General features: G+C 74.0%; 38 protein-coding genes (1 of these 38 running past the window's edge). 20 read left to right on the top strand and 18 right to left on the bottom strand.

Features of this window, described 5'->3' with window-relative positions; all coding sequences use genetic code 11:
* Nucleotides 1–446, top strand: partial view of a cytochrome c oxidase subunit II gene (gene coxB, locus ACFT41_RS12760; protein ID WP_377586924.1) — the 3' end only. Its footprint begins 526 nt before the window's first position; 446 of the gene's 972 nt are visible here — the last part of the coding sequence; its start codon lies beyond the left edge, outside the window; it ends in the stop codon at nt 444–446.
* A gap of 10 nt (nt 447–456) precedes the next feature.
* Nucleotides 457–885, top strand: a complete 429-nt coding sequence (locus tag ACFT41_RS12765; protein WP_377586923.1) for a cytochrome c oxidase subunit 4 — start codon at nt 457–459, stop codon at nt 883–885.
* A 255-nt stretch (nt 886–1,140) separates the two neighbouring features.
* On the opposite strand, the gene ACFT41_RS12770 is transcribed toward ACFT41_RS12765, so the two are convergent.
* The 4 genes from ACFT41_RS12770 to ACFT41_RS12785 form a co-directional block, all read right to left on the bottom strand.
* On the bottom strand, nt 1,141–1,305 hold the full coding sequence (locus ACFT41_RS12770) for a hypothetical protein (protein WP_377586922.1): 165 nt from the start codon (nt 1,303–1,305) through the stop codon (nt 1,141–1,143).
* 155 nt (nt 1,306–1,460) lie between these two features.
* On the bottom strand, nt 1,461–2,507 hold the full coding sequence (gene trpD, locus ACFT41_RS12775) for an anthranilate phosphoribosyltransferase (protein WP_377586921.1): 1,047 nt from the start codon (nt 2,505–2,507) through the stop codon (nt 1,461–1,463).
* A 117-nt stretch (nt 2,508–2,624) separates the two neighbouring features.
* Nucleotides 2,625–3,020: a hypothetical protein gene (locus ACFT41_RS12780; RefSeq protein ID WP_377586920.1), complete on the bottom strand. Its 396-nt coding sequence runs from the start codon at nt 3,018–3,020 to the stop codon at nt 2,625–2,627.
* A 104-nt stretch (nt 3,021–3,124) separates the two neighbouring features.
* A complete protein-coding gene (locus ACFT41_RS12785) occupies nt 3,125–4,093 on the bottom strand; it encodes a cytochrome c oxidase assembly protein (RefSeq protein WP_377586919.1) in 969 nt (322 codons plus the stop codon).
* 108 nt (nt 4,094–4,201) lie between these two features.
* Between ACFT41_RS12785 and ACFT41_RS12790 the strand changes: the two genes are divergently transcribed.
* The 5 genes from ACFT41_RS12790 (at nt 4,202) to ACFT41_RS12810 (ending at nt 9,380) form a co-directional block, all read left to right on the top strand.
* Nucleotides 4,202–4,801, top strand: a complete 600-nt coding sequence (locus ACFT41_RS12790) for a heme-copper oxidase subunit III (RefSeq protein ID WP_377586918.1) — start codon at nt 4,202–4,204, stop codon at nt 4,799–4,801.
* A 72-nt stretch (nt 4,802–4,873) separates the two neighbouring features.
* On the top strand, nt 4,874–5,710 hold the full coding sequence (locus tag ACFT41_RS12795) for a cytochrome c (RefSeq protein WP_377586917.1): 837 nt from the start codon (nt 4,874–4,876) through the stop codon (nt 5,708–5,710).
* A 67-nt stretch (nt 5,711–5,777) separates the two neighbouring features.
* Complete coding sequence (locus ACFT41_RS12800; protein WP_377586916.1) at nt 5,778–6,866, top strand: ubiquinol-cytochrome c reductase iron-sulfur subunit; 1,089 nt, start codon at nt 5,778–5,780, stop codon at nt 6,864–6,866.
* Nucleotides 6,863–8,488, top strand: coding sequence for a cytochrome bc complex cytochrome b subunit (locus tag ACFT41_RS12805; protein WP_377586915.1), 1,626 nt, complete (start codon nt 6,863–6,865; stop codon nt 8,486–8,488). Before ACFT41_RS12800 ends, ACFT41_RS12805 begins: the two co-directional genes overlap by 4 nt.
* 190 nt (nt 8,489–8,678) lie before the next feature.
* A complete protein-coding gene (locus ACFT41_RS12810) occupies nt 8,679–9,380 on the top strand; it encodes a DUF4142 domain-containing protein (protein ID WP_377586914.1) in 702 nt (233 codons plus the stop codon).
* A 111-nt stretch (nt 9,381–9,491) separates the two neighbouring features.
* On the opposite strand, the gene ACFT41_RS12815 is transcribed toward ACFT41_RS12810, so the two are convergent.
* From ACFT41_RS12815 to ACFT41_RS12835, 5 genes are all read right to left on the bottom strand, one after another.
* Nucleotides 9,492–9,779, bottom strand: coding sequence for an Lrp/AsnC family transcriptional regulator (locus ACFT41_RS12815; RefSeq protein WP_377586913.1), 288 nt, complete (start codon nt 9,777–9,779; stop codon nt 9,492–9,494).
* A 485-nt stretch (nt 9,780–10,264) separates the two neighbouring features.
* Complete coding sequence (locus tag ACFT41_RS12820) at nt 10,265–11,128, bottom strand: NDP-sugar synthase (RefSeq protein WP_377586912.1); 864 nt, start codon at nt 11,126–11,128, stop codon at nt 10,265–10,267.
* A 32-nt stretch (nt 11,129–11,160) separates the two neighbouring features.
* Complete coding sequence (locus tag ACFT41_RS12825; protein WP_377586911.1) at nt 11,161–11,694, bottom strand: NUDIX hydrolase; 534 nt, start codon at nt 11,692–11,694, stop codon at nt 11,161–11,163.
* Between the two features lie 52 nt (nt 11,695–11,746).
* On the bottom strand, nt 11,747–13,534 hold the full coding sequence (locus ACFT41_RS12830) for a RelA/SpoT family protein (protein ID WP_377586938.1): 1,788 nt from the start codon (nt 13,532–13,534) through the stop codon (nt 11,747–11,749).
* A gap of 128 nt (nt 13,535–13,662) precedes the next feature.
* On the bottom strand, nt 13,663–15,420 hold the full coding sequence (locus ACFT41_RS12835) for a DEDD exonuclease domain-containing protein (protein WP_377586910.1): 1,758 nt from the start codon (nt 15,418–15,420) through the stop codon (nt 13,663–13,665).
* A 128-nt stretch (nt 15,421–15,548) separates the two neighbouring features.
* On the opposite strand from ACFT41_RS12835, the gene ACFT41_RS12840 reads away from it, so the two are divergent.
* The 4 genes from ACFT41_RS12840 to ACFT41_RS12855 all read left to right on the top strand — a co-directional run bounded on the left by ACFT41_RS12840 (nt 15,549) and on the right by ACFT41_RS12855 (nt 19,946).
* Nucleotides 15,549–17,006, top strand: coding sequence for an NYN domain-containing protein (locus ACFT41_RS12840; protein ID WP_377586909.1), 1,458 nt, complete (start codon nt 15,549–15,551; stop codon nt 17,004–17,006).
* Between the two features lie 133 nt (nt 17,007–17,139).
* A complete protein-coding gene (locus ACFT41_RS12845) occupies nt 17,140–17,424 on the top strand; it encodes a hypothetical protein (RefSeq protein WP_377586908.1) in 285 nt (94 codons plus the stop codon).
* A 141-nt stretch (nt 17,425–17,565) separates the two neighbouring features.
* Nucleotides 17,566–18,825, top strand: a complete 1,260-nt coding sequence (locus ACFT41_RS12850; protein ID WP_377586907.1) for a M48 family metallopeptidase — start codon at nt 17,566–17,568, stop codon at nt 18,823–18,825.
* On the top strand, nt 18,822–19,946 hold the full coding sequence (locus ACFT41_RS12855; RefSeq protein WP_377586906.1) for a glycosyltransferase family 4 protein: 1,125 nt from the start codon (nt 18,822–18,824) through the stop codon (nt 19,944–19,946). Before ACFT41_RS12850 ends, ACFT41_RS12855 begins: the two co-directional genes overlap by 4 nt.
* 378 nt (nt 19,947–20,324) lie before the next feature.
* Here ACFT41_RS12855 and ACFT41_RS12860 read toward each other — a convergent pair whose 3' ends face one another.
* The 5 genes from ACFT41_RS12860 to ACFT41_RS12880 form a co-directional block, all read right to left on the bottom strand.
* The gene (locus ACFT41_RS12860) at nt 20,325–21,992 is read right to left on the bottom strand and encodes a putative bifunctional diguanylate cyclase/phosphodiesterase (protein ID WP_377586937.1); all 1,668 of its coding nucleotides are present in this window, start codon (nt 21,990–21,992) and stop codon (nt 20,325–20,327) included.
* Nucleotides 21,993–22,092: 100 nt separating this feature from the next.
* Nucleotides 22,093–22,905 carry an SAM-dependent methyltransferase gene (locus ACFT41_RS12865; RefSeq protein WP_377586905.1) on the bottom strand — a complete coding sequence of 271 codons (813 nt, stop codon included), beginning with the start codon at nt 22,903–22,905 and terminating at the stop codon, nt 22,093–22,095.
* Nucleotides 22,906–23,098: 193 nt separating this feature from the next.
* On the bottom strand, nt 23,099–23,767 hold the full coding sequence (locus tag ACFT41_RS12870) for a response regulator transcription factor (RefSeq protein ID WP_007072219.1): 669 nt from the start codon (nt 23,765–23,767) through the stop codon (nt 23,099–23,101).
* A gap of 7 nt (nt 23,768–23,774) precedes the next feature.
* A complete protein-coding gene (locus ACFT41_RS12875) occupies nt 23,775–25,412 on the bottom strand; it encodes a GAF domain-containing sensor histidine kinase (RefSeq protein WP_377586936.1) in 1,638 nt (545 codons plus the stop codon).
* Nucleotides 25,413–25,486: 74 nt separating this feature from the next.
* Nucleotides 25,487–27,295 carry an AMP-dependent synthetase/ligase gene (locus tag ACFT41_RS12880; protein WP_377586904.1) on the bottom strand — a complete coding sequence of 603 codons (1,809 nt, stop codon included), beginning with the start codon at nt 27,293–27,295 and terminating at the stop codon, nt 25,487–25,489.
* A gap of 121 nt (nt 27,296–27,416) precedes the next feature.
* Between ACFT41_RS12880 and ACFT41_RS12885 the strand changes: the two genes are divergently transcribed.
* The 6 genes from ACFT41_RS12885 to ACFT41_RS12910 all read left to right on the top strand — a co-directional run bounded on the left by ACFT41_RS12885 (nt 27,417) and on the right by ACFT41_RS12910 (nt 32,735).
* Nucleotides 27,417–27,872, top strand: coding sequence for an SRPBCC family protein (locus tag ACFT41_RS12885; RefSeq protein ID WP_377586903.1), 456 nt, complete (start codon nt 27,417–27,419; stop codon nt 27,870–27,872).
* Between the two features lie 43 nt (nt 27,873–27,915).
* Nucleotides 27,916–28,611, top strand: coding sequence for a hypothetical protein (locus ACFT41_RS12890; RefSeq protein WP_377586902.1), 696 nt, complete (start codon nt 27,916–27,918; stop codon nt 28,609–28,611).
* A 70-nt stretch (nt 28,612–28,681) separates the two neighbouring features.
* Nucleotides 28,682–29,638: an ROK family glucokinase gene (locus ACFT41_RS12895; protein ID WP_377586935.1), complete on the top strand. Its 957-nt coding sequence runs from the start codon at nt 28,682–28,684 to the stop codon at nt 29,636–29,638.
* A 10-nt stretch (nt 29,639–29,648) separates the two neighbouring features.
* Nucleotides 29,649–30,374: an endonuclease/exonuclease/phosphatase family protein gene (locus ACFT41_RS12900; protein WP_377586901.1), complete on the top strand. Its 726-nt coding sequence runs from the start codon at nt 29,649–29,651 to the stop codon at nt 30,372–30,374.
* Between the two features lie 136 nt (nt 30,375–30,510).
* Nucleotides 30,511–31,917, top strand: coding sequence for a flavin-containing monooxygenase (locus ACFT41_RS12905; protein ID WP_377586900.1), 1,407 nt, complete (start codon nt 30,511–30,513; stop codon nt 31,915–31,917).
* Nucleotides 31,918–31,940: 23 nt separating this feature from the next.
* Complete coding sequence (locus tag ACFT41_RS12910; protein ID WP_377586934.1) at nt 31,941–32,735, top strand: alpha/beta hydrolase; 795 nt, start codon at nt 31,941–31,943, stop codon at nt 32,733–32,735.
* Between the two features lie 49 nt (nt 32,736–32,784).
* Here the strand turns inward: ACFT41_RS12910 and ACFT41_RS12915 are convergent, their stop codons facing one another.
* The 3 genes from ACFT41_RS12915 to ACFT41_RS12925 form a co-directional block, all read right to left on the bottom strand.
* Nucleotides 32,785–34,203, bottom strand: a complete 1,419-nt coding sequence (locus ACFT41_RS12915; protein WP_377586899.1) for a trehalose-6-phosphate synthase — start codon at nt 34,201–34,203, stop codon at nt 32,785–32,787.
* 206 nt (nt 34,204–34,409) lie between these two features.
* A complete protein-coding gene (locus tag ACFT41_RS12920) occupies nt 34,410–35,237 on the bottom strand; it encodes a DUF308 domain-containing protein (protein WP_377586898.1) in 828 nt (275 codons plus the stop codon).
* Between the two features lie 200 nt (nt 35,238–35,437).
* Nucleotides 35,438–38,953 carry an ATP-binding protein gene (locus tag ACFT41_RS12925; RefSeq protein WP_377613814.1) on the bottom strand — a complete coding sequence of 1,172 codons (3,516 nt, stop codon included), beginning with the start codon at nt 38,951–38,953 and terminating at the stop codon, nt 35,438–35,440.
* Nucleotides 38,954–39,040: 87 nt separating this feature from the next.
* On the opposite strand from ACFT41_RS12925, the gene ACFT41_RS12930 reads away from it, so the two are divergent.
* Nucleotides 39,041–39,289: a hypothetical protein gene (locus ACFT41_RS12930; RefSeq protein WP_377586897.1), complete on the top strand. Its 249-nt coding sequence runs from the start codon at nt 39,041–39,043 to the stop codon at nt 39,287–39,289.
* Between the two features lie 44 nt (nt 39,290–39,333).
* Here ACFT41_RS12930 and ACFT41_RS12935 read toward each other — a convergent pair whose 3' ends face one another.
* Nucleotides 39,334–40,026 carry a Crp/Fnr family transcriptional regulator gene (locus ACFT41_RS12935; RefSeq protein WP_377613813.1) on the bottom strand — a complete coding sequence of 231 codons (693 nt, stop codon included), beginning with the start codon at nt 40,024–40,026 and terminating at the stop codon, nt 39,334–39,336.
* Nucleotides 40,027–40,270: 244 nt separating this feature from the next.
* Here ACFT41_RS12935 and ACFT41_RS12940 point away from each other — a divergent pair, with 244 nt between their 5' ends.
* Together ACFT41_RS12940 and ACFT41_RS12945 are read left to right on the top strand one after the other, a co-directional pair.
* Nucleotides 40,271–40,768 (top strand): polyadenylate-specific 3'-exoribonuclease AS, encoded by a 498-nt coding sequence (locus tag ACFT41_RS12940; protein ID WP_377590485.1) that lies wholly within the window; start codon nt 40,271–40,273, stop codon nt 40,766–40,768.
* Nucleotides 40,769–40,927: 159 nt separating this feature from the next.
* A complete protein-coding gene (locus ACFT41_RS12945; protein ID WP_377590487.1) occupies nt 40,928–41,956 on the top strand; it encodes a 6-phosphofructokinase in 1,029 nt (342 codons plus the stop codon).
* The last annotated feature ends 41 nt before the right edge of the window (nt 41,957–41,997 follow it).

Below are 41,997 nucleotides of genomic sequence, written 5' to 3' on the forward strand. Positions count from 1 at the left end.
CCAACACGGTGGCGTCGGTGCTCGGCACCAGCGAGGTCATCCCGATCCTGGTCCTGCCGACCGGCCGGTCCATCCGGTTCGAGGAGACCAGCAAGGACGTCATCCACTCGTTCTGGGTGCCGGAGATGCTGTTCAAGCGGGACGTCATGCCCGGCAACATCCGCAACGTCTTCGAGGTCTCCAGCCTCGACGCCGAGGGCGCCTACGTGGGGCGCTGCGCCGAGCTGTGCGGCAGCTACCACGCCTTCATGAACTTCGAGCTGCGCGTGGTCTCCCCGCAGCAGTACGACCAGTTCCTGGCCGCCAAGCGCGACGGCAAGTCGACGCAGGAGGCGCTCACCGCGATCGGCGAGGACCCGTACGCCATCAAGACCAAGCCGTTCGACACGCGACGCAACACGGCCAACTTCAACCCCGACGACGTCGCGGCCGGCGCGGGAAGCTGAGGGAGCGGGCATGAAGACCGAGTGGCGTATCTTCCTGATCATCGCTGGGTTCCTCCTCGGCGCGACGATCCTCTACGGTGCCTGGACGTACGGCGACTCCGGCGGCCAGGTGGAGTGGGTCGGCACCGTGGCGCTGCTGCTGTCGTTCCTGCTCTGCTCGATGTGCGGCGGCTTCTTCTGGTTCGTCTCCCGCCGCATCGACCTGCGGCCGGAGGACCGGCCGGACGGCGAGATCGCCGACGGCGCGGGCGAGATCGGCTTCTTCAGCCCGGGCAGCTACTGGCCGTTCGGGCTGGCGCTGTCCGCCGCGATCGCCGGCCTGGGCCTGGTCTTCTGGCAGTTCTGGCTGCTGGGTCTGGGCCTGGTGGCGGTCGTCTTCGCCGCCTGTGGCCTGCTCTTCGAGTACTACAGCGGCACCCGGCGCACCGCCGAGCACTGAGCCACCCGTCGGCTTACGGAAGAAGCCCGCGCCTCCCGTTGAGGGGGCGCGGGCTTCTCCGCGTGATAGGCCCGGCGAGGTGATCGGCTCCCGGCGGTGAGTCGGTCGACCCGGCTGGGGTGGTCGCGGCGGAGTGATCGACTCCATGTCGGCGACGTGGGGTGATCCTCGTTCCCGGATACCGCCGTGTCGCCGACATCGCGCCCCGGCGCCCGCGCCCGCCCCACCCCGGTCGGGCGCGGCGCGTGGACCGGGTCAGGCCGCCCGGCGGCGGGATGGGTGGGCGGGGCGGGTGGCGAGCCGGGTCGCCGGGAAGGTGAACGTGGCGATCAGCAGCGCCGTGCCGCAGCCGGTGCAGACCAGCTCCGGGCAGTCGGCGCCGTGGCCGTCGGCGCACGGCGGCACCTCGAACGGCCGCACGCCCTCGCAAGTGTCGCAGTGGAGCTCGCGGTCCGACACGGGCGTCTCCTCTCATGGCCGAAGCGGGAGTCTGAGAATCACTCGGCTGTAGTTTCCCACGGGAGTCCGACAATTCCCGCCGGGGGCGGGGCCGGGTGGTGCGCGGAACCGGTGGGTCAGGCGGAGCGGGCCACGTCGACCCAGCGGTCGAGCACGGCCGCAGCTGCGCCGGAGTCGACCGCCTCGGCGGCGCGGGCCAGCCCGGTGCGCAGCGCCTCGGTCAGGTCGCCGTCCAGCGGCCCCTGGGTGGCCAGCGCGGCGGCGGCGTTGACCAGCACCGCGTCGCGGACCGGGCCGGCCTCGCCGGCCAGCAGCCGCCGGGCCACGCCCGCGTTGTACGTCGCGTCGCCGCCCCGCAGGTCGGCGAGGGTGACCCGGGGCACCCCGAGGTCCGTCGCGTCCAGCAGCGCCTCCCTGACGGTGCCACCCTGGGCCGCCCAGACCCGGGTGGGTGCGGCGGTGGTGAACTCGTCGAGGCCGTCCTCGCCGCGCAGCACCAGCACCGAGTCGCCCCGGGCGGCGAAGACGGCGGCCATCACCGGGGCCATCCGCACGTCGAAGCAGCCGACCGCGCCGGCCCGGGGCCGGGCCGGGTTGGTCAGCGGGCCGAGGAAGTTGAAGAACGTCGGGACGCCCAGCTCGCGCCGGACGGGGCCGGCGTGCCGCATGCCCGGGTGGAACCGGCCGGCGAAGCAGAAGCCGATGCCGGCCTCCGTGACGCAGCGGGCCACCCCCTCCGGGGTCAGGTCGAGCGGCACGCCCAGGAACTCCAGCAGGTCGGCCGTGCCGCAGGAGGACGAGGCGGCGCGGTTGCCGTGCTTGACCACGCGTACCCCCGCGCCGGCCACCACGAGGGCGGCCATGGTGGAGATGTTCACGGTGTGGGCGAGGTCACCGCCCGTGCCGACCACGTCGAGCGCGGACGACCGCAGCTCCTCCGGCAGCTCGACCGGGACCGCCTCGCCGAGCATCGCCTCGACCAGCCCGGCGACCTCGGCCGGGGTCTCGCCCTTGGCCCGCAGCGCGACGGCGAAGCCGGCGATCTGGGCCGGGGCCGCCGAGCCGGACATGATCTCGCCCATCGCCCAGGCGGTGTCCGCGGTGGAGAGCTCCTCCCCGCGCAGCAGCGCGGCGAGCAGGTGCGGCCAGGTCCGTTCGCCCATGGCGGGCCTCCCGAGCGGGCGTGGGGATGCGGGGGACGGGGTGCCGGCCGGTGCGAGCCGGTGCGGACCGGCACGACCGGACCGGGCGACGCCGGTGGCGCGCGGGCCGGGAGCGGCTCAGGCCGGGGCGTGGCTGCGCAGCAGCTCGGCCACGGTGGCGCCGGTGGTCACCGGGTCGAGGGGGTGCACGAGAGTGGCGTCGACCTCGGCGTACGCGGCCAGCCAACGGTCGGCGGCGCGGGCGATCACCAGGCAGGTCGGGGGAGCGTCGTCCCGGTCGTCCTTGATCTGCCGGGCGATGCCGAGGCCGCCGCCGGGGCTCGCCTCGCCGTCGAGCAGCATCAGGTCGATCTCGTAGTCGTCGACCAGCCGCACGCACCCGGCGTAGTCGGACGCGTCGACGAACTCGACGCGCAGCCCGGGAGCCGGGCGGGCGCCGACGGCCAGCCGCATCCGGTCGCGGACCTGCGGGTCGTCGCTGTAGAGCAGGACGGTGCAAAGACGATCGCTCATCGCTGGCTGACTCCCACCTCGTAGCTGCCGAGCATCGTACCCGTCGCCGCCGGCCGGTCGATGTCCCGCCCGGACGGGCCGGTGATCGTACCGGAACGGGCTGGTCAGGCCGGGGACTGCGCGGCCTGGTCGGCGCGCTCGCGGGCCTCCTGGCGGTCCAGCTCGCGGTCGAGCCGGCGGGCCTCCCGCTCCGACTGGCGCACCCACTGCACCACCAGGACCGCGAGCATCGTCACGCTGACGAACTCGCCGCCGGCCCACAGGATGCCCCCGGCGACCACCTGGTCCGCGGCGGGATCGGACCAGGTGAGGCCGAGCGACGGGTACCAGTCGCCGCCGAACAGGGTCGTGCTCTGCATGACCGTGAGCCCGAGCACGGTGTGGAACGGCACCGACAGCACCATCAGCAGCGCCCGGGCCGGGTACGGCCAGCGCCCCGGCAGCGGGTCGAGCCCGAGCAGCGGCCAGAAGAACACGCAGCCGGTCATGATGAAGTGCGCGTGCACCAGCTCGTGCGCCCAGGCGTGTTCGAGGGTGTAGCGGTACAGGTCGCTGAAGTAGAGCGCGAACGGGTTCACCACGAAGATGGCGAACGCCACCAGCGGGAAGCTGTAGACCCGGACGACGCGGCTGTGCACGATCGCCAGCAGCCGCTTGCGCGGCCCGACCGGCAGGGTGCGCAGCGCCAGGGTGACCGGCGCGCCGAGGGCCAGGAAGATGGGGGAGACCATCGACAGCACCATGTGCTGCACCATGTGTACCGACAGCAGCGCGGTGTCGTACGCGTGCAGGCCGCTGACGGTGACCGCCGCGATGCCGCCGAGGCCGGGGCCGAGGAAGAAGACGGTGCGGGAGACCGGCCAGCGGTCCCCGCGCAGCCGCAGCCGGTACACCCCGTAGAGGTAGAGCCCGGCGGCGAGGACCAGCCCGAGGGCCAGCCAGCTGTCCAGCCGGGTCTCGGTGAACACGCGGGCCACGGTGAACGGCGGCGGCAGCGGGTCCCCGCCGGCCGCGAGCGCCGGGGGCGCGGCGACCGCCGAGGTGGCGGCGAAGATCGAATCGACGTGCTGCACGCGTTTCAGGCTAGGCCAGGCGATTCGGACCGCCACGATCGGGCCACTGATGCCACGGGTTTGGCACCCCGCTGATCGCCGGCCGTGGTCAGGGGCAATAATGACCGCGTGACTGCGGCCCCAGCCATTGACAAGAGCCGGATCCATTCCCTGACGCGGCCCAACATGGTCAGCGTCGGGACGATCGTGTGGCTCTCCAGCGAACTCATGTTCTTCGCGGCGCTGTTCGCGATGTACTTCTCCATCCGCGCGGCGGCGCCGGAGCAGTGGGCGAAGCACACCGAGCACCTCAACATCCCGTACGCGACCACCTTCACGGTGATCCTGGTGTTGTCCTCGGTGACCTGCCAGCTCGGGGTGTTCGCCGCAGAGAAGGGTGACGTCCACGCCCTGCGGCGCTGGTTCACGATCACCTTCGTGATGGGTCTGATCTTCGTGCTCGGTCAGGTGAACGAGTACGTGACCCTGGTGCACGAGGGCGTGAAGATCAACGCGGACGGGTACGGGTCGATGTTCTACCTGACCACCGGCTTCCACGGCCTGCACGTGACCGGCGGTCTGGTCGCCTTCATCATCTTCATGGTCCGCACGACCATGGGCCGGTTCACCCCGGCGCAGGCCACGTCGGCGATCGTCGTGTCGTACTACTGGCACTTCGTCGACGTCGTGTGGATCGGCCTCTACGCCATGATCTACTGGCTTCAGTGATCTTGGCGCGTCACGAACCGCGCCGCTGCCCCGTCCTCTGAGACAAGGTCCCACCGGTTAAGGACACAGGTCATGACTTCTGACAACGACCGCCGACGCGGTCTGCTCGCGCGGTTGCGCGGCGAGCGGTCCGCAGCGCGCAGCAGGGGCCGCCGCCGGCTGGGCGCCGCGGTCCGCCTGATCGCCGCGCTCACGCTGGCCGGCGGCGCCTACACCGTTTTCGCCCCCGGCGTGCAGGCGCAGGAGAATCCGCCGCTCACCGGCGCCGCCGCCGAGGGCAAGGCGCTGTTCGACGTGAGCTGCGTGACCTGCCACGGCCGTAACGCGCAGGGTGTCGAGGGTCGTGGCCCGAGCCTGATCGGGGTCGGCGCGGCCTCCGTCGAGTTCCAGGTGAGCTCCGGCCGGATGCCGATGGCCCGGCAGGAGGCGCAGGCCATGCGCAAGCCGCCGGTCTTCACCGACGAGCAGGTCCGCCAGCTCGGCCAGTTCGTCCAGGAGCTCGGCGGGGGTCCGCAGGTCCCCGAGGGCGACCTGCGCGAGGGCGCCAACCTGGCCACCGGCGGCGAGCTGTTCCGGATCAACTGCTCGCAGTGCCACGCCTTCGGCGGTGGCGGCGGCGCCCTGTCCTCCGGCAAGTACGCGCCGAGCCTGCACCCGGCCAGCGACCGGCAGATCTACGCCGCGATGCTCAGCGGCCCGCAGAACATGCCGGTGTTCGGGGACAACCAGATCACCCCGGAGCAGAAGGCGGACATCATCGCCTACATCCAGGACACCCTGAAGCACGACCAGGACCAGGGCGGCTTCAACCTCGGCCGGTACGGGCCGTCCACCGAGGGACTGGCGATCTTCCTGATCGGCATCGTCGCGCTCGTCTTCGCCAGCCTGTGGATCGCGGGCAAGTCGTGACCGAGCGGATCATTCGATTCAGCGCTGCGGTGCCGCGGTCCGGCACCGCCCGTAGCGAGGTGACGGCATGAGCACCAAGACCGAGCACCAGGCCCACCAGGGCCCGGAGCCGCTCGACGTCCACGACCCGCGGCTGAGCCGGTTCGACATCGTCCGGGAGGGCGCGCGCCGGGACGACATCGAGATCGTCCACTACGAGGAGCAGGTCGTCCCGGGCAGCAAGGCCGAGCGCCGGCTGACCCGTACGGTCGCCTCGATGTTCCTGCTGACCGGCCTGGCCGCCACCGCCTTCCTGGTCGTCTACATCTGGTGGCCGTGGGAGTACGAGCCGGGCACCGGCGGGGACAAGTACTACACCCCGCTGCTCGGACTCACCCTCGGGGTGGCCCTGCTGGGCATCGGTTTCGGCATCCTGACCTGGGGCAAGAAGCTGCTGCCCAAGGAGGTCTCGATCCAGGACCGGCACGAGAACGACCCGAACGCGCCGGAGAGCCGCAAGATCACCGGTGAGACGATGCTCTACCTCGCCGACGAGCTCGGCGTGAAGCGTCGCCCGCTGCTGGGCATCTCGTTGCTGGCCGGCCTCGCGCCGGTCGGCGCGGTCGCCGCGGCCCCGCTCGTCGGCGGCCTGATCTCCGACCCACACAAGAACAACCAGATGTTCACCACCGGCTTCGCGCCGGCCGACGGCCACAAGATCCGGCTGGTCCGCGAGGACGGTCGGCCGATCCGCCCGGCGGACATCAGCGCCGGCGGCCAGCTGACCGTCTTCCCCGGCATCGAGCACGGGGTGAGCAACAAGCACGCCGACTCCCCGACGCTGCTGATCCACCTGCGCGAGTCCGACGCCCAGGTGTCCCGCGAGGCCAACCAGCGGGTCGGCCACGGGAACTACATGTGGGGCAACTACGCGGCGTTCTCCAAGATCTGCACGCACGCGGGCTGCCCGGCGAGCCTGTACGAGCAGCAGACCAACCGGCTGCTCTGCCCGTGCCACCAGTCGCAGTTCCTGATCACCGACAACGCCCGGCCGGTCTTCGGCCCCGCGAGCCGGCGGCTGCCGCAGCTGCCGATCGAGGTGGACGACGAGGGCTTCTTCGTGGCGCGGTCGGACTACACCGAGACCGTCGGGCCTGACTTCTGGGAGCGGCCGTGAAGCGTCGTAAGTTGGACATGGCGTCCGTTCCGGGCAAGGCCGCGGTGGGGGTGGACGAGCGCTTCCAGGTCTCCACGCCGCTGCGCAAGCTGCTGAACAAGGTCTTCCCCGACCACTGGTCGTTCCTGCTCGGCGAGATCGCGCTGTTCTCGTTCGTCGTGCTGCTGCTGACCGGCGTCTTCCTCACGTTCTTCTACGAGCCGGCGATGACCGAGGTGGTCTACAACGGCAGCTACGCCCCGCTGCGGGGTACGCCGATGTCGGCCGCGTACGCCTCCAGCCTGGACCTGTCGTTCGACGTCCGCGGTGGCCTGGTCATGCGGCAGATGCACCACTGGTCGGCGCTGCTGTTCATGGCCGCGATCGTCGTGCACATGCTGCGGGTCTTCTTCACCGGCGCGTTCCGCAAGCCGCGCGAGACCAACTGGATCATCGGCTCGCTGCTGTTCTGGGTGGGATTCCTGGCCGGCTTCACCGGCTACTCGCTGCCGGACGACGGCCTCTCCGGCACCGGCCTGCGGATCGCCTCCGGCATCATGCTGTCGATCCCGGTGATCGGCTCCTGGGTCACCTCGTCGATCTTCGGCGGGGAGTTCCCGGGCGAGATCATCATCAGCCGGTTCTTCATCGCCCACGTGCTGCTCATCCCGGGCCTGCTGGTGGCGCTGATCAGCGCCCACCTCGGCCTGGTCTTCAAGCAGAAGCACACCCAGTGGCCCGGCCCCGGCCGGACCAACGAGAACGTGGTCGGCGAGCGGATGTTCCCGCGCTACGCGCTCAAACAGGGCGGCTTCTTCATGGTCGTCTTCGGCGTGATCGCCCTGATGGGCGGCCTGTTCCAGATCAACCCGATCTGGTACTTCGGCCCGTACGAGGCGTGGGTGGTCTCGGCCGCCAGCCAGCCCGACTGGTACGTCATGTTCCTCGACGGCTCGACCCGCCTCATGCCGGCGTGGGAGATCAACATTCCGATCGGCGACGGGTACGTCATCCCGCCGCTGTTCTGGCCCACCGTCGTGCTGCCGGGCATCCTGGTCGGCCTCTCCACGCTCTACCCGTTCGTGGAGGCCCGCCGGCTCAAGGACTACCGCAGCCACAACCTGCTCCAGCGCCCTCGCGACGTCCCCGAGCGGACCGCGATCGGCGCGATGGCGGTGGCGTTCTACATCGTGCTGACCCTCTCCGGTGGCAACGACGTGATCGCGGACAAGTTCCAGATCAGCCTCAACGCGATGACCTGGGCGGGCCGGATCGGCCTGCTGGTGGTCCCGCCGCTGGCGTACTACGTGACGTACCGGATCTGCCTCGGCCTCCAGCAGCACGACCGGGAGGTGCTGGCCCACGGCGTGGAGACCGGCATCATCCGCCGGCTGCCGGACGGCCGGTTCGAGGAGGTCCACCAGCCGCTGACCGCCGGCGGCCACGACGGTCACGGCGAGCTGGAGTACGCCGGCTGGGTGGTGCCCAAGAAGATGAACCGGCTCGGTGCCCTCGGGCCCGCCATCCGGGGCTTCTTCTACCCGATCGAGAAGCCGGCCGAGTCGCCGGTCTCGCCGGGGCACCCGCCGGTCGAGCCCCGGCCGGAGCGCAAGGAGATCGGCAGCGGGGAAGCCCGCCGCTGACCCGCCGCACCAACAAGCCGCACGTGGCGCCCGCCGAACCCTCGGCGGGCGCCACGTCCGGTTTCCGCCCCCGGGCGACCGCCGAGCGCCGGCGGCACCCCGGCACCTCCCGCCATGCGGCTGCGGATTCGCAGGGTTAATCCGGGTCAGCCGGGTATCCGTGCGGTCCAACGAAAAGGGGGAGGGAAACATGTTGGGTCTCAAGCGCCTCGGACTGCTCGCCGCCCTGGTGGTGGTGGGGCTGGCGCCCGCGGCGGCGGCACAGGCCGCACAGCCGTCGACGCAGGACAGCCAGTACCTGCAGGCGCTGCACCAGGTGAACCTCGCGGAGATCGAGTCCGGGAACCTGGCGCAGCAGAAGGGTCAGAACCAGCAGGTCAAGGACCTGGGTGCGCAGTTCGTCACGGATCACACCCAGCTCGACCAGACGGTGCAGGACACCGCGCAGCAGCTGAACGTGAAGCTGCCGGACGCGCCGACCGCCGACCAGCAGAAGGTCATCAACAAGCTCAAGAAGCTCAGCGGCGCCGAGTTCGACAAGGCGTGGGTGACCGCTGAGCTGGCCGGTCACGTCCAGGCCATCCAGGCCACCCAGACGGAGATCTCGCAGGGCACCGAGCAGTCGGTGGTCCAGCTGGCCCAGAACGCCCTGCCGGTGCTCCAGGCGCACTACGACGCGCTGGTGGCCCTGGCCCAGACCCTGGGCGTCCCGGTCCCGCAGACCAGCGCCAGCGGCACGCCCAGCCCGGGCGCGACCACCACGACGCCCGCTCCGGGCGGCACCACCGAGGCCCCGGCCCCGGGCGGCACCACCGAGGCCCCGGCCCCGGGCGGCACCACCGAGTCGCCGACCCCGGAGATCACCGAGACGCCGGCCCCGAGCGTCAGCTGACGCCGCAACACCCCAGGTAGTAGCCAGCCCGCCGCTCGGTGGGCTGGCTACCGCCGTGGCGGCTGGACGGATTGCAGCCGGCGGCGGGATCAGCCGGTGCCGGTGGCGGGATCAGTCGGTGCCGGCCAGCCCGATCGCGAACGCCTCCTCCAGGTCGTGCTGCGAGTAGGCTCGGAAGGCGATGTGGGACTCGGTGTCGATCACCCCGGGCACCTTGGAGATGCTGCCGGCGATGACCTGGGCGATCTGGTCGAACTCCCGCACCCGCACGATGGCGATCAGGTCGACGTGCCCGGCCACCGAGTAGACCTCGCTCACCCCGGGCAGGGCCGCCAGGTTCTCGGCCACCTCGGGGATCGAGTCGGTGGCGCAGTCGATCAGGACGATCGCGGTGATCACTGGTCTGCCCTTCGTCGCGCGTGCCCGCCACGCCGGTGGTGGCGTCGACGACCATCGTAGGCGCGCCCGCTGGATCCTGTGCAGCGGTGCGGCGCGGCTCGTCGTGAGAGCGTCCCGCGACCACGCTCCGCGAATCGCCATAGGGCCTCTTGCCGGTGAAAGGTAGCCTCACTCTCCGCTGCCATCATCCGACCTCGCCTGACACCTTCCACCTCCTTTGCTCTGCACCCACGGGCGCAACAATGCGCGGAGCTGGGCGTACGCAAGATCCGAACCGGGGCGGACCCGGCGATTCGATTGCGCTGTGCGACCGCTGCGTGGGTGGGTGCAGAGCAAAGGGGAGAGTTGGAGGGGTGGGGTCGGCGGGTCGGCTGACTACGTTGCGTCACCTATCGCGGCGCGCCGAGGCACCCGGGGCCGGTGCGAGCGGTGAGCGGAGCCGCCAGCCGGGGCGGGCTGCGGGCGGGCCGCGACGGTCAGGCCGCTCAGCGGGGCTCCGCCGCGACGGTCAGGCCCCCGGCCACGCGGACCACCCCGGTCAGGTGCTCCCCGGCGGCCACCTCGGCGCCCGGCCAGAGCACCGAGCGGATCACCTCGCCCCGCACGGTCGCCCCCGCGCCCACCACCGCCTCCCGGCACCGCCCCGTCACCGTGGCGGTCGGGTCGACCAGGTTGCCGCCGCCCGCCGCGTGCAGGTTGGCCGTCAGGTAGTCGGCCGGCGTGCCGGTGTCGTAGAAGATACCGGCGTAGGGCACCACGGTCAGCGCCCCGGCCGCCTCGGCCGGCCGCCACACCGCCCGGACCAGGTCGCCCGGCTCCACGGCGAGGCCCCGCACCAGCCGCCACGGCAGCAGCGAGAAGCCGGTGAACCGGTGGCCCGAGAAGGTGCCGGGGGCGGCCGGGTCGTCGGCGGGCTGGCCGAGCAGGCGTACGGTCTCGCCGTCCCAGCCGGCGAGCAGCGCGGCGATGTCCGGTCCCGGGTCGGCGGCCGGGTCGGCGAGGTACGCGTCGGCGTTGCCGACCAGCACGCCCCGGCCGGCGATCCAGTCCCGCAGGTTCGCCACCCCACCGGCGGTGCCGAGCGGGGCGCCCGGCTCGACCGAGAGGCGGGCCCGGTCGCCGACGTGCGCGACGACCTGCTCACCGAGGTAGCAGGCGTTCACCGCCACCCGGGCCGGGCCGGCGAGGCCGAGCCCGGCGAGCCGGGCCAGCGCCCGGTCGAGCAGCGGCACGTTGCCCACCGGGCAGAGTGCCTTCGGCAGCCGTTCGGTGAGCGGGCGCAGCCGGGTCCCCTCGCCGGCGGCGAGCACCACTGCGCAGACCTCCGGCCCGTCGGCCGGACCGCCCACCGCGCTCCCCGGCCCGCCGGCCGTCGGGTTGGTCACGCAGCCGGGCCGGGCGGCGCCTCGCCGGCGCGCGGCCCGATGCCGTAGCGGCCGAGCAGGTTCGCCGTGGCGCGGCTCAGCCTCGGCAGGTCGTCCAGCGGATGCCAGGCGGCCTCGAAGACCTCGGCGCCGTCGACCGTCAACTGCGTGGTCGACGCCGGGACCTCCGCCTCGAAGACGACGTCCACCCAGCCCTTGGCGTGCACCACGGCGTTCGGCACGGCCGGGCGGAGCCGGTCGGGGGAGAGCCGGACCCCGGACTCCTCGAACAGCTCGCGGGCCGCGCCGACGACCGGCTCCTCGCCGCGTTGCAGCAGCCCGGCCGGGAGCGTCCAGCTGTGTCCAGGGGGCTGACGTAGCAGCAGCAGGCGACCGGCGCCCTCGGCCTCGGTGTCGCGGACCAGGGTGACCGCCCCGACGATGTACTTCGGTGTGGCGAGCCGGACCAGCCGGCGGCGCATCGACACGGGTAGCCGGTAGAAGACCTGGTAGGCGAAGGCCCGTCCGGTGGCGCGGGAGCGGGGGATCATCGCTTCAGGCTAGTGGCCGGTGCGGGGCGGACCGGGCACCGGGGCAGGAACGTCACTGGCGGTGGTCGACCAGGTCGATGAGCTGCAGGACCACCGCGTCCGGTTCGAGGGCCCGGTCGAAGACCGCCACCAGCAGGGTCTCCAGGTCGGGGTAGCCCAGCTCCTCCGACAGCCGCAGCAGCGGCAGGTCGTTGGCCAGCCCCCGGTCGTGCTTGCGCAGCGCCAGCCCGATCGTGGCCCGGCCGAGGCGGACCTTGTCGGCGATCGAGATGCCCGGCTCGGTGTGCTCGGCGAACCAGCGGTTGATCTGCATCTGGGCGTGCGGTGACTTGACGAAGCCGAGCCACTCCCGGCGGGGGCCGCGCGGGGCGACGTCCGCCTCGAAGCCGGACTCCGCATCGGACTCGGTGAAGATCTCCACCACGTCGCCCTCCTCCAGCTCGGAGGAGAGCGGGGCGAGCCGGCCGTTGATCCGGGCCGCCAGGCAGCGGTCGCCCCGGTCGGGGCCCAGCTCGTACGCCACGTCGACCGGAGTGGCCCCCGCCGGCAGGACCACCTGCCGCCCCTCGACGACCACCTGGATCTGCGCCTCGGCGAGGTCGCAGCGCAGCGACTCCAGGAACTGCGCCGGGTCGGGCGCCTCCTGCTCCCAGTCGAGCACGCGGCGCAGCCAGTCGAGTTGCTCGGCCTGGGCGGCAGCCCTGGCGGTGCGGGGGTAGCGGAAGTCGGCGGCGATGCCGTACTCGGCGGCGAGGTGCATCTCCACGGTGCGGATCAGCACCTCGACCGTGCGGTCCTTCGGCCCGCAGACGCTGGTGTGCAGGGAGCGGTAGAGGTTGTTCTTCGGGGAGGCGATGAAATCCTTGAACCGGCCCGGCACGGGTCGCCAGAGGCCGTGCACCGCGCCGAGGGCGGCGTAACAGTCGGTCGCCGGGCCGTCCACGACGATCACGATCCGGGGCAGGTCGAGCGGGATGCTGTGCCCGCCGGCGACGGTGTCCTTCCAGATCGAGTAGAGGTGCCGGGGTCGGGGGGAGACCTGGGCGTCGACGCGGCTGCGGCGCAACGCCACCTTCGCCTTGGCGACCACGTCGTCGAGGTACGCCGACCAGCCGGGCCGGTCGTGCACGAACCGGGCGATGCGGGCGTGCTCGTCGGGCTCCAGGTGCAGCAGCACCACGTCGTCCAGCTCGCGTTTGAGGGTCTGGATGCCCAGCCGGTCGCAGAGCGGGACCAGTACCTCCAGCGTCTTGCGGGCGATCCGCTCCCGCGACGCGGCCGAGCGGACCCCGAGGGTACGCATGTTGTGCAGCCGGTCGGCCAGCTTGATGATCAGGACCCGGACGTCCTTGCCGGCTGCGACGATCATCTTCCGGGTGGTCTCCGCCTCGGCGGCCTTGCCGTAGAACGCCTTGTCGAACTTCGTCACCCCGTCGACCAGGTGGGCCACCTCGCCGCTGAAGTCCTCGGCGAGGGCCTGCAGGGTATAGCGGGTGTCCTCCACCGTGTCGTGCAGCAGCGCGGCGACCAGTGTGGTCGCGTCCATGCCCAGCTCGGCGCAGATCTGGGCGACCGCCAGCGGGTGGGTGATGTACGGCTCGCCGCTCTTGCGGAACTGGCCGCGGTGCATGTTCTCCGCGATCGTGTAGGCCCGGCGCAGCACCGCCGCCTCCGTGGCCGGGTGGATGCCCCGGTGCGTGCGGATCAGGTGGGTCACCGGGTCCGTGTCGGAGGTGGGCCAGCTCAGCAGCGACCGCAGCCGCCGCGCCAGGGGCAGGTCGCCCGGCTGGGTCGGGAGCGCGCCCCCCAGGGCGGCGCCGTGTCCGGCGTCGACGTCCACGAGGGACACCTCCTCACCCCGGCCCCTCGGTCACCGGGCACGGCAACCGGGAGCAGGCCCACGAAACGGGCAGTACTGCACTTCATTAACAGCCTAAGCGAGTCGAGGTCGTCCGATCGGTCACTTGGTCATGGGCGTTCGGTCGAGAGTTGGTGGGAAGCGGCGCTCTCGATCTTGCTGAGCAGGTCACGGAAGCGGGCCGCCCCGGCGGCCGGGGAGGCCCAGCCGGAGGACATCTCCACCAGCCGGGTCTCGGGTCGCTCCAACCAGGACAGGATGCGCTCGGATTCCTCGGCGGAGGCCCGGGGCACCGGGCCGGGCCCGGGCGGCACCGTCTCGGCGGTGGCCCGGATCAGCTCGATCGTCGGTCGCGGGTGGACGCCCGGCGGGGAGACCCCGGCGCCGGCCAGCCGGCCGTGCCGGATCAGGGCCAGCTCCCATCCGCCCCGGGCGGCCGGCCGGGCGGCGGCCAGCTCGGCGATCCCGGCCAGCGCGGTCAACCGTTGCATCCGGACGGTCGCCCGGAGCACCGCGGCGAGCCGGGACCGCGCCACCGCCGCCTCCTCGTACCGCTGGTCGGCCGCCAGCGCCCCGATCCGGGCCAGCAGGACGTCCACCACGGACCCCGGGTCGGTGGCGGTGGCCGCGCGGAACGGGGCGACGGCGCGGGCCGCGTATTCCCCCGGGGTGATCCGGTGCTCGCAGGGCGCCGGGCAGCGACCCAGCTCGGCCAGCGCGCACGCCGGGGTTACCGTGCGCAGCGACAGCCGGTGGGTGCACTGGCGCAGCGGGAGCGCGTCGTGGAAACCGGCGGCGGCCAGCTCCGCCGCCCGTTGGGAGCCGAACGGGCCGAGGTAGACCTCGTCGCCGTCGGCCAGCGACCGCACCACCGACAACCGGGGGTACGGCCCGTCGGTGAGCTTGAGCCAGACCATCCGCTCGGGAAACTTCGACCGCCGGTTGTACGGCGGCGCGTGCGCGCCGATCAGCCGCAGCTCCCGCACCTCGGCCTCCAGCGAGTGGGCGCACTCGACCGCCTCCACCCGCTCGGCGGCGGCCAGCATCTCCGACATCCGGGCCCGCTTCTCGGCGGCCGTGAAGTAGCTGCGCACCCGGGTGGCGATGTCGCCGGAGGTGCCGACGTAGAGCGGCCGGTCGTCGGCGGCCCGGAAGATGTAGACCCCCGGCACCTTCGGCAGCCCGTCGGCGAGGTGGCGCTTGCGCCGCTGGGTCGGGGTGACCGCCCGGGCGAACTCGATCGCCTCCCCGACGGTGTCGACCCGGTGCCCGCCGAGGCGCGCGATGAGGCCGTGCAGCACGTCGACGGTGGCCAACGCGTCGTCGAGCGCGCGGTGGGTGGGCCGGGTGGCCGTGCGGAAGTAGGCCGACAGGGTGCCCAGCTTGCGGTTGGGCACCTCGTCGCGGCTGAGCACCCGCCGGGCCAGCGCCGCCGTGTCCAGCACCTGGGGGTTGGGCCAGCGGTAGCCGTGCCGGGCGCAGGCGGCCTTGAGGAAACCGACGTCGTACGGCGCGTTGTGGGCGACCAGCACCGCGTCGGCGACGAACTCCAGGAAGCTCGGCAGCACCTGCTCGATCGGCGGCGCGGGAACCAGCATGGCCTGGGTGATCCCGGTCAGCACGGTGATGAACGGCGGGATCGGCACGCCCGGGTTGACCAGGGTGGCCAGCACCCCCAGCTCCTCGCCGCCGCGCACCTTCACCGCGCCGATCTCGGTGATGCCGCCGCCGTCCGGCGCGCCGCCGGTGGTCTCCAGGTCGACCACCACGAAGGTCGTCGCGTACAGCGGCAGCGCCGGGTCCACGCCGCCGCCCGCCGCCTGGCCCAGCCCGGCGAGCGCCTGCTGGACGTATTCCGCTCCGCCCACCCAGGGCACGGTAGACCCAGGGTCCGACACTCCCGCAACAGCGGCCCCATCCGTCACTCCTGGGGCTAGGATGAGAGATCAGCTCACTCACCGGGCGGTGGGCCCGGTCGCGGTGGGAGACTTGCCACATGCCCCTCACCGAGCCGCACGACGACAACCTCCCGCAGGAGGAGTCGGTCGGCGCCGCGCGCCACACCGGTGAGGATGACCCGATCTCCGGGGCGAGCACCCCGGCCGAGCTGGAGCCCGCGCCCGCGCCCGAGCCGGAGCCCGCGCCCGAGCCGGAGCCGACGCTGCCGGAGCCGGTGCGGCAGCGGATCGTCGCGCTCACCGCCGCCGTCCTGCCGGTCCTGCCCGGCGACGAGGTGCCCGTGCCGCTGCGCCGGGTGGCCAAGTTCGCGCCCAACCGACGGGCCCGGCTCGGCGCGCCGATGATCGCCGCCCAGCTCACCGCCGACCCGCTGTTCCGGCAGCGGATCACCGCCCGGGTGCTCGCCGACTCCGGCGACCTCGGCGCCGCCGTGGTCGCCGGCACCGCCCCGGCCGCGGCCGACCCGGTCGAGGTCGCCGCGCTGGCCTACCTGGCCCGGCCCCGGGGCTGGCGTGAGCTGATCGACGCCAGCGGGGCGGCGGTGCGCGCCGAGGCGGACAAGGCCGTCGTCGACGAGCTGGTCCGCGAGGCCGAGCAGCGTGCCACCCGGGCCGAGCACGACCGGGCCGTGGCCCGGGTCGAGGCCGACAAGCTCCGCGACGAGTTGGCCCGCGTCCGCGACGAACTCGGCCAGCTCCGCGAGGAGAGCCGGCAGCTCGCCCGTACGCTGCGCGAGACCCAGGCCCGGGAGCGCAGGGCGACCGAGCTGCTGGCCACCGAGCGGGGCCGGGCCACCCGCGCGGCGGCCGAGGCGGACGCCGAGCTGCGCCGCGCCCGGGCCAAACTGGCCGAGGCCGAGGCAGCAGCCGGGGTGGCCCGGGTCAGCGCCAACAAGGCCCGCTCCGTCGACGACGCGAAGCTCTGGCTGCTGCTGGAGACGATCGGGCAGGCCGCCGTGGGGCTGCGCCGCGAGCTGGCGCTCGACCCGGTCGACCGGCTCCCCGCCGACTTCGTGGCCGACGCCTTCGCCGAACAGCCGAATTCCACCCCGGCCGGTGCCGCCACCCGGGCCCGGGACACCGACGACCCCGCCCGGCTCGACCAGCTTCTCGCGCTGCCGAAGGCGCACCTGGTGGTGGACGGCTACAACGTGACGAAGCGGGGCTTCGGCGAGATCTCGCTGGAGCAGCAGCGCAAGCGGCTGATCACCGGGCTGGGCGGGATCGCGGCGCAGACCGGGGACGAGGTCACCGTGGTCTTCGACGGCGCCGAGCGGATGCACGGCCTGCCGCCGACCCCGCGCGGCGTGCGGGTGCTCTTCTCCCGCAAGGGCGAGACCGCCGACGAGCTGATCCGCCGGCTGGTCCGGGCCGAACCGGCGGGCCGGCCGGTCGTCGTGGTCTCCTCCGACCGCGAGGTCGCCGACGGGGTACGCCGGCACGGCGCGTACCCGCTCGGTGCCGACTCGCTGCTGCGCCGCCTGGCCCGGTCCTGACGTTCTGCGGCGGAAGCTGGCCGGTTGTCCGAATCTGTCGTACCCCTGTCGTAGCGTCGGCGTGACCGACGGTGGTCGGGCGGTGGCGACGCCGCCCCGGCCCGTCCACCGACGCATCGCTTCAGGAGGAACGATGCTGATCGACTGCGACAGGTGCCGCGTCCGGGGTGCGGGCTGCGGCGACTGCCTGGTGACCGCCCTGCTCGACGCCGATGCCCCCGAGGGCGGTCTCGGCCCCGCCGAGCTGCGGGCGATCGAGGTGTTCGCCCGCGCCGGCTTCGACGTCGAGGTGCTGCCCAGCGCCGGTGCGGTGCCCGCCGCCGACGTGCCCGCGCGCCGGCCGGCTGACGAGGCGCGGAGGTCGGCCCCGGCCCGGGTGGCCCGTCCCCGCTCGGCCCGCCCCCGCCGCGCCGCCTAGCCCCCTGCCACGGGTGGTCCCGCCGCCGCCGGCAATAGGATGGGCGCTCACGGTGGGCCCGGCGGTGGGGCCCGGCGGCGGGAGGAGCGGCGGGATGGGGCGAGCACGAGGCCGGGCCGACGGCGGGCGCGGGGTGGCCCGGTGACGCCGCGGGGCTGGGCGGTGCTCGTCCTCGCCGGGCTCACCGTCGCGCTGCTCGTCGCCGTCGCCCTGCTCGTGCCCTGGCACCGGCCGCCGGCCCCGCGCGCCGACCAACTCGCCGCCCTGCGGGACCTCCCCACCGAGCAGGTTGCCCGGGCCCGGGCCTTCCGTGCCGCGCTGCGCCCCGGCGGCTGGGCCGCGCTGGCCGTGGGCCTGCTGGTGGCCCTGGCGGTCGGCCTGACCCCGCTGGGCGGTCGCCTGGTGGAGCTGGTGGCCCGCCCGTTCGGTGGCCACTGGATCGCCCAGGCCGTGCTCGGCGGGCTGGCCGTGCTGCTCGTCGCCGACCTGCTCACCCTGCCGTTCGCCGCCTGGCGGCAGACGATCCTCACCCGCTACGGGCTGAGCACCCAGGGCTGGGGCGGCTGGACGGCCGACCTGCTCCGGTCGTACGCCGTCAGCGCGGTGATCGGCGCGCTCGCCCTGCTCGGCTTCTACACCGTGGTCCGGCTCGCCCCGCGCTGGTGGTGGGCCCTCGGCGCGGCCGGCGCGGCCGGGCTGGTGGTGCTGCTGTCGTTCGTGCTGCCGGTGCTGGTGGAGCCGGTGTTCAACCGGTTCACCCCGATGGAGCAGGGGCCGCTGCGCACCGAGCTGATGGCGATGGCGGCCCGCGACGGGGTGCCGGTGCGCGACGTGCTGGTCGCCGACGCGTCCCGGCGCACCCGCGCGGTCAACGCGTACGTCTCCGGGCTCGGGCCGACCCGCCGGGTCGTCGTCTACGACACGCTGCTGCGCGAGGCGACCCCGGCCGAGGTGACCAGCGTCGTCGCGCACGAACTGGGCCACGCCAGGGACCGGGACGTCCGCACGGGCACGCTCACCGGGGCGCTGGGCGCCGCGCTGGCCGTGGTCGTGCTCTACCTGCTCGGCTCCGCCGGCCCGCTGCTGCGCCTGGCCGGCGTCGACTCGATCGCCGAGCCCCGCGCGTTCGGGCTGCTGCTCGCGCTGGTCACGGTGGCCGGGCTGGTGACCGCCCCGGCGCAGGCGCTGGTGTCCCGCCGGGTCGAGGCGCGGGCCGACGCGCACGCCCTCGCCCTCACCGGCGACCCGGCCACCTTCGAGGCGATGCAGCGCCGCCTGGCCGGGGTGAACCTGGCCGACCCCGACCCGCCCCGCTGGGAATACCTCTACTCGGCGTCGCACCCGTCCACCGTCGAGCGGATGGCCGCCGCCCGCGCCTACGCCAGGGAGACCGGCAGATGAGCCGCACTCTGCTGATCACCAACGACTTCCCGCCCCGCCCGGGCGGCATCCAGTCCTTCGTGCACAACCTCGCCGTCCGCCAGCCCACCGGCTCCGTGGTGGTCTACGCGTCCAGCTGGCGGGGGGCGGAGAAGTTCGACGCCGACCAGCCGTTCGAGGTGGTCCGGGAGCGCACCCGGGTGCTGCTGCCCACCCCGCTGATCGCCCGCCGGGCCGCCCGGCTGGCCCGCCGGCACGGGTGCGACACCGTCTGGTTCGGGGCGGCGGCCCCGCTCGGGCTGCTCGCCGCCGGGCTGCGCCGGCGCGCCGGGGTCCGCCGGGTGGTCGCCCTGACCCACGGGCACGAGGTGGGGTGGGCGGCGCTGCCCGTGGCCCGCACGGCGCTGCGCCGGATCGGCCGTGGCGCGGACATGATCACCTACCTGGGCGAGTACACCCGTGTCCGGCTGGAGCGGGCGCTGCACGGGGTGACCGAGCTGCACCGGCTGGCCCCCGGGGTCGACGTCGACACGTACCATCCGGCGGTCGACGGCGGGCCGGTGCGGGCCCGGCTCGGCCTCGCGGACCGGCCGGTGGTGGTCTGCGTCTCCCGCCTGGTGCCGCGCAAGGGCCAGGACATGCTGATCCGGGCCCTGCCGGAGATCCGCCGCCGGGTGCCCGACGCGGCGCTGCTGGTCGTCGGCGGCGGGCCCTACCGGGCCGACCTGGAGAAGCTGGCCCGGCAGACCGGCGTCGAGCGGGACGTCGTCTTCACCGGCTCGGTGCCCTCGGCGGAGCTGCCCGCCCACTACGCCGCCGGCGACGTCTACGCGATGCCCTGCCGCACCCGCAACCGCGGCCTGGACGTCGAGGGGCTCGGCATCGTCTACCTGGAGGCCTCGGCGACCGGCCTGCCGGTGGTGGCCGGCGACTCCGGGGGCGCGCCGGACGCCGTCCGCGAGGGCGAGACGGGGTACGTGGTCCCCGGCCGCGACGTCGCCCAACTCGCCGACCGGGTGGCCACCCTGCTCGCCGACCGGGACCTGGCCCGGCAGCTCGGCGCGGCGGGCCGGGCCTGGGTGGAGCGGGAGTGGCGCTGGGAGACCCAGGCCGCCAGGATGGCCACTCTCCTCGCCGGCTGACCCGCCGTTGGTGCGTGCCGCGCCGCGCGGGGACCGGCGAGTGGGGCGACCGGATGGGGCGGGCCCTTGGGAGCTGCCCCGTCTGTGCGCCCGCGTCGACGGGGCCGTGGGCCGGGCCGTGGGCCAAGCGGTGGGCCGGGCCGTGGGCCAAGCGGTGGACCGGGCCGTGGGCCAAGCGGTGGACCAGGCCGTGGACCAGGCCGTGGACCGGGCCGTGGACCGGGCCGTGGACCGGGCCGTGGGTGGCGCTCCGCCCGCTCCGGGCACTGCCCCGTTTGTGCGGGCAGCTCCCAAGGGGCGCGAACGCACCGTCGCCGACGGGAGGCCGGGCTCCGGGGGCGCGGACGCCGGGGGAAGCGGACGCCGGGGCGCTCACAGTCAGGCCAGGCGTTCCAGGAGGCGCGCGGCGGGTGCCGGCTTGCCGAAGTGCCAGCCCTGGGCGGCGTCGCAGCCGATGGCCCGCAGCCGGTCGGCCTGCCCCTCGGTCTCGACCCCCTCGGCCGTCACGGTCAGCTTCAGCGCGCGCGCCAGCGAGACCAGGGAGGCGAGGATCCGCTCGTCGGTGCGGCTCGCCGGGTCGTCGGCCGGGGCGCGGAGCCCCGCCACGAACTCCCCGGCCACCTTCAGCTCGGTCACGGGCAGGTCCCGCAGGTAGGCCAGGTTGCAGTAGCCGGTGCCGAAGTCGTCGATGGCGATCCGCACGCCCAGGTCGGCCAGCACCCGCAGGGCGCGCACCGGCTCCTCCACGGCGCTCATCATGGTGCTCTCGGTGACCTCGAGCTGGAGCCGCTCGGGCGGCAGGCCGGTGCGTTCGAGGACGTCGCACACCTCCCGGACCAGGCCGGGGCGGTGCACCTGGCGGACCGCCAGGTTGACGCTGACGAACGGCGCGGCGGCACCGAACGACGACCAGGTCGCCGCCTCCCGGCACGCCTCGGCGAGCACCCAGCTGCCCAGCGGCACGATCAGCCCGGTCTCCTCGGCCAGCTCGATGAAGCTGCCCGGGTAGAGTTTGCCCAGCTCGGGGTGTTGCCAGCGGACCAGCGCCTCCACGCCGAGCACCCGCCCGTCGCGCAGGGACGTCAGCGGCTGGTAGTCGAGGTGGAACTCGCCCCGTTCGAGGGCCGCCGGGATTGCCGCGGACAGGGCGTACCTGGCCAGCTCGCGGCGGTTGCGCTCGGCGTCGAACAGCGCCCAGTGGGCCCCGCCGGCCGCCTTGGCCCAGTGCAGGGTCGCGTCGGCGGCCCGCATCAGGTCGATCGGGGAGGTGCCGGCCACGGGGCGCTCGACGATGCCGATGCTCGCCGACACGGTCAGCTCGTGCCCGTCGACCAGGGCCGGCTCGCTGACCGCCGCGAGCGCCGTCTCGGCCACCTTCACCACGTCGTCGGTGCCCGCCGTGCGTTCGACCAGGATGACGAACTCGTCGCCGCCGAGACGGGCGACCAGGTGCTCGCCGAGCGCGCGGCGCAGCCGGTCGGCCACCGACTCCAGCAGCATGTCGCCGACCTGGTGGCCGAGGGAGTCGTTGACCACCTTGAAGCGGTCGAGGTCGAGGAAGCACACCCCGACCCGGTCCGCGCCCCGGCCGGGGGAGTCGATCGCGGCGGCGAGCCGCTCGGTGAACAGCGTGCGGTTGGGCAGGCGGGTCAGCGGGTCGTGGGTGGCCTGGTGGCGGAACCGGGCCTCGCTGTCCCGCAGGGCCCGCTCGGCCTCCGCGCGGGCCACCATCGCGGCCCGGCGGATCGACTCCTGCTCGTCGAGCGTGCGGTCGCGCAGCGCCCGGGCGTAGCCGGTCGCCACGGTGGCCAGCAGCCGGGCCATCCGGTCCTCGACGTCCTCGTTGACCAGCCCCAGGTCGCGCAGCAGCCGGAGCTGGATGACCTCGATGGTCCGGCCCAGGCCCTCGGCGGAGGCGATGTGCGCCGCCACCAGCTCGGCACCGACCTGGTGGCCGACCCGCACGTCGAACGGCTCGGACACCAGCGCCTCGGCCAGCCGCCCGGTGAGCCGGTGCAGCAGCGCCTCCAGCTGGGCCTGCGTCATCGGCAGGTAGCTGGTGCCGGAGACCGCCTTCGCCCAGGCCCGGGCGAACACCCCCGGGCAGGAGGCGTGCCCGCCGGGGCCTGACCCGGAGTCCGGATGCTCATCCACCGAGCCGCCCGACGCCGCCCATGAAGACCGCCTTCTCGGCGTCCTCGGCGCTCTCCGGCGTCTCCGGCCGCCACTGCGGCACCCAGACCACCCCGGGGTCGACCAGCGGAAAGCCGTCGAAGAGGGCGGTCAGCTCACGCCGGCTGCGGATGACCAGCGGGTTGTCGGTGCGCCGGTAGACCGCCTCGGCCTCCTCGCGTTCCCCGGTGTCGTGCCGGTCGTCGTCGCAGGCCTGTGACAGCACCAGGTAGCTGCCGGGGGCGAGCGCCGCGCGCAGGGTCCGCAGGATCTCGTCGGGCCGGTCGTCGTCCGGCACGAAGTGCAGCACCGCCACGATCATCACCGCGATCGGCTGGGAGAAGTCGAGCATCCGGGTGACCTCGGGGTGGGCCAGGATCCGCTCCGGGTGGCGCAGGTCCTCCTGGAAGACGGTCGCCCGGTCGTCGCCGCTGAGGATCTCCCGGCTGTGCGCCACGGCCACCGGATCGACGTCGACGTAGACCACCCGGGACTCCGGGGCGACCCGCTGGGCGATCTCGTGCACGTTGCCGACGGTCGGGATGCCGGAGCCGATGTCGAGGAACTGGCGGATGCCCGCCTCGGCGAGGAACTGCACCGCCCGGCGCAGGAACGCCCGGTTGGCCTGGGCCATCAACGGGGCCTCGGGCACCGCGTCCACCATCGCCCGCGCGGCGGCCCGGTCAGCGGCGAAGTTGTGCGAGCCGCCGAGATAGTAGTCGTACATGCGGGCCACGCTGGGACGCTCGATGTCGATCGTGTCGGGTGCCCAGTCCGGCCGCTGCATGCCCTACCCCTTTTGTCAACGACGCGGGCCACGCCGCCCGCGCGGGTCACCCGGGTATTCTGCCCCGCCCGCCGGGCGGGTGACCAGAGAGGGCCGCCGTCGGGCCGCCCGACCGGCCGGGGTCCCGTTGACCGGACCAGCCGGCCACCCGCGGAAGCACCCGGCCGGTGCCTGCCGGCCGGGCGGGACGGCGTCAGAACTTCGGGGCGTCCGGCGCCTCGAGCAGGCCGAGCCGCAGCGCCGTCATCAGCGCCTGCGCCCGGTTGGCCGCACCCAGCTTCTCGTAGAGCTTCGAGATGTGGGTCTTGGCCGTCGACTCGCTGACGAAGAGCTGCTTGGCGATGCCGGCCACGCTCATCCCGTCGGCGAGCAGCCGCAGCACCTGCCCCTCGCGGGGGGAGAGCTGCGGGCCGGACGGCGCGAGCCGCCGCTTCATCGCCTCGGCCAGGTCGGCCGCCGTGAACGCGCTCGGCGAGGAGGCGGCGTGCCGGGCGGCGGCCACCACCTCGTCGGCCGGGGCAGTCTTCGGCACGAACGCGCTCGCGCCGGCCTCCAGCGCGCCGAAGAGCTGGTCGTCGCCCGCGTACATGGTGAGCACGACGATGCCCATCGACGCGCTGGACTTGCGGAGCGCGCGGGTGGCCTCCAGGCCACTGCCGTCGGGCAGCCGCAGGTCCATGATCACCACGTCGGGCTGGAGGGCGCCGGCCTGCCGGACCCCCTCCGCCGCCGTGGCGGCCTCACCGACGACCTCGAACTGCCGGTCCCGCTCGAAGGCGTGCCGCAACCCCTTGCGGATCAGATCGTGATCGTCGACAAGGAGGACCTTGGTGCGGGTCGCCGGTGTCGGGCTTGTGGTCATCCTCGGGTTACTCCCCTTCTGCTGCTGCCGCCTTGCCGCGCACCCTATCGCGCCGGGGCGAGGAGCCGAGCACCACCGCCACGGTCGTGCCACTGGGTTGGCGCGGCCTGATCTCCAATCGGCCCCGGATACGTTCCGCCCTCTCGGCCATGATCGCAAGACCGTAGTGCCCGTCCGTGCGCTGCTCACCGATGCCGTGACCGTCATCCGACACTTCAATTTGAGCGTACGGCGGATCCACCTCGCAGGTGACCCACAGGTTCGACGCCCCGGCGTGCTTACGGGCGTTGGTGACCGCCTCCTGGGCGATGCGCAACAGTTCGGCCTCGGTGGCGGCGGGCAGCCGCGCCGTGGACTCGTCCAGCGACAGGTGCACCCGCAGCCCGCCGGACGCCCCGACGGTGCGCGCGTACTCGGCGATGGCGGCGGCCAGGCCACCGTGCCGGTCGACCTCGCTGCGCAGCTCGAACAGGCTCAGCCGCAGCTCCGTGATGACCCGGGTCACCTCTCCGCGCAGGGTGCGCAGCGCCTCGGTCGCCTCCTTCGGGTCCTCCTCCACGTAGGCGAGGGCGTTGTCGATGCCGTACCCGACCATGACCAGCTCCTGGGCGACCCCGTCGTGGATCTCCCGGGCCAGCCGCTGCCGCTCCTCGTTGGTGGCCAGCGAACGCACCTCGTCGAAGAGCAGCGCGGCCTCCAGCCGCAGCGCCGCCGGGCGGGTCAGCGCGGTCACCCGGGACACCACCGGCGGCGGGTACGCCTGTGCGACGTCCGCCTCCATCACCAGCATGCCGACCGTGCGGACCCCGGCGACCAGGGGCACGATCAGGGCGGAGACGTCGCCGCCGGCGTGCGAGCGGGCCTGCGAGCGGCTCGCGGTCTGCGGCTGCTGGCTGGCCCAGGCGTCGGCGATCGCCGAGTCGGCGTCGAGCGTGGTCTCCCAGTCGACCCGGTCCACGCCCACCTGGGCGAGCACCACCAGCCGGCCGCCGCCGCTGGCGGAGAGCACCGCCGCCCGCTCCGCCCGGGCCACGGTGCGCAGCTCCTCCAGCAGGTGCTCGGAGATGCCGCCCGGGTCGAGGGTCGCCCCCGGCAGCTGCCGGGCCACCGTGCGCAGCTGCGTCAGCAGTCGGGTCGCCTCCGCGTACGGCTGGGGCTTGCCCTCGCCGCGGACCAGCATCACCCGGTGCAGGGTGCTGGCGGTGTAGAGGCCCAGGCCGGCGAGGATCAGCCACTGGGCGCAGACCGCCAGGTAACCCGGCTGGCCGAGCTGCCGGCCGCCGTCGACCTGGGTGAGGGCGGCGCTGATCAGCAGGGTGGCGGCGGCGACGGCGAGCAGCGCCGCGCCCTCGCGGAACCGCCGGCGCAGCGCGGTCACGGTCACCGGGACGGCGAGGTACGGCAGCACGGCTGACGCGCCGAGGCCGCCGATCGTGCCGTTGAGGGTGGTGACCGCGGCGACCTGGCTCGTGGCCAGGCCCAGCACCACCACCTCGGCGAAGCGGCTGAGCGGGCCGAGCAGCCGGTGCTGGGGGGCGAGGACGGCGGGTAGTCCGGCGACGCCGAGCAGGGCGATCCACCAGAGCTGGCCGGCGTCGCGGGTGGCGAAGAGGGTGAGGACGGCGACCAGCACCAGCATGACCACGCGCGCGGCGGTGGCGAGCGGCTGCGTCGGCGGCCGGACGGGTGTCGAGGAGTCGGGCACGTGACGGATCGTAGTCAGCGCCGGTAGATGTCGGCGATCTCCGCCGCGTACGTGGCGTGCACGACCTGCCGCTTGACCTTCAGCGACGGGGTGAGCTCCCCGGTGGCCTCGGTGAAATCGCGCGGCAGGATCCGGAACACCTTGATCGCCTCGGCCTTGGAGACGGCCAGGTTGGCCTGGTCGACCGCGCCCTGCACCTCGGCGCGCAGCGCCTCGTCGTCGCGCAGTTCGTCGACGGTGGTGGCCTCGGGGCGGCCGTGGGCGGCCAGCCACTTCGGCAGCGCCTCCTCGTCGATGGTGACCAGCGCGGAGATGAACGGCTGCCGGTCGCCGACGACGACGCACTGGCTGATCAGTGGGTGGGCCCGGACCTGGTCCTCCAGCATCGCCGGGGCGACGTTCTTGCCGCCGGCGGTCACGATGATCTCCTTCTTGCGGCCGGTGATGCTGAGGAAGCCGTCGGTGTCGAGCTGCCCGAGGTCGCCGGTGCGAAACCAGCCGTCGGGGCTGAGCGACTCGGCGGTGGCCGTCTCGTTGCGCCAGTAGCCCTGGAAGATCAGGTCGCCGGAGATCAGGACCTCGCCGTCGTCGTCGATCCGGATGGTCACGCCGGGCAGCGGCCGGCCGACCGTGCCGATCTTCGTGGCGTCGGGCAGGTTCGCGGAGGCGGCGGGGGAGGTCTCGGTCAGCCCGTACCCCTCGCAGATGGTCACCCCGATGCCCCGGAAGAAGTGCCCGAGCCGGGCGCCGAGCGGCGCCCCGCCGGAGATCGCGTCGCGGCACCGGCCGCCGAGGGCGGCCCGCAGCTTGCGGTAGACCAGCTTGTCGAAGACCGCGTGCTGGGCGCGCAGCGCCAGGCCCGGCCCGCCGGGTGACTCCAGCGCCTCGCTGTACGCCACGGCGACCTGCTCGGCCCGGTCGAAGATCCGGCCCTTGCCGTCGGCCTCGGCCTTCTGCCGGGCCCCGTTGTAGACCTTCTCGAAGACCCGGGGCACCGACAGCACGAAGGTCGGCCGGAACGCCTGGAGCTCGCCGACCAGGTTCCTGGTGTCGGTGCAGTGCGCCATGGTGGCCCGGGCCTGGACCACGCCGATCTGGATGAGCCGGGCGAAGGCGTGCGCAAGGGGGAGGAACAGCAGGGTCGACGCGCCCGGGCGCAGGAAGAGGTTCGGCAGCACCGGCACGGCGTTGGCGATGTCGGCGTACATGTTGCGGTGGGTCAGCACGCAGCCCTTGGGGCGACCCGTGGTGCCGCTGGTGTAGATGATGGTGGCGACGTCGTCGGCCTTGACCGCCGTGCGCCGCCGGTCGATCTCGACCGGGTCGACTCCTGCCCCGGCGGCGACCAGCTCGTCGACCGCGCCCAGCTCGATCTGCCAGACGTCGACCAGCTCGGGGAGCCGGTCGCGGAGGCCCGCGACGAGGGTGGCGTGGGCGGTCGTCTCGATCACGGCGGCGACCGCGCCGGAGTCGGCGAGGATCCAGGCGGCCTGCTCGGCGCTGGACGTCTCGTAGATCGGCACGGTGACCGCGCCGGCCGCCCAGATGGCGTAGTCGAACAGGGTCCACTCGTAGCGGGTGCGGCTCATCAGGGCGACCCGGTCGCCGGGGGAGACGCCGGCGGCGACCAGCCCACGGGCCAGAGCGACCACCTCGTCGCGGAACTGCCGGCAGGTCACCTCGGTCCAGCCCGAGCCCGGCGCGTCGGTGGGGCGGGCGAACTGGACGGCCTCCGGGGCGGCCTCGGCGTTGGCCCAGACCGGGTCGGTCAGGTTGGCCGAGTCGCCGACGGTGACGATCGGCGGAACGGAGAACTCGCGCACCTGCACTCCCTCGTGCTCGCACTGGCCGGGCGGGCCGGGGCCCCGGGCGGGCCGACTCTGTCGAAACCTACCCGCCCGACCAGGTGGGTGCGCCAGGCAGGTTGCCGGGTAGCCTCCCCACATGGCGGACTCCTCCACCCAGTCGATCATCGTCGGCGCGTCACCGGACCGGGTGGCGGCGGTCATCTGCGACTTCGCGAGCTACCCCGAGTGGACCGAGGCGGTGCGCCGCGCCGAGGTCGTGGAGGAGTACGAGGACGGCTACGCCAGCCAGGTCCGCTTCGCCCTCGACGCCGGGGTGCTGGCCGACGAGTACGTGCTGGCCTACGAGTACGCCGAGGACATCTCCCGGATCGAGTGGCACCTGGTGGCGCCCTCGAAGATGCAGCGCTCCCAGCGCGGGTCGTACGACCTGGTCGGCAACCCCGACGGCACGACCACGGTGACCTACACCCTGGAGGTGGAGCTCTCGGTGGGCATGCTCGGCATGTTTCGCCGCAAGGCCGAGAAAATGATCATGGATGCGGCGTTGAAGCAGCTCAAGCGCCGGGTAGAAGACACCGGTGCGGCGCGGTGACGCGACCGGCTGCGGCACGCCCGGCACGGTAGAGGAGCCGACCATGGGGGATACGGATCCGGGTTCGGCCCGGGAAGAGGCGGAGCGGCTGGTCGCCATGGTCCTCGCGGCGGCCCGGCTGGCCGCCGCGAGCGCCGGATCGGGCGGCGGTTCCGGGGCGGGGCCCTTCGGTCCGCTCGGTGGGATCGTGTCCAGTGTCCTCGGTCACAGCGCCGGCGGCCCTGCGGTGGCGCGACCGGCCGGCGGCGGCCCCGGCGGTTTCGCCACCGGTGCGGCCGAATGCTGCGTCTGTCCACTCTGCCGCGCAATCGTGGCGTTGCGCGACCCGAGTCCGGAATTCGCCGAGCGGCTCGCCACGGGAGCTGGCGATCTGGCCGCCGGGGTGGCCAGCCTGCTGCGCGCTTTCGCGTCGGCCGGCGAGCCCGCTGCGGATGCCGGACAGCCCGGCGACGCCGCCGCGCCTCCGCCCCGACCGGCGGCTGACCAGGCATCGGGCGATCATGTATGGCGCGAGGCCACCCGCACCGGGCATGATTCTCACCCGGCGCCGGATGAGGACGTGTGGTCCGCCGCGACCCGGGGGGAGGGTCCGGGCGTTCCGGCCGCCGCCGTGCCGCCCGCCGACGACGCCGGGCCGGACGCGCCGGGGGCTCCCCGGCCGCCGGCCGGCCGACCCGTGGTGCCCGCGTCGCGGGCCCCCGGTGGCACGGGCGGGGACGCACCAGGCGACGGGGCCTGACCACCGGACATCCCGACCCACCGGCGCGGCGGTTTCGCCGTGACGGTGCCGGGTGGCACAGCAGAGGGGAGTGGCAGCGGTGACGCTGACCATCGGAGTCGACGTCGGTGGCACGAAGGTGGCCGGCGGTGTCGTCGACGACACCGGCAACGTACTCGTGCAGGCCCGACGGGACACCCCCGCCGACAACGTGGGCAAGACCCGGGACGTCATCATCGAGGTGGTCACCGAACTCGCCGCCGGCCGGCAGGTCGACGCCGTCGGCATCGGCGCGGCCGGCTGGATCGACGCCACCCGCTCCACCGTCCTCTTCGCACCCAACCTGGCCTGGCGCGACGAGCCCCTGCGCGAGTACGTCAGCCGGGCCACCGGCCTGCCGGTGATCGTCGAGAACGACGGGAACGTCGCCGCCTGGGCCGAGTTCCGCTACGGCGCGGCCCGGCACGCCGACGACTCCATGGTCATGTTCACCATCGGCACCGGTGTCGGCGGCGGCATCGTGCTCGGCGGCGAGCTGGTGCGCGGCGCCCACGGCATCGCCGCCGAGCTGGGCCACATGCTCACCGTCCCCGACGGCCACCAGTGCGGCTGCGGCCGGCTCGGCTGCATCGAGCAGTACGCCAGCGGCAGCGCCCTGGTGCGCTTCGCCCGCGCCGCCGCCCGGCAGGAGCCGCACCGGGCCGTCGCCCTGCTGGAGCTGGCCGGCGGCGAGGCCGAGGCGGTCACCGGCCCGATGGTGACCGCCGCCGCCCAGGGCGGCGACCCCGTCTCCGCCGAGGCGTTCGCGCAGGTCGGGCGCTGGCTCGGCACCAGCCTCGCCGACATGGCGCAGATCCTCGACCCGCAGGTCCTCGTCGTCGGCGGCGGCGTCGTCGAGGCGGGCGACCTGCTGCTCGGCCCGACCCGGCGCTCCTTCACCGACGCGCTGGCCCAGCGCAGCCGGCTCCCCGTCGCCGAGGTGCTCCCCGCCGAGCTGGGCAACACCGCCGGCGTGATCGGCGCCGCCGACCTGGCCCGCCGGCAGTAGGGCGGGCCGGGTGACCGAGACTGGCCGGGTGACCGGGGCTCCGGGCGGCGTGTCGCTGCGCGTCGTGTCGTACAACGTGCACAGCCAGCGCGACGACCCGGCCGCGCTGGCGGCGGTGGTCCGCGCGGTGGCCCCCGACGTGGTGATCGTGCAGGAGGCGCCCCGGCGGTTCCGGTGGCGGCAGAAGTCTGCGTCGCTGGCCGAGTCGTTCGGGCTGGTCGTCGCCGCCGGTGGCCTGCCGTCGCTGGGCAACCTGCTGCTGACCAGCCTGCGGGTGCGGGTCCGCGGCACCCGCTGCCAGCGCTACCCGCTGACCCCGGGCCGGCACCTGCGCGGCGCCGCGTACGCCGACTGCCGGGTCGGCGGGGCCCGGTTCCTGCTGGCCGGCTCGCACCTGTCCACCGACCCGGCCGAGCGTCCCGCGCAGGCGGCGGCGTTCCAGCGGGAGCTGGCCGCCGCCGACCTGCCCGTGGTGGCCGGGGCCGACCTCAACGAGGGCCCGGACGGCCCGGCCTGGGCGACCGTGGGCGCGGGGCTGACCGACGCGGCGGTCGCGGCCGACCGCGCCGACCGGCTCACCTACTCGTGCGCGGACCCGCGCCGCCGCATCGACGCCGTCTTCGTCGACCCCCGGATCACCGTGGTCGACTACGACGTGGTGGACACCCCACAGGCCCGCCGGGCCAGCGACCACTTCCCGGTCGTGGTCGACCTGCTGCTGCCCGTCGCCAGCTGACGGGCCGCGCGACCCACCGTCCACAGGGACTGGACAAACCGGTCGGGTTACCGGAAGGATTTCGCAGCGACCCGGCACTCATGCCGCGCATGAGGAGAATGATTCCGGCACTCGTGCCGCACATAAGGAGAACCCGGTGTCCCCCTCCACCGACCCCGGCCGCCCCGAGCCGGACGCGACGACGCTCGCCCCGCCCCGGGACGCCCGACCGGTCTCCGACCGCGGCGACACGGTCTGCGTCATCGGGGCCGGTGCCAGCGGCCTCACCGCCGTGAAGAACCTGCGCGAGCACGGCTTCGGCGTCGACTGCTACGAGCGGGAGACCGGCGTCGGCGGCGCGTGGAACTGGCGGCACGACCGCAGCCCCGTGTACGCCAGCACCCACCTGGTCTCGTCGCGGCCGTTCACCCAGTTCCCCGACTTCCCGATGCCGGACGACTGGCCGGACTACCCGCACCACAGCCAGCTGCTGGCCTACTTCGAGCGCTACGCCGACCACTTCGACCTGCGCCAGCACATCTGGTTCGGCACGGAGGTGATCCGGGTCGAGCCGGTCGACGGCGACCGCTGGGACGTCACCACCCGCAGCACCGGCGGATACGGCCCCGAGCGCACCTCCCGGTACGCCGCCGTGGTGGTCGCCAACGGCCACAACTGGTCGCCGAAGCTGCCCCGCTACGAGGGGCTGGAGGAGTTCCGGGGCGAGATCATGCACGCCTCGTCGTACAAGGACCCGGCGCAGCTGCGCGGCAAGCGGGTGCTGGTCGTCGGGGCCGGCAACACCGGTTGCGACATCGCCGTCGAGGCGGCCCAGCAGGCGTCCCGCTGCTGGCACTCCACCCGCCGCGGCTACTGGTACGGCCCCAAGTACGTCTTCGGACGCCCCGCCGACCAGGTCAACGACACCCTGCTCGCCCTGCGGGTGCCGCTGCGCGTGCGGCAGTGGCTCTACCACTGGACGCTGCGGCTCACCGTGGGCGACCTGACCCGGTTCGGCCTGCCCAGGCCCGACCACCGGGTCTACGAGACCCACCCGATCGCCAACAGCCAGCTCGTCTACCACGTCGGCCACGGCCAGATCACCCCCGTGCCGGACGTGGCCCGGTTCCACGCCAAGGCGGTGGAGCTCACCGACGGCCGGGAGATCGACCCGGAGCTGGTCGTCTTCGCCACCGGCTACCTGCCGCGCTTCGAGTTCCTCGACCCCAGGGTGCTCGGCGACGCCGACGGGTCGGGCCGCCCCCGGCTGTGGCTCAACGCGTTCGCCCCCGGCCACCCGACCCTCGCCGTCGTCGGCCTGCTCCAGCCCGACTCGGGGGTCTTCACCCTGTCGCACTGGCAGACCGTCCTGTTCGCCCGGCTGCTCGCGTTGCGCCTGCGCCGGCCGGAGCGGGCCGCCGCGTTCGCGCAGCGGGTCACCGCCGGGGCCGGCGAGCGGTATTCGGGGAAGGTCAAGGACAGCAGCCGGCACTGGTTCGAGGTGGGCCACGCCGACTACCTGCGCGCCGTCCAGCGCGCCATGAACGAGCTGGGGGAGAAGTGAGCCAGCAGCAGCGGGTGCGGATCATGCGTGGCCGGGAGTGGGCCCGACCGGTCCGCCCGGCGCGCCGCGAGGTGCTCAGCGCGCTCCCCGAGGTCGAGCAGGGCCGCCCGCCGCTGCTGTTCGTGCCCGGCTTCGGGCACGGGGCCTGGGCGTTCGCCGAACACTGGCTGTCCCATGCCGCCGGTCGCGGCTTCCCGGCGTACGCGCTGAGCCTGCGCGGGCACGGCGGCAGCGAACCGGCGCCGGAGGCGACGCTGCGGGCGTACACCCATGACGTGACGCAGGTGGCGGCGGGCCTGCCGCGCCAGGCGGTGCTGGTGGGGCACGGCGCCGGGGCCCTGGTGGTCCGGCACGCCCTGGCCCGGTATCCGGCGCGGGCGGCGGTGCTGGTCGCCCCGGTGCTCGGCGACTGGGCGACGCTCGGCACGGCGCTGCGCCGCAACCCCGGCGGCACCCTGCCCGCGCTCGTCGGCGCGGGGCTGCGGCTGAGCCGCCGGCAGCTGTTCAGCCGCGCGCTGCCCGACGCCGACGCCCGCCGGTACGCCGCCCGGCTCGGCCGGGCCGGGCGGCGCGCCCAGTGGCAGCTGCTGACCCACCGCGCCCCGGAGCCGCCCGTGGGCGACCCGCCAGTGCTGGTCCTGGGCAGCCCCGACGACCGGGTGGTCCCGCCGGCCGCGCTGACCCGGGCCGCCCGGCGGCACGGCGGCGCCCCGCTGCTCTTTCCCGGGATGGGGCACGACCTGATGCTCGACGTCCGCTGGCGGGAGCCGATCGACGCGATCCTGGACTGGCTGGAGAAGGAGCACCCGCCGGCCTGACCGGCGCACCGGCGCGACCCGGAGGCGGGCCGCGCCGGGGACGCCCGGGTCAGCCGGTCGGGGCGAGGTGGGTCAGCAGCGAACCGCCGTCGTCGAGGGCGCTGAGGTAGGAGCGGGCCCACGCCCGGATGTCGTTGCGGTGCAGGTGCTCGCGCATCGCCCGCATCCGCGGCGTGACGTCGGCCGGGTCGGCCTCAAGCGCCGAGAGCAGCCCCTGCTTGAGTCCCTCCAGGTCGTGCGGGTTGACCAGGTGCGCCTGCGGCAGCTCGGCCGCCGCCCCGGCGAACTCGCTGAGCAGCAGCGACCCCGTGTCGTCGACCCGGGCCGCCACGTATTCCTTCGCGACGAGGTTCATGCCGTCGCGCAGCGGGGTCACCGCCATCACGTCGGCGATGCGGTAGAGCGCGGCCAGCTCGGCCCGGTCGAACGGCTGGGTGAGGTAGTGGATGGCCGGCTCGCCGACCCGGCCGAACTCGCCGTTGATCCGCCCCACCTCGCGCTCGACCCGGTCGCGGAGGATCTGGTATTGCGTGACCCGTTCCCGGCTGGGCACCGCCACCTGCACCAGCACCGTGTCGCGCACCTTGACGTGCCCGCTGGCCAGCAGCTCGCTGTAGGCCTTGAGCCGCTGCTCGATGCCCTTGGTGTAGTCCATCCGGTCGACGCTGAGGATGACGTGGTCGGGGTCGCCGAGGTCGCGGCGCAGCCGCTGGGCCCGCGCCACCACGTCGGGGCGGGCCGCGAGGGCGGCCATCTCGGCGGTGTCGATGGAGACCGGGAACGCCCCGATGCGGACCACCCGGTCGCCCACGCCGATGCGCCGGTCGGTCGCCGGCAGCTCCAGCACCTTGGCCACCAGCTGGGCGAAGTTGTGCGCGGCCTGGGCGCGCTGGAAGCCGATCAGGTCGGCGCCGAGCATGCCGCGCAGCAGCTCGGCCCGGCGGGGGAGCTGCATGAACAGCTCCGGCGGCGGGAACGGCACGTGCAGGAAGAAGCCGATCCGCAGGTCCGGGCGCAGCTCGCGGAGCAGGCCGGGCACCAGTTGCAGGTGGTAGTCCTGCACCCAGACCACCGCGCCCTGCTCGGCCACCTCGGCGGTCGCCTCGGCGAACCGCTGGTTGACCCGCTGGTACGCCTCCCACCAGCGGCGGTGGTATTCCGGCTGCTCGACCGCGTCGTGGTAGAGCGGCCACAGGGTCGAGTTGGCGAAGCCCTCGTAGTGGTCACGGAAGTCTTCGCCGCTCAGCGGCACGGTGCGCATCCGCACGGTGCCGATGTCGGGCAGGCTCGGCGCCGGCCCGGTGCCGCCGGCCCAGCCGACCCAGGTGGCCGGCGTGTGCCGCAGCAGGGGATGCAGGGCGCTCACCAGCCCGCCGGGGCTGCGTCGCCATTCGCAGGCGCCGTCGGGCGCCACACTGTCGTCGATGGGCAGGCGGTTGGCCACCACCACGAGGGAGCTCTGTCGCATCTCGGGCATTCCGATCAGCAGAGACCGACCACCGCTAGCAAGGAACAACCGGGCAGCCAGTGCGGGAAGTGACGTACAGCGGTATTCCTACTGACAGTAAGTTACACCACTGTTACACCGCTCGGTGGGGGCGGTGCGCGTCCCGCAATTCGGGCATCCGGCGTCCGCCTGTGGGGACGGTGCGCGACCCAGCGTGTGGGGCGGGGTCAGACCCGGGCGCCGTCGTCGGGGTCGTCGTCGGAGTCGCCGGGGCGCAGCCGCCAGATCAGCGTCACGAAGCCGGCGAGGATGCCGGTGAAGCCGAGCAGGGTCACCACGGACGGGTCCACCGGCAGCAGCGTCGGCTCCAGGAAGAGCACGAACCCGGCGACGATGGACAGCACGCCGGCCACCGCGAACTTGGAGACGCGGGGCAGCGGCGGGGGCGGCGGCGGGGTGTAACGCTCGTCGGCCTCGTCGGGCAGGCCGGCGCCGAAGGTGTCCAGCCCGTCCAGCAGCGACGGCTCGTCCTGCCGGCCCCCGCCGACGGAGACACCCGAGACGTCGGCGGCCCACGGCAGCCGGCGTACGTCGGTGGTGGTGCCGCCCTCGTCCGCACCGACCCGGCCGGTCGTGCCGGCCGGCTGCTCGTCGGGCTCGTCGTCGACGTCCTCGGCGGCCGGCCAGGGGTGCGCGCCGGCCGCCGGGGCGGTGTGGAAGCCGGCGACGATGCGGGCCCACTCGGCGTCGACGTCGGGCTCGTCGCGGACGGGCCCGGCGGGAGCCTCCTCGGCGAGCTGGGTGAGGTAGTCGCGCGCGGTCGTCAGGTGGGAGCGGTCGACGTAGAGCCGGTCCACGGGACGCGCCGGGACGGTGGTGGTGCGGGTGACCGGGTTCAGGTCGGCCGACGGCTGAAGGTAAGCGGCGATGCCGCCCGCGGCCAGCACGTCGAGCAGGTGCTCGCCCACGCGCGGATCCACGTCGCCGGCGACCGCGTATTCGCTCGCGTCGAGCCCGTTGTCCCGCCGCCCCCGGCGGGCCCTACCCGCTGACACCGGACATCCTCCCTCGCGCACCTCCCGGTGCGGTCGCCCCCGGCGCCCCGCACGCCGTGCCCTGAATCGTGACACGTCAGGGCCCCCTTCCGGGAGTGCGTTGTGGCGTGCCGTACGAAGTAAGGACCCTGCCGCAGGTCGTGGCAGGGCCTCAATGTCGGTTTTCGCTAATCGCTTGCCAACAGAAGCCCAGCGGCCGGCTAGTCGTCGGTCCCGGCGAGGCGGAGCAGGCCCGGGGCGTGGTTGCGGGCGGCGAAGGCGCGCACCTCGGCCAGCACCTGCGCCGCGCCCGCCGGGTCCACCTCGCGCAGGCTGGACACCGACAGCGCGGCGGCGAGCGCGTGGTCGGTGCGGTCGCCCATCCGCCGGTACTGCTCGGCCGCCGCCCGGGACAGCTCGGCGGCGGCCCGGGCGTCGCCAGCCGACCGGGCGAGCGTCGCCTCCGCGGCCTGCCCGGCGGCCCGGGCCCAGGGCGTCATCCGGGGCGCGGAGGTCAGCAGCCCGCGCACCCGTCGGGCCGCGTCCCCGCCGAGCACCACCGCGACGTGGCCGATCGCCGGCACCCACTCGGCGAACGGGATCTCCCGGGTCCGCCGCCAGTCCTCGTCCAGCTCGGCGAGCAGCCGCAACGCCTCGGCCTCGCGCCCCTGCACGGCCCGGCACAGCGCGGCGTGGGCCAGCGTGGACCGCAGCACCCGGTGGAAGCCGGACCGCCGCCCGGCGGCCACCGCCCGCTCCACCTGGTCCGGATCGTCGTCCCCGGCCGCGGCGTGCGGGTCGCCGCGCAGCGCCCGCATCCAGCCGGACACCGCGACGATGTGCATGTCCCACTCGCCGGTCGGCCGGCGCGTCGACTCGGCCGCCAGCTCCGCCGCCGAACCCCAGTCCCCGGCGTAGTACGACCGGGCCCACTGGTCCTCGAAACTGGCGGTGAGGCTGTGCTCGCCGCCGAGGTCCAGCGAGCGCTGCTCGTCCACCAGCCGCGCCGAGCCGGCCAGGTCGCCCTCCTCCTGCAACGCCCAGGCCAGGTTGTGCACCGCCCGCCGGCGGCTGGCCAGCCGTTCCACCCGGCAGTGCTCGGTGATCTCGACCAGTTCCGCGTACGCCTCCGGCACCCCCGACAGGTAGCGGGCCACCGCGAGGGTGATCCGGGCGCTCGCGCTGACCTCCCGTAGCTGAAGCCGCTCGGCCAGGCCGGCCGCGGTCCGGGCCGCCGCGCACGCCGGCTCGGTCTCCGCGTTGAGCATGTGCATCCGGGCCAGCTCCAGCAGGGCGCTCGCCTTCTCCTCGCTGTCGGGCAGGTCGGCGTAGATGCCGATCGCCCGGTCCAGGCAGCGCAGCGTCTCGGCCCGGTCCGCCCGCCGCCACGCGGCGGTGCCGAGCAGCGTCCAGGCCCGGGCCGCCCCGGTCGGCTCGCCGGCCTCGGCCAGCCCGCCGGCCAGCCGGGCCAGCCGCGCCGCGCCGCCGTCGACCAGGAACGCGTCCCCGTCGCGGAACAGCGCCAGCTCCGCGTCGAACAGCTCCAGGGCCGGGTCGGGCCCGCCGGGCAGGGCCAGCGCCCGCCCCACCAGGGTCGCGGCGGTGTCCAGCGCGTGCAGCTCGTACGCCCGGCGGGCCGCCCGGTGCAGCGCGGCCCGCGCGGCCGGGGCGTAGGGCGCGGTGTCCAGGCCGACCGTGCGGGCGATCTCGTGCGCCGCCCAGCGGTGGTTGGCCAGCACCTCGACCAGGTCCTGCTGCCGGCCGTCGGTGACCTGCTCCAGCCAGTCGGCGGTGCGCTGGTGGCGCAGCACCCGCTCGACCCGGGGCAGCCGCTGATAGCACACGTCGCGCACCAGGATGTGCCGGAAGCGGTACTCGGGCTGGCCCGGCATCGCCGAGCTGGGCTGCTCGTATACCAGGTCCCGGCGTTGCAGCCGGCCCAGCGATCGCTCCACCCACCGCACGGGCCGGCCCAGCGCGGTGGCCACCGGCCCCGGCCAGAACTGCACGCCGACGACGGCGGCGGCCTGGAGAACGGACCGGTCGGCCGGGTCGAGCAGGTCGAGCCGGTTGGCGATGACCGCCTGCACCGTGCGCGGCATCTCCGGCGTACGGGCCGGGTCGGCCCGCCCGGGGGAGTCGAGCAGCCCGCCGTCGAGCAGCATCCGGGCGTACTCCTGTGCGTAGAGCGGGTTGCCGTCGGCGAACTCGATCAGCGGCTCCCGGGACGCGGGCAGCAGCGCGGACTGCCCGAGCAGCAGCGAGTAGAGGGTGTCGATGTCGGAGTCGTGCATCGGCGGCACCGAGATCGACATCGCCCCGCTGATCGTCCCCGTCCAGGCCGGGTGCCGCTCCCGCAGCTCGGGCCGTGCGGTGGCCAGCACCAGCAGCGGTACGCCCCGGGCCGCCGCGCCGAGCTGCTCGACGAAGGCGAGCATCGCCTGGTCGGCCCAGTGCATGTCCTCGAACACCAGCACCGTCGGCCCGGCCGCGGCCAGGGCGAGCAGGAACCGCCGCCAGGATGTCTCGGTCTCGCCCGGGGTGAGCCGCTCGCCGGGCAGGCCGAGGAGCGGGCCGAGCGGGTCGGCCAGCCGCACGGCGTGCGGGTCGGCCAGCCGGCCCAGCCGCTGCCGCAGCCGGTCGCCGAGCGCCGTCGGGTCGTCGACGTTCGACACGCCGACCCAGCTCTTCACGATGTCGGCGAGCGCAGCGTACGTGACGTTCTCGCCGAACGGCGGGCACTGCCCGACCAGCCAGGTGATCGGCGGCCCGGGCAGGCTGGCGGCGTGCCGGGCCAGCTCCCGCAGCAGCCGGCTCTTGCCCACCCCCGCCGAGCCGAAGACGGTGACCAGTTGGGAGGTGCGCTCGGTCACCGTGCGGTGCAGGGCGTTGACCAGCAGGCCCCGCTCGTGCTCCCGGTTCACCATCGGGGTCAGCTCGGCGCTGCTCAGGTCCCGTTGGGGCAGCGCTCGCACGGCCAGCCAGATCCGGCTGACCGCGGAGCGGCCCCGCAGCGTCACCGGCGGCTGGTCGGCGTACTCCAGGTCGTGCCGGGTCGCCGCCCAGGTGCTCTCGTCGACGACCACGCCGCCCGACGGGGCGAGCGACTGCAACCGCGAGGCGGTGTTGACCACGTCGCCGGTGACGAAGCCCTGCCCGCCGTCGCGGGCGGCGGACAGGTCGACCAGCGCCTCGCCGGTGGCGATGCCGACCCGGAAGCCGAGCGGCGGGTGCGGGCCGGCCGGCTGGCGGGCCAGGTTGCGTTGCAGCTCCAGCCCCGCCCGCACGCAGCGCAGCGCGTCGTTGTCGGTGGCCACGGGCGCCCCGAACAGCGCCATCACCGCGTCACCGATGTACTTCTCGACCACCCCGCCGTACTGGTGCACCAGCCGCCGAACCGTGGCGAAGTAGGCCTGCTGGAGGTTGCGGGCCTGCTCCGGGTCGGCCCGTTCCGCGTACGTCGTGAAGTCGACGATGTCGATGAACAGGACGCTGACCTGCCGGCGGTCCTCCTGCACCACCACCGGCCGGTCCCGCAGCGGCTGCCCGCAGCTGGTGCAGAAGTTGGCCTCCGCGCCGTTGGCGTGCCCGCAGTTGGCGCAGCCACGGGTCAGGGCCTGCCCGCACCCACCGCAGAAGCGGTCGTCCGGACCGGCTTCGCGTGAGCAGTGTCCACACTTGAGGTCGATGGTCGGCTCCAGAGCGCGAGGTGGGCCCAGTATCGCGCCGAGCGGCAGAGTCGGCTACCCGATATGCAGGCGGATCGTGCGCCCGACCGGGTCAGACTAACCTTCCGCTCAGGAGATGAACGCCAGGAGAGTGCCGTGCACGTACGACTGTCAGCCGCGTGGACGGACCCGCGAGGCACCCTGTGGGCCCCGGGCGACACGGTCGACGTCGACGCCGTCACTCTCGCCGGATTGGAGGAGCAGGGCATGGTAGACACGCCGGACGGTCAGGGCACCGGCCCCGACCAGGGCAGCACGAAGACCACGACGACGACCAAGCCGACCGACCCGTCGAAGATCGGCCCTGGTCCGAGCGCGCCGCCCGCCGACGAGCCGGACAAGTGACGGATCGGTGACGCCGGCCGCGCCCACCAGCGGCGCGGCCGGCGTCAGCGGTCGCTCATGCCGGCGCGGCGGCGCAGCGCCGCCACGTCGGTGACCACGATCCGGCGACCCTCCGTGCGCAGCCAGCCCCGGCCGGCGAAGGAGCCGATCGCCTGGTTGACGCTCTGCCGGGAGCCCCCGGCCATCTCGGCGAGCTGGCTCTGGTTGAGCTCGATGGTGATCATCGGGGCCTGGCTCTCGCCGGCCAGCCGGACCAGCGTCTTGGCCACCCGGCCGGGCAGGTCGAGGAAGACGTGGTCGGCGTTCTGCTCGGTCAGCCGGCGGATCAGCCCGCCGAGCGAGCGCATCACCGCGTCGAGGATGCGCGGGTTGGAGTGCACCAGCTCCATGAACGCGGGCCGGGACAGCGCGAGGGCGGCGCAGTCCTCGATCGCCTCGGCCGACGCCGAGCGGGTGGAGGCGTCGAGCAGGGAAACCTCGCCCAGCACGTCCGGGGGGCGGATCACCGACAGCACGGCCCGCTCGCCGGTCGGCGCGGTGCGGAACACGGCCACCGCGCCCCGGCGCAGCACGATCAGGGACTCGCCGGGGTCGTTCTCGACGAAGAGCAACTGGCCCTTGCGGTACGTGCGCGGCACCGCCGCCGCGATCACCCGCTGCCGCACCTCCGGCTCGAGGCCGGCGAACATCTCGACACCCGTGAGCGCGTCACCCGGCTCCGGCAGGCGCATCTCCACGGCCCAACCCCTCCCCGGTAAAGGACCTCAACTCGCGGCGGGATGAACCCGTCAGCCCCGGCGCGAGGTCGCGAACCGGTTCGACGTCCGGTAGCGGCACTCATCAGATCATGACGGCCCGGTCGCCCGCTGTACACCCCCGGCGACACTTCCGTAACAGTCCCGAGCTGCGGCGCAGGGGCGTCGTGACGTGCACCGCCCCCGGCTGGCGGCGGGTGGCACCGGTGGGCGAGGATGGCGGGCGATGATATACCGCTATTTCTACGACTGCGAGTTCATCGAGGACGGGCGCACCGTCGACCTCGTGTCGATCGGCGTCGTCGACGAGTTCGGGCGCGAGTTCTACGCCGTCTCCACGGAGTTCGACGACTCCCGCGCCGTGCCCTGGGTGCGCCGCAACGTCCTTGACCGGCTCCCCTCGCCGGCCGACCGGGCCTGGCGGTCGCGGGAGCGGATCCGCGACGACCTCCACGACTTCCTCATGGAGCCGATCCGGGGCCGGCCGGGCGAGCAGCTGGAGCTGTGGGCCTGGTACGCCGCGTACGACCATGTGGTCCTTGCCCAGCTCTGGGGGTCGATGCCGGGGCTGCCCCGGGAGATCCCCCGGTTCACCAAGGAGCTGCGCCAGCTCTGGGACGACCGGGGCCGGCCGCCCCTGCCGAACGCCGACGCGGCCCGGCACGACGCGCTGGTCGACGCCCGGCACAACCTCGCCCGCTGGCGCGCGATGACGGCCCGCTGACCCCGTTCCTGCCCGGGGTGCGCGGTCGGCGGATGGGCGCGGCGGCTACAGTTCGCAGGGACGGCCCGCCCCGGGCCGGCAACGGTGCCGAGGTCTGATCCGACACTTATCCTGGGGCAAATCGGGCTTCACCTGATGCTCCAGGAGGATGAGCAGATCATGCGTATCGGCGTGCTCACCGGCGGCGGCGACTGCCCGGGTCTCAACGCGGTTATCCGGGCGGTGGTCCGCAAGGGCGTCGCCACCTACGGTCACGAGTTCGTGGGCTTCCAGGACGGCTGGAAGGGCCCGCTGGAGGGCCTGTCCAAGCCCCTCGGCATCGCGGAGGTGCGGGGCATCCTGCCGCGCGGCGGCACCATCCTCGGCTCGTCCCGTACCAACCCGTTCAAGATCGAGAACGGCGTCGAGCGGATCAAGGACAACCTTGCCGCGCAGGGCGTCGACGCGCTGATCGCGATCGGCGGCGAGGACACCCTCGGTGTCGCCACCAAGCTGCACGAGCTGGGCGTCAACGTCGTCGGCGTGCCGAAGACGATCGACAACGACCTCGGCGCCACCGACTACACCTTCGGCTTCGACACCGCCGTCAACATCGCCATGGAGGCGATCGACCGGCTGCACACCACCGCCGAGAGCCACCACCGCACCCTCGTCGTCGAGGTGATGGGCCGGCACGCCGGCTGGATCGCCCTGCACGCCGGCCTGGCCGGCGGCGCCAACGTCATCCTGCTGCCCGAGCGCAAGTTCGACGTCGAGCAGGTCGCCGGGTACGTCGAGAAGCGCTTCCAGCACCAGTACGCCCCCATCGTCGTGGTCGCCGAGGGCGCCCAGCCGCTCGACGGCCAGATGGTCCTGCACAACCAGGAGCTGGACGCGTTCGGCCACGTCCGCCTCGGCGGCATCGGCCAGTGGCTCGCCGAGCAGCTGGAGGCCAAGACCGGCAAGGAGGCCCGCACCGTCGTGCTGGGCCACATCCAGCGCGGTGGCACCCCGACCGCCTTCGACCGGGTGCTGGCCACCCGGCTCGGCCTCCAGGCGATCGACGCCGCCAACGAGGGCGACTGGGGCAAGATGGTCGCGATGCAGAGCACGGACATCGTCCGGGTCCCGCTGGCCGAGGCCACGGCCGAGCTGAAGACCGTGCCGCTGGAGCGCTACGAGGAGGCCGAGGTCTTCTTCGGTAGCTGACGCCAACCCGGCGCGCGCGGCGGCTCCGCAGGGAACCGCCG

Source organism: Micromonospora sp. NPDC057141 (assembly GCF_042670805.1).
Taxonomy (GTDB): Bacteria; Actinomycetota; Actinomycetes; order Mycobacteriales; family Micromonosporaceae; genus Micromonospora.

Bases quoted from the DNA above. Each gene is read 5' to 3' on its own strand.
- ACFT41_RS12800 (WP_377586916.1), top strand. From the start codon at position 5,778: ATGAGCACCAAGACCGAGCACCAGGCCCACCAGGGCCCGGAGCCGCTC.
- ACFT41_RS12910 (WP_377586934.1), top strand. From the start codon at position 31,941: ATGCGTGGCCGGGAGTGGGCCCGACCGGTCCGCCCGGCGCGCCGCGAG.
- ACFT41_RS12825 (WP_377586911.1), bottom strand. From the start codon at position 11,694: ATGATCCCCCGCTCCCGCGCCACCGGACGGGCCTTCGCCTACCAGGTC.
- ACFT41_RS12765 (WP_377586923.1), top strand. From the start codon at position 457: ATGAAGACCGAGTGGCGTATCTTCCTGATCATCGCTGGGTTCCTCCTC.
- ACFT41_RS12810 (WP_377586914.1), top strand. From the start codon at position 8,679: ATGTTGGGTCTCAAGCGCCTCGGACTGCTCGCCGCCCTGGTGGTGGTG.
- ACFT41_RS12865 (WP_377586905.1), bottom strand. From the start codon at position 22,905: ATGCAGCGGCCGGACTGGGCACCCGACACGATCGACATCGAGCGTCCC.
- ACFT41_RS12915 (WP_377586899.1), bottom strand. From the start codon at position 34,203: ATGCGACAGAGCTCCCTCGTGGTGGTGGCCAACCGCCTGCCCATCGAC.
- ACFT41_RS12860 (WP_377586937.1), bottom strand. From the start codon at position 21,992: ATGACGCAGGCCCAGCTGGAGGCGCTGCTGCACCGGCTCACCGGGCGG.
- ACFT41_RS12870 (WP_007072219.1), bottom strand. From the start codon at position 23,767: ATGACCACAAGCCCGACACCGGCGACCCGCACCAAGGTCCTCCTTGTC.
- ACFT41_RS12845 (WP_377586908.1), top strand. From the start codon at position 17,140: ATGCTGATCGACTGCGACAGGTGCCGCGTCCGGGGTGCGGGCTGCGGC.
- ACFT41_RS12795 (WP_377586917.1), top strand. From the start codon at position 4,874: ATGACTTCTGACAACGACCGCCGACGCGGTCTGCTCGCGCGGTTGCGC.
- ACFT41_RS12945 (WP_377590487.1), top strand. From the start codon at position 40,928: ATGCGTATCGGCGTGCTCACCGGCGGCGGCGACTGCCCGGGTCTCAAC.
- trpD (WP_377586921.1), bottom strand. From the start codon at position 2,507: ATGGGCGAACGGACCTGGCCGCACCTGCTCGCCGCGCTGCTGCGCGGG.
- ACFT41_RS12855 (WP_377586906.1), top strand. From the start codon at position 18,822: ATGAGCCGCACTCTGCTGATCACCAACGACTTCCCGCCCCGCCCGGGC.
- ACFT41_RS12890 (WP_377586902.1), top strand. From the start codon at position 27,916: ATGGGGGATACGGATCCGGGTTCGGCCCGGGAAGAGGCGGAGCGGCTG.
- ACFT41_RS12940 (WP_377590485.1), top strand. From the start codon at position 40,271: ATGATATACCGCTATTTCTACGACTGCGAGTTCATCGAGGACGGGCGC.
- ACFT41_RS12885 (WP_377586903.1), top strand. From the start codon at position 27,417: ATGGCGGACTCCTCCACCCAGTCGATCATCGTCGGCGCGTCACCGGAC.
- ACFT41_RS12780 (WP_377586920.1), bottom strand. From the start codon at position 3,020: ATGAGCGATCGTCTTTGCACCGTCCTGCTCTACAGCGACGACCCGCAG.
- ACFT41_RS12840 (WP_377586909.1), top strand. From the start codon at position 15,549: ATGCCCCTCACCGAGCCGCACGACGACAACCTCCCGCAGGAGGAGTCG.